The organism is Huijunlia imazamoxiresistens, assembly GCF_037132455.1.
Classification (GTDB): Bacteria; Bacteroidota; Bacteroidia; order Chitinophagales; family Chitinophagaceae; genus Flavisolibacter; species Flavisolibacter imazamoxiresistens.
Genome location: NZ_JBBBEI010000015.1, coordinates 115,344 through 161,215, shown reverse-complemented (window position 1 = coordinate 161,215; position 45,872 = coordinate 115,344). Strand labels below are relative to the sequence as shown.

The following is a 45,872-nucleotide window of genomic DNA, read 5'->3' as shown; positions in this document are numbered from 1 at the left end:
TTTGTTGAAGCCCTGCGGGCTTCTGGTCCCGGAAACTGCTGAGCTTAACCTCATCAGAGATGTGTCCTAACGGTAGCCCACATAGGGAGGGGAATCGTAGCTTCGCGGGAGAAGGGTTTGTAAGTAAGAAGCAAAAGAGGGCTTGCAAAAACACCTTCGTTTCTTAATATTCTTTATTTATTCGCTACTCCCGTGGAGCTACGGGACTTCACCCCTCCATCTGGAGCTATCGTCAGGACACATCTCTGATGAGGTTAAGCGCAGTAGTTTCCGGGACCGGAAGCCCGGAGGGCTTCACTGTGAATAGCCCCGGGTGCAACCCGGGGAAGCGGTGCCTATTAAGGGCACAACCCCGCAGGGGTTGATTGTGGGACCTACAACCAACAGACGGTGCTGGATCAGAACGGTTTTTCGAAGGGTCCTGCCGAGTTAAAAACTGCTGTAAATCGAACAAGACACATTCAACCCCTTCAGGGTTGTGTCGCTACTGGCGCCCTTTCCCCGGGTTGACACCCGGGGCTATTCACAGTGAAGCCCTTCAGGCTTCCTTGTACCGTCCTCAGCAAAAGATGTGTCCTAACGGTAGCTCCAGATGGAGAGGGGGCGCCACGTCTCGCCTGGGGCGAGAGGCAGGGGAGAGGTTTTACGCCTGGATTCCCTGGTGATTTCTAATCGATTCTTTTCCAGCATCTTAAGTCATTCTTTCTGCCCTAAGTGTCAATTTTTGTCCCCGAAAGGTCAGTTTTTGGCCCCCCTTCCGGGGACGCCGCGGTTAGTTTTAGGCCACGATTTCTTGGTACCTATTCACTCACCATTCATTGCTCCATATGACAAAAATCCCTGACCTGCAGGCGAGGGTCACCCTGCCCCCGCCCCGCATTTTGCCCAACCTGTTTCCCAAAAAATCCACCTTGCGGGCACTGGTGCTGGCCTGCCTGCTGTCGCACCTGAGCGTGGCCGGCTTCAGCCAGGATAAAGCCCCCAAAACCGTCACCGGCATCGTTACCGACGAAAAAGGCCAACCCCTCCAGGGCGTGAACGTGCTGGTGAAAAACGGCGCCGCCGGCGCCACCACCGACGCCCAGGGACGCTACACCCTCCCGCTGGGCAAGCCCGGCGCCACCCTGGTCTTTTCCTATGTCGGCTTTACCTCCCAGGAAGTGGCGGCCAAAGGCGAAAGCTCCCTCGATGTCACCCTGGCGGAAGTGGTCAATAAACTCAACGAAGTGGTCGTGGTCGGCTACGGCACCATGCGCAAGCGCGACGTGACCGGGACGATCTCCTCCGTCAAGGGCAAGGACCTGGAAAAAGTGCCGGTGGCCTCCGCCGCCGAAGCCCTCACCGGCCGTGTGGCCGGCGTGCAGGTGACCACCCAGGACGGTTCGCCGGGCGCCGATATCGAAATCAAGATCCGGGGCGGCATGTCCATCACCCAGGACAACGCCCCCCTTTATATTATCGACGGCTTTGCCTCCGAAGTGGGCCTGCGCGGCCTGACCGCCTCGGATATCGAATCCATCGAAGTGCTCAAGGACGCCTCCACCACCTCCATCTACGGGGCCCGCGGCGCCAACGGCGTGATCCTGATCACCACCCGCAGCGGCAAGCGGGGACGCACCGTCATTTCCTACGACGCCTATGCCGGCTATCGCGAGCTGATCAAAAAGGTGGATGTTTTAAATACCGAGGACTACCTGAAGCTGCAGTACGAAATGGCGCTGCGCTCCGGCGGCAATACCCTCACCAGCTTTACCACCAACTATGGCGAATTCAAGGATTTCCAGTCGCGTTACGGCGGTCGCGGGCTCGACTGGCAGGACGTGATGTTCGGGGCGAAGGCGCTGAACCATAACCACAGCCTGACCGTTTCCGGCGGGAGCGGCAACAATACCTACATGCTGAGCTACAGCCGCAACGACGAGAAGGGTATCCTGATGAATACCGATAACAAGCGCAACAACCTGCGCTTCAAGTTCGACCAGAAGCTGACCAAGCGCCTGGACCTGCTGCTGAACGCCCAGTTTTTCGACAACCGCCGCAACGGCGACATTGCTTCGGGCAGCACTCTGCAAAACTCGCTGCTCTACCGGCCGGTAGCCGGCGTGGCGTATTCCGAGCAGGAGCTCCAGGACGCCATGGACGATCCCATCTCCAACTCGCTGCGCAACCCCAAGGTCACCCAGACCTCCCAGCTGCGCTACAGCGTGGAGCGGAACCTGGCGGGCAACCTCACCCTGAACTACAAGATCACCCCCGACCTGGTGCTCAAGGTGCTGGGCAGCGGCACCCTGCGCAACAACCGCTTCGACAGCTTTGACGACCAGAACAGCTCGGCCTCCGTTTCCCGGGGCGGTCCCTTCGGCAGCCAGCGCTTTTACGAATCCTTCCGCTGGCAGAACACCAACACCCTTTCCTACCAGAAGCAGTTCCACGACCACCATATCAACGCCATGGTGGGCAACGAGCGGATCTTTTCCGAAGGCCGGGCGCTGACGGCCGCCAGCCGGCAGTTCCCCGTGGACAATTTTGGCATCTACGACCTGTCGCTGGGCAACCTGCCGCAAAAGCCGGAAAGCCTCTACGAACAGGACGGCCTGGTGTCCTACTTCGCCCGCCTGTTCTACGGCTTCAAGGATAAATACCTCGTCACCGCCACCCTGCGCACCGACGGCTCCTCCAAGTTCGCGAAGGAAAACCGCTTCGGCTATTTCCCCTCCGTGTCCGCAGCCTGGCGCCTCGACCAGGAACAATTTCTGCAGGGCAATGCCATTATCTCCGACCTGAAATTGCGCGCCAGCTACGGCCAGGCGGGCAACAACCGGATCGGCAACAACCGCTATTCGTCGCTCTACCAGACCGGCTGGTACACCAACGGCGCCACCGAAGTGCAAACCCTGTACGCGGACGTACTGGCCAATCCCAACCTGAAATGGGAAACGACCATGTCCTCCAACATCGGCCTGGACTTCGGCATCCTGAAGAACCGGATCTCGGGCTCGGCGGAATTTTACCGCAACTCCACCAAGGACCTGCTGCTGACGGCCAGCATTCCCTCGACCACCGGCTTTACCACCCAAACGCGGAACGTGGGCTCCACCCAGAACAAAGGGTTTGAGCTGACCCTCAGCTCTACTAATATCAACGGCAAGGACTTCCGCTGGACCACCGATTTCAATATTTCCTTCAACCGCAACAAGGTGCTGTCCCTCGCCACCGGCAGCGCGGACGATGTGATGATCTTCAAGTCGGGCGTGGGCAGCTATATCGAAGACTACAAGGTGCAGGTAGGCCAGCCCGTTGGACTGATGTACGGCTACGTGTACGACGGCTTTTACGGCGTGGACGACTTCGATGCCGTATACAACGCCACCACCGGCCGCTACACCTACAGCCTGAAGCCGGGCGTACCTTCGCTTTCCTCCCTTACCCGCGCCACCTTCCAGCCCGGAAGTACCCGCTTCAAGGACGTGAACGGCGACAAGGAGATCACCCCCGACGACCGCACCCTGATCGGCAATGCGGCGCCGAAGCACCTTGGCGGCATCAACAACACGTTCACGTACAAAAATTTCGACCTGGGTATTTTCATGAACTGGGTCTACGGCAACGACGTATTGAATTATACCAAGGCAAGGCTGCTGGCCACCTACCAGCCGAACCAGAACCAGCACGCCAGCCTGACCAACCGCTTCACCTACCTCGATGCCTCGGGAAATTTCGTATCCGAACCCGAAGCGCTGAAGGCCCTGAATACCGGCGCCACCAGGCATGCCGCCGCTACCGCCGGGCCGGAAAGCAACATGACGCTGACGTCTTCGGAATTCGTGGAGGACGGTTCCTTCCTGCGGATCAACAACCTGACCCTGGGCTATGCCCTCAACCCGTCCCTGGTCAAAAAGATCGGCCTGACGCGGCTTCATGTGTATGCCACCGCCTATAACCTGCACACGTTCACCAGGTATACCGGCTTCGACCCGGAAGTGAACCGGCAGCCCAACGGCGGCCTGACCCCCGGCATCGACTGGGCGGCCTATCCCAAAACCAGGAGCTTTGTATTCGGTCTTAACGTAAACTTTTAATCCAAACAAGCAATGAAGCAACGCATTATAAAAGGAAGAACGTCGTCCACCCTCGTAGGTATGGCCGCCGTGGTGGCCCTGCTGGCCGCCTCCTGCAAAAAGCTGGACATGCCTTCCAAATCGGCCTATGAATCGGACGTGATCTTTGACTCGCCGGTAAGGGTCACAATGGCGGTGCAGGGCATCTATCCCATTTTCAAGGGCACGGCCATGGCCACCTATTTTACCCCCGACAACGACGAATCCACTTCCAGCAACACCTCCGGGGAGCGCTACGGATTGTCCAAGTATGATTTCGGTCCCGCCAACAACCAGATGAAGCCGGTCTTCGACCAGCGCTACACCGGCGTGAACCGGGCCAACGAATGCATTGAAGGCCTGGAAAAGGCCGGCGTGCTGACCAGCGGAACGGCGGCGGACCAGAAAACCTACAACGCCCTGTACGGCGAGGCGCTGGCCCTGCGGGCCTGGGCGTATTTCGACCTGGTGCGCTTCTGGGGCGACGTGCCCTTCCCGCTGACGCCCGCCAAGGCCGGCGAGAACTTTTTCCTGCCCCGCGTCAGCCGCGATACCATCTACGACCGCATCCTGGCCGACCTTAAAGTGGCCGAAGAACGAGTGCCCTGGGCCTCGGAAGTGGGCTACCGGGAACGGATCACCAAGGGAGCGGTCAAAGGCCTCATCGCCCGCATCGCCCTGCATGCCGCCGGCTACTCCCTGCGCTGGGACCTGCAAACCAGGAGTGGGGCCGCCATGCGCCAGCGCTCCGACGCGGCCCGGATCACGCAGCTGTACGAGCTGGCCAAAAAGGCCTGCGAGGACGTGATGCTGGTGGAAGGCACGCAGCATGCCCTGGCGCCCGATTTTGTAAGCGTGTTTAAGGACAGCCACAACAAGCGGGTGAACAAGGAAAACATTTTTGAGTTGGGCAACTACGGCCTGAGCGCCAACGACGGTGTGGGCTATTACATCGGCATCTCGGTGGGCACCGTGGCCGGCACCTACCTGCAGGCCGCTCCCCAGGTGCGGGCCCTGCCGACCTATTACTATTCCTTTGATGCCGCCGATACCCGCCGCGACGTGACCGTCGGCAACTTTTCGGTGGAAGCCGCTACCGCCAACTTCAATATCGTAGGGATCAACAACCTGACCTGCGGTAAATGGCGAAAGACCTGGCAGGAAAAGCAGGGATCGGAAAACGCCAAGACCGACATCAACTGGATCGTGCTGCGCTATTCGGATATTTTGCTGATGTACGCCGAAGCCGCCAATGAACTGGGAGGCGTCCCTTCGGCCGAAGCCAAAGAAGCGCTGAAGAAAGTGCGGCGCCGGGCCTTTCCCACTGCCGTCCACCAGGAGAAGGTGGAGGAGTATGTAAACGCCCTGGCCTCGAAGGAAGCTTTTCGCGAAGCCCTCATCAAAGAGCGCGCTTTTGAGCTGGGATTTGAAGCCAACCTCCGCCGAACCGACCTGGTCCGCTGGAACCGGCTGGCCGGCGCCATTGCCGATACCCGCGCAAAACTGGCGGTGCTGGCCACGGGCGTCGATCCCTATACCGGCAGGAGCATTCCCCGCTACCGCGTCTACCAGAAGAAATCCTGGGTGGGCAGCGAGCCCGTAGCCGTGCCCTTTACCGAGTCGGCCACCAATACCGGCCTTGCCAGCGGTTATGCCGCCGTGGATTTCATGAATGCGGCCAATGTGAACGCGCTATTGAATAACTTTGCCAAGGCGTTCCAGGCAAACAAGACAGAGCTGATGCCCCTGCACCAGTCCGTTATCGATGCCAACCCCACGTTGAAAAATGCCCAACACCCGGGATATTAATTTTTTGACTATCCGGCTGTTTTGCCCCGGCAAAACAGCCGGATCATTTTCATATTAAAAAATAGCTACCCGTCCATCGATCATGAATTTTAGAAAAAGTACCCTGTTGCCCCTGGCCTCCACGGCCATGGCCCTCCTGTTTTTTGTGGGCGCCGCCCTTGGCCAGGCCACCGTATGGCAATCTTCCGCCGAGCCGCTGCAGGAAATGGCCCAATTGCGCAAGCTGATAAAAGCCCCCCGCTTCCAGAAGAAAGATTTTTTGGTCACCCGCTACGGCGCCGTCAGCGACGGCAAAACGAAAAGTTCCGACGCCTTTAAAAAAGCCATCGAAGCCTGCCACCGCAGCGGCGGCGGAAGGGTAGTGGTGCCCGCCGGCACCTGGGTGACCGGGGCCATTTACCTCAAAAGCAACGTGGAGCTGCACCTGGCGGAAGGCGCCACCATCCTGTTCAGCCGCGACCCGAAGGATTACCCCATCGTCTTCACCCGCTGGGAAGGCATGGAGTGCATGAACTATTCGTCCATGATCTATGCCTACGGCGAAGAGAACATCGCGGTGACCGGCAAGGGCCTCCTCGACGGCAACGCCGACAACGACCACTGGTGGAACTGGAACGGCAGCAAGAAGTACGGCTGGAAAGAAGGCCTGGGCAAGCAAACCCCTGCCCGCAACGCCCTGCACGAGCTGATGCACCGCGAGGTGGACCCGCGCAAGCGCGTCTTCGGCGACGGCCACTACCTGCGCCCCAACCTGGTGCAGCCCTACAACTGCAAGAACGTGCGCATCGCCGGTGTGCGGATGGTGAACTCGCCCATGTGGTTCATCAACCCGGTGCTCTGCGAGAACGTGATCGTGGAGGATGTGCGCATCGTTTCGCACGGTCCCAACAACGACGGTTGCGACCCCGAATCCTGCAAAAATGTATTGATCAAAAACTGCTATTTCGATACCGGCGATGACTGCATCGCCATCAAGTCGGGCCGCGACGAGGACGGCAGAAGGATTGGCCGGCCGGCGGAGAACCATATTATCGAAGGTTGCGAAATGAAGGACGGCCATGGCGGCGTGGTCATCGGCAGCGAGATCGCCGGCGGCGCCCGCAACATTTACGCGGTCAACTGCAAAATGGACAGTCCCAACCTCGAACGCATCCTGCGGTTAAAGACTTCCTCTTCCCGCGGCGGCATCATCGAGAACGTTTTCATGAAGGATGTGCAGGCAGGGGCGTACCGCGACGCGGCCATTACCTGCAACATGTTCTATGAAGCCCCCGGCAACTTTATCCCCACCATCCGCAACGTGTGGGTGGAAAACCTGGATGTGTCGCAGGGTGGCAAGTATGCCCTGCATGTGCGTGCCTACAAGGAATCGCCCGTGCAATACCTGCGCCTGGTGAACTGCAATATCCGCGGTGTAAAAGAGCCCCTGCAGGTGGACCAAGTGCGCAACCTGGAATTCCGCAACCTGAAGATCAACGGACAGGCCATGGCCGTGCCCGACTCGTTGATCCGGCAGTAATAAGCGGCCAAAGGATTTCGTCTCGCCTTGGGCGAGATTGACTTCAGAAAATGTTTTACACAATAGAAAGCCCCCGAAAGCCGGGGGCATTTTATTTCGCTTTTAGGTCATTTCTTTAGAGAAAAGAACCCTTCAATAGTCATGGGAATCCGAAATCCGAAAATTTTCTAGGCTTTCTGCAGATGGCTGTCCAGCCATTTTTCCAGGCTTATAGCGCCCAGCTGGGCTTTGCCGGCGGGCACCAGGGCTGCCTCCGGAACTTCGCCGCCATAGTATTCCGGTTTGCCCGTGGAGATCACCTGCCGAGGGTCCTGGGTTTTTTGCAGGTAGCGGCCTACCAGCTCATAGATCGTGGAGCGTTCGGGACCGGCAATTTCGATGGTGCCGCTGACCGGCGCCGCCAGCACCGCCTGGGTGACGAAGCGGGCGACTTCTTCCGCCGCAATCGGCTGGAATTGGACCGTAGACAGGTGCACCTCGTTGCACCTGGTGGCTTCCTGGGCAATGCCTTTCAGGAATTCGAGGAACTGCGTGCTGCGGATAATGGTGAACGGTACACCCGATTGACGGATCAGCTCCTCCTGGGCCACTTTGGCGCGCATGTAGCCGATGTTCGGCATGAGGTCAACGCCCACGATGGACAGCGCCAGGTGGTGTTTGACGCCGGCTTTTACTTCCGCGGCCAGCAGGTTGCGGCCGGAGGTCTGGAAGAACTCCAGCACCGCCTTGTCTTCAAAGGAAGGCGAGTTGGCCAGGTCTACTACCACGTCGGTGTTGGTGAGGGCCTCTGCCAGGCCTTCTCCCGTAAGGGTGTTGATGCCGGTGGCCGGGGAGGCGGCAACGGCCTCGTGCCCCAGCTGACGAAGATTGGCCACGACCTTGGACCCGATGAGGCCTGTGCCTCCGATAACGACGATTTTCATAATCAAATGATTTAAAGTTTAAGTTGCCCTACAAGGCGAAAGGGATGCCGGCTGTTCAAGTGGTTGATTGTCAATAGGGGTCGGCTTTTGGCTGCCTGGATTTTTCACTTTATTTCGTGAAAGCACGGACGGCTTTACGAAATACAGGGAGGGCAGGGGCGGATCCCGGGCACTACCGGGCGGTGAAATAGTCCGCCTTGGTGATGCCGAGCTTTTTCATTTTGGAATGCAGGGTGTTGCCGGGGAGGTCCAGGATTTCCGCGGCCCCGCCGGCGCCGGAGATCTTGCCGCCGCACCGCTGGAGCACTTCGATGATATAGCCCCGTTCCACCTCCTTCAGGGAGCGGTGCAAAGGGAGCGCCGGGGGCCCCTGGTCCGGGCTGCTGCGGGGCAGGTACACCTCCTGCAGCAGGCCGTCGGCAGCCAGCAGCACGCTGCGCTCCACCAGGTGCTCCAGCTCCCGCACATTGCCGGGCCAGGCATAGCTGCGCAGTTGTTGCAGCACTTTTGGAGCGATCTTCCGGATGGGGCGGCCGGTTTGCTTGCTGTATTTGCCCACGAAAAAATGCAGCAGCGGCTCGAGATCCTCCGGCCGCTCCCGCAGGGGCGGCAGCGTAAGGGGAAAGACGTTCAGCCGGAAATACAGGTCGGCCCGGAAGCGGCCCGCCCTTACTTCTTCTTCTAGGTGGCGGTTGGTGGCGGCGATAAGCCGCACGTCGACCTTGATCGGCCCTTTGCCGCCCAGCCGTTCCAGTTCGCGCTCCTGCAGCACCCTTAATAATTTGGATTGCAATTCCAGCGGCAGCTCGCCGATCTCGTCCAGGAACAGGGTGCTGCCGTGGGCCAGCTCGAACTTGCCGATGCGCCGTTCGATAGCGCCGGTGAAGGCGCCCCGTTCATGGCCGAACAATTCACTTTCGATGAGGTGGGCCGGCAGGGCGGCGCAGTTGACCTTTACCATCAGCTGGTCCTTGCGCGGCGACGCCTGGTGGAGGGCCCGGGCGATCAGTTCCTTGCCGGTGCCCGTTTCGCCCAGGATCAATACGGTGGTAGGCGAGTTCGCTACCAGGGACACCAGGCGGTAGACCTCCTGCATGGCCGGCCCGCTGCCGATGATCTCCGAAAAATTATAGAGGTCGCTGATCTGCTCTTTCAAATAACTATTCTCGGATTCCAGTTGCTTTTTGTAGGCCAGCAGCTGTTCATTGGCCCGGATGTTGGCGATGGCCACGGAGATCTGGGCGCAGATGCCCTTCAGCATCAGTTGGCTCAGGCGGTCGGCCAGCAGCCAGATGGTGCCGATATTTTGGTTGCCGGCCCGCAGCGGCAGGCTGTACATGTTCCGGAACCCGGTGGTTTGCCACAGCCGGGCAAAGGCATTGCCGCTCCTGGCTTCTTCCGCTACCGAAAACAGGAGGCCGTCCCGGCTGGCCAGCACCTGGGCCGTATAATGTTCTTCGACGGTGATGGGCTCGGCGACCAGGGCCTCGAACTGCGCCGGGGATTTTTCAAACAAGGTGCGGTCATACAGGAAGGGCGCCAGGTGGATCCCGTCGGCTTCGATCAGCTGGACCATGGCGAGCTTTGTGTGCAGGGTTTGGTCCAGCACCCGGGAGATTGCCGTTTGCAGCTCCGCTTTGGTGCGTACCCGGGCAATGTCGCTGCTGAAGTCGAGCAGGAAGGATTTTTCCTTTTCTTTTTCCAGGATCGCTTCGTTTTTGAGGATGTTGACCACCGCACTGGACAGTTGCGGGGCGATGCCGTTCATGATGCTGCGGAATTCGGGGGTGAAGCTGCCGACTTTGTCGGAATAAAGGTGGATAAAGCCGATCGGCTTTTCGGCGTTCGAGAGTTTGGTCATCAGGAGCTCCCGGATCCCTCCTTCATAATTCACCCGCAGGTAGGCCGGACTTTGGGGTTGATCCTTGACATCTTCCAGGATAAAGGAGAGGGGTTCCTGCGCTGCCAGGGCCCTTTGGATAAAAGGTTCGCTCAGGGGAAAACGGGACCGGAACAGCTGCCGGTACCCCGGGTGCAGCCGGATGGGCGAACGGTCGATGTCGTACAGCAGGGCGCTGTAGGTGCTATCGGTATAGTCGATCAGGGTCACGAGGGCATGGGTGAAATAGTAAAGGTTTTTGAGCCGGTTGGAGAACAGGGTGATCAGGTCGCTTTTTTCCCGCACCCGGGTCAGGTCATTGCCCAGGTCGAGCAACACCCTTCGTTCCCGTTCGAGGCTGGCTGGGGAAGGAACAGGCAAATGGGATTCCGGTGGCTTTGCCGTTTTCATAAGGGCAATTTATGCAAAATACAGGAGGGCGGCGCGGACCGTTTTTTTGGAGTAACTATGCCTGTTCAAACAATAGAAGAATAAGGATGCGGAACCGGAAGCAAGGCGCCTCCAAAAATACAACCCGTCTACCCGTACAGGAACTGCTGGAGGGAGAGTACCTGAGGGTGACCCGACTGCACAAGGACCTGGACCGCCTGTCCGTGGTGCCGCACCGCCATGACCATTACGAGCTGTTGCTGGTGACCAAAGGGGAGGGGAAGCATTCGGTCAATTTCCGCCCCTTCGATATGAAGCCGGACCGCCTGTATTTTTTACATCCCGGCCAGGTGCACCTGGTTGAACCCTTTGACCGCGACGGCTGGCTGGTGTTGTTTGGCGAAGAACTCTTTAAACGGTTTTTGGATCTCCATAAAAATGAGGACGAGTACGGCCTGCTCGACTCGTACACGCCTTATCCGTACGTAGACCTGGATCAATCGCTGAAAGCGGTGTTTGCCTGGGTGATGGGGCAACTGCGCACGGAGCTGTCGGCCCCGAAAACGGACGCGGACATCCTGTTGCACTATGTTTCCTTGTTGTTGCTGCATGCCAACCGGGCGCATATCGTCCAGCATCCCAAGGAGCCGGCCAGCCTGGTGAACCGGCAGCTGTTCCTGAGGCTGAAGCAGCTGATTGAACAACATTACCGGCAGCAGCACCTTGCCGCTTTTTATGCCGAAGCCCTGAAGGCGGATATCAAAAAGTTGAACAGCATCTGCCGGGAAGCCACGGGGCTCACTGTTTTCGGGCTGTTGCAGGCACGCCTGCTGACCGAAAGCAAGATCCTGCTGCAGACCTCCGCCGGTTCCGCAAAAGAAATCAGCTACCAGTTGGGCTTCAATGACCCCGCGTTCTTTGGGCGGTTTTTTAAAAAGCATACAGGCTATACGCCGGCGGAGTTCCGGGGCCTGCGCTCCATATAAACCAGAAATTACCCGAAATGTACCAGAATGGCGGCGGGGCGGCGGTCTACCTTTGCTGCATGACAGAACAGGGAAAAGCCCTTAAAGCAATCGGGTGGGGAGTAGGCGCCTCCCTATTTTTATCTTCCACGTTTATCATCAACAGCCTGATCGCCGGCTCGGGCGGCTACTGGGCCTGGACGGCGGCCTTGCGCAGTTTGTTTTTGATCCCCATCCTTGGGTTGGTCGTTGCTTTTACGAAACAGCTGAAGCCCTTGCTGGCCGCCCTCCGGCAGCATCCGGGGGTGTTCATCAAATGGGGCACCATCGGCTTCGGCTTCCTGTATACGTTGCTGGCGGTGGCGTCGTTGTTGTCGCCCGGCTGGATGGTGGCGGCCACCTTCCAGGTCAATATCCTGGCGGGCATGCTGCTGGCGCCCTTTATTTATCCCGACCACCGCAAAGCCGTTCCCCGCAAGGCACTGCTGTTGTCGCTGATTATTATTGCGGGTGTGTTTGTCATGCAGCTGGAGAAGCTGGACCAGCTGGATTCCGGGGCAACCGTGCTTCTGAGCTTTTTGCTGGTGCTGCTGGGCGCCATCGTATGGCCCCTGGGCAACCGCAAGCTGCTGGTGGACCTGGAGCAGAAGGGCGTGCAGCTGAATGCGCTGCAGCGGGTGCTGGGCATGAGCATCGGCTGCCTGCCGTTATTGATCGTTTTATGCGGGCTGGGGTTTGTGCAGTCGGGGCTTCCTTCGATGGCGCAATGCCAGGCCTCTTTATGGTCGGCCCTGTTTTCAGGTTTCCTGGGTGGCGTGGGTTTTTACCAGGCCACACAGATGGTCAACCGCAACCCGGTGGCGTTGTCCACCATCGAAGCCACCCAGGTGTTTGAGATATTATTCACGCTCCTCGGCGAGATGATCCTGAAGGGGACGCCTTTCCCGGGCGTTTACGGCCAGCTGGGCCTCCTCATCGTGCTGGTGGGCATGCTGCTGCATTTCCGCAACACCTGGAACCACAGTAAAACCATTTCCCTGCCCCTGCTGGCCCGGGCGGCGTAGAAAAAATTATTTGCGCTTCCTTAAATCCTCCAGGAATTGGGAAGGGGTTTGGCCGAATTCCTTTTTAAAGGCTTTGGTGAAGTAGGAGGGAGTTTGAATGCCCACGCGGAAGATGACGTCCGCCAGGGAAACGTTCTCGTGGGTCATGATCTCGCGGGCCTTTTTCAGCCGGTACGACCGCACGAACTCCACGATCGACTGCCCCGTCAGGCTCTTGATCTTCTGGTACAGCCCCGTGCGGCTCAGGCGCAGCTCGCGGCAGACCAGGTCCACCTCGAAATCGGTATTGGTCAGGTTCTCGTCGATGATGGCAAGGAAACGGGAAAAGAACTCCTGCTCCTTTACCGAGTCCACCATCGCCAGCGCTTCGGAATAATGCTTTTTGCTGAAATGGTCGCGGATCTTCTGCCGCTGCAAAAAGATGTTCTCGATGGTGGCGTGCAGCAGTTCGGCGCTGGTGGGTTTGGCCAGGTACACGTCTGCACCGGACTGGGTGCCTTCCAGCCGCGAGGCGACGGCATCTTTGGCGGTTAAGATGATGAAGGGGATATGATTCGTGTTCCCGTCGCTTTTGATGGCTTTGCACAACTCGATGCCGTCCATGCGCGGCATCATCAGGTCGCTCACGATCAGGTCGGGATTTTCCGTTGCCGCTATTTTCAGGCCTTCCACTCCGTCGGGAGCTTCCCGGATCTCATAAAAAGGCGACAGGGCCAGGCGGTAAAACACCCGGAGGTCTTCGTTGTCCTCCACGAACAGGATCTTTTTTTTGCCAGCCGGCGCCGTTTCTCCCACCTCGGGAAGGGCGTCGGGCTGAAACGTCAGGTCGAGGTTCTGGGCTTCTTCTTTTGGCAGGAGCGTTTTTTCTGCCTCCGGGCTGTCGCTTTGGGTGAACAGAATTTCGTTGATGACATAAGCGGATTCCCCGTCCTCAGTCTTTCTGCCCGGATGTTCCACCACCCGGAGCACGTCATCGATATGGGCGGTCACCAGCGAAATGAGGTGGGTCAGGTCTTCGCGGGCGGCTTCCGCCTGCAGCAGTCGCAAGTATTCTTTCAGCTGTGTGGTTTGCTTTTTCAGCCGCAGGAAGGCTTCCTCCAGCAATCGGGCTTCCTCCGCCTCTTTAGGATGGGGCGGACCGGGGGGCGCCGGCGCTTCATTCGTTTGTTTCTTTTTAAACCACGACAACATAAAAGACGGTTGAAGAAATAATGTTTTTGGGAGCATTCAAAGGTAATCCGGTTGGGGGCAAAAGCAGGCCGGAACCGGAAAAGTTTGATAAATTGCACCGGCCCGGCATTAACCGGTTCGACTTTTAGGAAACTCCTTCTTCCGTTGAAGAAACCCTTAACGATAGCAATCGCCTGTTCATGCGCATAAAAAATTCTGTGGATCCCCGGGGCCTGTTTTTGCTGTTCTTCCTGCTGATCGCCTTGGCCGCCTGCTCCCAGCTCCAATACTCCCTCCGCTATTATTCGTCCAGTGACGGCCTGTCCGACGACCGGATGCTGAGCGCCCTCAAGGACCGGGAAGGCTTTATGTGGTTCGGCACCTGGGTGGGCCTTTGCCGGTTTGACGGCTATAACTTCAAAACCTACAAGGCTTCTCCCGGCGACAACTCCAGCCTGAAAAACAACCGGATCAACGGCGTGCTGGAGGACGGCGACGGGTTTTTGTGGGTACTCGCCGACGACGGGCAGGTGTACCGGTTCGATAAGCGGAAGGAAACATTTACGGACCTGGCGGATGTGAGTGCCGGAAACGACCTGGCAGACATGCAGGTTTCCAGCTTCGTGAGCCTCAACAAAAGGGAGCTTTGGTTCCGGGGTGCCCGGTCGGTGTTCCTGGTTGCGCTGCGCCCGGGCGGAGGCGTGCACGTCCGTAAGTTTTCGCCCGGCGCCGGCACGCCTTCCGCTCCGCCGGTCGACTTATTTACGCTGACCGATTCCACCCACGGCTGGATGGCCAGCACGGCCGGGCTGGTGCTGCTGGAAAAAAAGAAGGGCGCTTTTGTGCCCTTCCCCGTTCCGGGAACGGAAGGCCTTCATATTGCCCATGCCCATGCCACCGGGGAAACGGTTTGTTTTGGAACCAGGGAGGGCTTCCTGCTGGTGTATGACCGCAAGTCGGGACAGGTCCGCAAACATAGGATCAGCGAAAAGGGGCTGGGGGCGGTTTGCGTCTCCAAAATCTCCGATGCCCTCTACTGCACCACCGCCGCCGGCGAGCTGGTGCGGGTGTCCTTCCCGAATGGTTCCCTGAAAAAGGAGGTCCTGGTAAAAGGGCGGCTCCTGTTTTCGGTGTTCGAGGACAGCAAGGGGCTGCTGTGGATGGCGCCGGAGTTTTACGGCATCTACAAATATGACCCGTTCCGGGGCGCCGGAAAGTTCTTTTCTGCCGGCTATGTCCGCAAAGACGCAGGGGAGGGGCGGGACGCCCAGGTGCTGGAGGACCGCGACGGCACCGTATGGATCAAAATGAAAGGCAAAGGGTTTGGCTGCTACAACCGCGAGCGGGATGACCTGCAGCTTTCCTACGAGGATTTCCAGGGCGTCCATCCCTTCCAGCCTACCTTCACGATGCTGTATTACGATCGGAGTAACGGCATCCTTTGGATGACGTCGTTCCTCGGCGGGATTCATAAGCTGGTGGTAGGCCGCAGCCCGTTCCGGCAGCATTCCCTGCGCAAGGAGAACATGATGCGGGAAGAGATTTCGGTCCGGGGCCTGCTGGAAGACCGCCAGGGCAGGTTGTGGCTCGGCACCCGGTACTGGCAGCTGAATATCTTAAAGGACGGCAAGGAACTTCCCCACCTGCTCGACGGGGCCTATCCCGAAAAAGTGTATGCGATCTTGGAGGACCGGCAGGGGACTGTCTGGATGGGCACCAAGGGCAACGGCCTGTACCGGGCCATTCCCCTGGATGCGGCAAAGACCCGCTACCGGTTGCAACGGTTCCAACAGGAGGAGGGCAACCCGCATGCGCTTCCCAGCAACATCATCTACACCCTGCTGGAAGACCGGCAGGGGCGGATCTGGGCGGGGTCGTTTGAAAAAGGTCTTATCCTGGTGGAACCTGCCGGTGACGGCATCCGCTGTAAAACCGTCGACAATTATTTTCATACCTACCCGAAAGGAGCTTATGCACGGGTGCGGCACCTGGCCCAGGACCCGGAGGGCAACCTGTGGATCGGTACCACGGGCGGCCTGTTGCTCTTTCATACGGACCAGGCCGGCGGAGGCGCCCGTAAATTTACCATCTACCGCAAGGAAGCGCACAACCGGTCCAGCCTCGGGGATAATGACGTCCAGTTTATCTACCGCGATAAAAAGGACCGGATGTGGGTACTCACTTCCTCCGGGGGACTCCACCGGGCCGTGGGAAAGGCCCCGCTGCAGGCGCTGGAATTTATCAATTACTCCACGAAGAACGGCCTGCGCAACGACGGCCTGGTCAGCTGTACCGAGGACGAGCAGGGCAACCTGTGGATGGGCACCCAAAACGGTATCTCCCGGTTTTCCCCCCGGCGGGAAACCTTCCGCAACTTTGACCGGTACGACGGCTTGTCGCAGATCACCCCCATGGAAGCCTCCGTAACCAAAACCGCCCGGGGCGAGATCCTTTTCGGCATGACCACCGGCTATATTTCCTTCCGGCCCGGGCTGGTGGAAACCGAAAAGATCCAGGGCGCCCTTGCCCTGACCGACCTGCAGGTGAACCACCAGGACTTCGTGCCGGGGAGCGGCAATGCGCCCCAAACCAACATCAATTACGTGGATAAGCTGGTGCTGGATCACCACCAGAATAATATCAGCTTTATCTATACGGTGCTGGATTACCGCTTCGAGGATAAGATCCGCTACCAGTTTCGTTTGGTGGGCTATGATACGGGCTGGCAGGACAACCGCCGCCTGCGCCGGGTCACCTATACCAACCTGGACCCGGGGAAGTATACCTTCGAGGTGCGGGGCGTAGACCCGGATTACTACAACAATATCCCGGTAAAACGGCTCAGCATCGTCATTAACCCGCCCTTCTGGAAAACGGGCTGGGCCTATGCGCTGTATGTCCTGTTGCTGCTGGCGCTGCTGCTGGTCATCCGGCGCGTGGTAACCACGGTGCTGCGGCTGCGGCAGGGAATTGCCGTCGAGCGGAAGGTGGCCGAACTGAAGCTCCACTTCTTTACCCAGGTCTCCCACGAGATCCGGACCCCGCTCAGCCTGGTGATCAACCCGCTGGAAGAAACCCTGAAAACCGAAACCCTTTCCGCCCGGGGATCGGAGTACCTGCACCTGGTGCTGCGCAATGCCCGCCGGATGCTGCGCTTCTTCAACCAGTTGCTGGACCTGCGCAAGGTGCAGAGCGGCATGGCCGAACTGAAGCTGCAGCCGGTGGAGCTGGTGCAGTTCCTGAAAAAGGAAGCGGAATATTTTATCGAAGCCGCCCGGCAAAAACAGATCTCCCTGAAATTCTTATCCCAGCTGGCCGAGGTGTTTGTCCCGGCCGACCCCGACAAGCTGGATATCGTTTTCTATAACGTCCTGTCCAACGCCCTGAAGTTTGCACCGGAAAACAGTTCCATCACCCTGGCGGTTGAAAAGTCGAAGGCCGGTCCGGAAGTACAGATCCGGATCATCGACGAAGGGCCGGGCGTAGCGGAAGACCAGCTGGCGGACATTTTTACCCTTTATTACGAAGGAAACCCGGCGCCCGGCCGGCCCGTGAAGGGCACGGGCATCGGCCTGGCGCTGGCCAAAGAACTGGTGCAACTGCACGGGGGAGCCATCTCGGCCCAAAATGCCCGGCCCTGCGGGTTGATCGTTACCATCACCCTGCCCCTGGACCGCGGAAACCTTTTGCCCGCCGGCGACCGGGGTGCCCTCAAATGAAGGGCTAGCAATTTGCCGGGGAAGATTATGTAAGGTTGGTCGTTCTTTTTGTAAAGTATTTTTTACATATTGTAATGTTTGCTTTACATTTAGAGTATTGATCACCTTAAAACGAATAATCATGTGGAGTCGCTTGTTACTGCCCAACCGGTTCAAGGCCATTGGCTGGTATTTATTTGTTCCCGCGTTAATCTCAGGGATTTTCGTCCTTGCCACGGGCTATGAAGCCGATTGGCTGAATGTCCCGGTATTTGCTGTTTATAATGGCAACTATTTGGGGAAAGATCAGATTTTTGCGCTTATTGACGATAATATAACGCTGGAAGTCATCGCAGTCCTGTTCATAACCGGCGGGCTGTTTATCGGCTTTTCCAGGGAAAAGCGGGAAGATGAATTTTTGGCGAACCTTCGGTGGTCCTCCCTGGTATGGGCGGTGGTCGTGAATTACGTACTCTTGCTCCTGGCGATTGTCTTTATCTATGGAGACGTATTTTTTCGCGTCATGCAGTACAATATGTTTACGGTACTCCTCATCTTTATTGCACGGTACCGTTTTCTTTTGTACCGGAACTCCAGGTTTGCAGGCGATGGAAACAAAATTCTCGTGTGATGAAGAACAACATAAAAGTGGAACGGGCCCGGAAAGGATTGACCCAGGAAGACCTGGCGCAGGCTATCTCAGTAAGTCGGCAAACCATTAATGCGATGGAAGCGAACAAGTATATTCCCTCCACGCTGCTGGCCCTGAAAATCGCCCGGGTGTTCGATAAGCCTGTGGAAGAAATCTTTATCCTTGAAAACACTGATTAATCTTCAGTGCGTCATTCCTTCTGTTTTGTCAATTTGAACCACAGAAATGCGAAATCGGACAATAGGTTGTTGGAGGGTGTGGGTAGGTTTGCAGCCGTTTGCAGGCGATTTCATCCTTTCCCTGCCGTAGCGTGTTCTCATCATCAAATGATCCTGCCGCCACAGGGCAGTTCTTAATGTAACTATTTTCATGAGACAAATTCTACTAACGGTTGTTACCGTATTTGCCTGGACTCTTTTGACAGGGGCCCAGGAGCCCTCCATTATTTCAAATCAAAAAAGCACGGGCGCCTTCCCGGTCGTGTCGCAACGGAAGGTGGCTACACTGGTCACCGATACCGCCGACTTCGCCGTTGTCCGCCAGGCAGCAGCCGACCTGGAAAATGACCTCTTTGCGATTTCCGGGGTCCGTCCCAAACAGGAACACCGCATCGGCGTATCGCCGGCGATCGTTATGGGCACCCTGGGCAAGAGCAGGGTGGTGGACGCCATCGTGAAAGCGGGGAAGGTGGATGTCTCCGGCCTGAAGGGCCAGTGGGAGAAATTCATCATCCAGGCGGTTCCGGGCAACAAAGGAATACAGGCCCTGGTCGTCATCGGCAGCGACCGTCGGGGAACGGCCTATGGCATTTATGAACTGTCGAAGCAACTGGGCGTTTCGCCCTGGTACTGGTGGGCCGACGTGCCCGTTACCAAAAGCAATTCGTTATTCGTAAAAGCCGGCGCCTGTGTGTTCGGCCCCCCTTCGGTACAATACCGCGGCATCTTTATCAACGACGAGGAGCGCGGCCTGGGCCCCTGGGCCCGCAAAGTGTTCGAGCCGGAGACCAAAGCCATGGGTCCCAAAACCTACGCAAAGATCTATGAGCTGATGCTGCGGCTCAAAGCCAATATCATGTGGCCGGGCATGAAAGGTCCCGAAAGCTTTTATTCCGTCAAGGGCAACAAGGAAATGGCCGATCAATACGCCATCATCATCGGCACCTCGCACCACGAGCCGCTGCTGGTCAATTCCTCGCTGGAATGGAATGAAAAGCGGGACGGGCGCTGGCAGTACGATAAGAATGCCGAGGCCATGAAGAAGGTGATGGAGCATCGGGTGAAAGAAGCCGCCCCCTATGAGAATATGTACACTATCGGCCTCCGGGGGCATTCCGACCTGGGGATGGAAGCCGAAGGCGGTATCGACGAACGGGTGGCCCTGATGCACACCATTTTCAAAGACCAGCGCGAGCTGCTGCAAAAATATATTCCCAAAAAAGTGGAACAGATCCCGCAGGCGTTTACCGCCTACAAGGAAGTGCTGGAACTGCTGAACAACGGCCTGCAGGTGCCCGAGGATGCCATCCTGGTATGGCCCGATGACAACTACGGCTACCTCCACCAGCTGAACTCCGACATCCAGAAAAGGCGGCAGGGACGCTCAGGAGTTTATTACCATTTGAATTATGTCGGCCGGCCCCTGTCGACCATGTGGCTCAGTGCGCCCTCCCCGGAATTGATCCGCAAGGAATTGAACAAGGCGTACGGCAACGGCGCCAACCGCTTCTGGATGTTCAACGTGGGGGACATCAAGCCCTATGAGTTCCTGACCTCCTTCTGCCTGGAGATGGCCTGGAGGTTTTCGTACAACGACACGGCTTACACTCAAAAATATTTACACAAATGGCTGGACGGGGTGTTTGGCCCGCAGCTGGCCCCGCAGCTGCGCCCCCTGCTCAACGACTATTACGGGGCGGCGTTCGAGCGCAAGCCGGAATTCATGGGATGGGAGCGGGGCGAGCCCAATACGCCGGTCACCAATACCGAGTACAGCCTTAGTCATTACGGGGAAGCCCAGCGACGCCTGGCCTCCCTGGACCGCATGGCCACCCGGGCCAAAGAACTGGCGAAGGCCGTGCCCGAAGCGCTGCAGCCGGTTTTCTTCCAGACGGTCTATTACCCCGTGCTTTGCGCGGACCTGACTAACAAGAAGACGCTGTATGCCCAGATGAACCGCACCTATGCACTGCAGCAGCGGGCTTCCGCCAGGCGTTATGCCCAATTGTCGCAACAGGCGTTTGACAGCATCAACCTGTTGACGAAGCAATTCGGAGAAATGCTGGGCGGCAAATGGAAAAACATCATGCAGCTGCAATGGGGATTGCCGGGAAAGATGCCGCCCCTGGATACGGTGCAACTGCAGGAGCAGGCCGCCATGGGCATCGACTTCACCGGCAACGAAGGGAAGAAAGGGATCGGCAGCCTCCCTGCATTACCTGCCTTCAACAGCTACTACAAGGAAAACTACGAGGTGGTGATCTTCAATAAAGGCAAACAACCCTTTGCCTGGAAGGCTGCCCCCAGCCATCCCTGGATCCGCCTGAGCCAGGCAGCCGGTATCTGCACCGACGAAAGCCGCATCAGCGTCTCTATTGACTGGGCCGCCGCCCCGAAAGAAGCAGAAGCGACCGGCGAGGTGGTCCTCAACGGTGCCGGTGCTACGCAGAAAATAGGCGTTCAATTATTTCGTCCCACACTGCCCGCCGATAGCCTCAAAAACCTGTTTGTCGAGCAGAACGGGGTGATCTCCATAAATGCTGCGCACTTCAGCCGCAAAAAGGACAAAGGTCCCTACCGCTGGACCACCCTGGACCAGCTGGGCCTGACCGGCCAGCTGGTGGCGATCGACACCGATACCCTGCCCCGCATCTCCTTTGACTGGTACCTGGAGCGCAACGCCCCCTCCCTGGAATACGACTTCTACACCTACAACCAGGGATGGGTGGATGTACAATCCTTCACCCTGCCCACGCAGCCCATTTCCCTGCAACGGGGTTGCCTGTACGCCGTTTCCATCGACAACCAGCCGGGGAAGATCCTGGATTTTTCCACCCGAAACCGTAACGAGAAATGGAAGCTCCACGTACAGCGCAATGCGGCCATTGAAACCTGCCGGCATTTTTTGGAAAAACCCGGCAAGCATACCCTGAAAGTGTGGCTGATCGACACCGATGTGTGCTTCGATAAGTTCGTCATCAACACCGGTGGTTTGAAGCCCTCTTATATCGGTCCATTGGAAACTAAATAAACCTCACCCATGTCAATTTGAACAATAGAAATAACAGATAGAACAAATCGTTGTTGGCGGCTATAGGTAGGTTTGCAGATCGGAAAACAATCCATTTACAGACCCGAAGACCTTTCGATATATGCAAAAAAAGATAACCGATTTCCTGCTGGCCGCCGGCGCCCTGGTGCTGTTTCAATTGGGCAGTATCCCTGTAGCAGCCCAGTCAAAAGCACATGACCTGTCCCGATTTGCCCTTATCGACCCGGCCTACCGGTCGACTGCCGTATTTCCAAAAGCCTATACCCGCCCTTCCGCAACGTCCTGGATCTATGGACCCGCCGAACTGGAGTGCTGGCGCCTCCAGGAGCTGATCCAACGCAAGGATGCCGCTAAATTGAACGTGGGGTATACAGGTGCTTTTCATACGCCCTTTCAAAAAGGAAGCTTCCGATTGAAACTGGAAAGCCCCGTAACCCTTTCTTCCTTAAAATTCCGCTCCACGGGCAAGGGGACCGTGTACCTCGATCACCAGCCCGCGGGGGATTTTAAAGGCGGCAACAGCCTTCAGGAACTGAAGCTGGGAGCGCCCCGGACCGTCCGCGAGCTGCGCTTCGCCATCGACGCTACCGGCGACCTGCCCGGCCTGCTGCTGGAAACGGCCGCCGTCAGCACCGGTCTCCCGGGCTGGGAATGGACCGCCGGCGATACGGCCTGGAAGAAAGCCACCCATTTTCCGCAACATACCGCCGGCCTGGCGCCCCACCGCGCCGAAACACCGGCCGTCACGCTGGCACCTGTCAGCGCCCATAATAACCTCTATGATTTCGGGCGGGAACTGTTCGGCTACCTGGTGGTCCGCAGCAAAAGCGCCCCCGAGGTCGGCGCCGGCGAGTCCGAGCCCGAAGCCCTGGACCGGCGCCCGCAGGTGCGGGAGCAGTCCGTGGAAATGGAGCCAATTGGAAAAAACCTGTGGCGCACCAAAAACCCTTTGGGCTTCCGCTATGCCCGGGTAGAGAACAGCAATAAACAAAACGTCAGCGCCGAAGCCCTGGTGCATCCCGGCCAGTACCGGGGAGCCTTTGCCTGCTCCGATTCGCTGCTGACGCAGATCTGGATGAACAGCGCCTACACCCTGCGCCTGTGCATGCGCGACTTTTTGCTGGACGGCATCAAAAGAGACCGCCTGCCCTGGGCGGGCGACCTGACCATGAGCTCCCTGGTGAATGCCTTCACCTTCCACGACGGGGAGCTGGTGCGGCGCTCCCTGGTGGCCCTGAGCCGTGCCGGCATCAGGGAAGTGGACATCAATGCGATCGTTGATTTCTCCCTGTTGTGGATCATTGCCGAAGACCAGTACCAGCTGTACTTCGCCGACGCCACGCACCTGCGGGAGCAGTGGGGACTGATCAGGGAAAGCCTGCGCTTCCTGGCGGCATCCACCGACGACAACGGCTTCCTGGTCCCCCGCAAGGGCACGAGGCTGTTCCTGGACTGGGTAAAACAGGAAAAATGGACGGCCCTGCAGGTGCTGTGGTGGTGGGCCCAGACCTCCGGCGCCAAGCTGGCGCAACGGGTGGGCGATGGGGAAATGGCCGGCCAGTTTACCAGAAATGCGGCCCGCCTGAAAGCGGTCCTGAACCAGGCCGCCTGGAGCCAGCAGGAGCAACGCTGGCTGTCGAAGCTCGATGGGGCCAGTGAAAAAACAAGGCACCCCAACTTCCTGTCGGTGGTTTCCGGCCTGTCGTCCCAAAGCCAGTTCCCGGGCATCAAAGCTTTTTTGCAGGATGAAAAAGTAAAGTCCGTAGGCTCTCCCTACATGGGCGGGTTCGAGGTGATGGCCCTGGCCCGGCTCGGGGATATCGACTATATGCTCGGGCATGTCAAGAATTACTGGGGCGGCATGGTGAAAAGAGGGGCCACCTCTTTCTGGGAAGCCTATACGGCCAATGAACCCGTGGAGCGGCAGTATTCGTTTTACAACCGGCCCTACGGAAAAAGCCTGTGCCATGCCTGGAGCTCCGGCCCGGCAGCGCTGCTGTCCTCCGAATTGTTCGGCCTCAAACCGCTGGAGGACGGCTGGAAAAAGTTCACCCTCCGGCCCCAGCTCGGAAACCTGGGCTGGGCCAGCGTTTGCGTGCCCACCCACTACGGCGATATAAAGGTGGATATTGAAAAAGACGTTATTCAAATAGACGTTCCTGCCGGAACGGCCCTGGAGTGGAAAGGCCGGCTGATCGAAGGTCCCCGCCTGTTAAAAGATAAACTTTAAAAAGAGCTTGCCACTATGAACCGCTTTCTTTCCTCCCTGGCAGGAATCCTTTCCTGTTTGTCGCTGCACGCCCAGTTGAGCGTGCAGCAGCTGCGCACCGAAAACCGCACCAATCCTGTAGGGTTGGATACCAAAGAACCCCGCTTCAGCTGGCAGCTGGCTGCCACAGGCCGCCAGGTGCTGCAAACTGCCTACGAGATCAGGGTAAGCAGCCATCCCCGTGAGCTGGCCAACGGCAAGGCCTCGTGGAGCACCGGCAAGGTGGCCTCCGCCCAAAGCCTCCACGTGCCGTATACCGGCGCCCTGGCTTCCGGCCACCGCTATTTCTGGCAGGTGCGGGTGTGGGACAACAAGGGCCAGGCCTCCGCCTGGAGCGCCCCCGCCTCCTGGCAAATGGCGCTGCTGCAACCTTCGGACTGGAAAGCCCGCTGGATCATCCCGGGCTTTGAAGAGGACAGCCTGCGGGCGTCGCCGCTGTTCCGAAAGGAATTCCAAAAAACCAAAAAGATTCAATCCGCTACCGCCTACATCACGGCCCACGGCCTGTACGAGGCGCAGATCAACGGCAAAAGGGTAGGGGACGCTTACTTCACCCCGGGCTTTACCAGCTACCACAAACGGTTGCAGTACCAGGTGTACGATGTCACAAACCTGCTGCAGGACGGCGCCAACGCCATCGGCCTGACCCTGGGCGACGGCTGGTACCGCGGCAACTTCGGCTTTGGCTACAACCGCAACTTATTCGGAAAAGACATCGCCCTGCTGTTCCAGCTCGACCTCACCTATGCCGACGGTTCTTCCGAAAGCATTGTGTCCGATAACAGTTGGAAGTCGTCCACCGGCGCCATCCGCATGTCGGCGATCTACCAGGGCGAAACCATCGACGCCCGCCAGGAGAAAGGGGGCTGGGCCACTGCCGGCTACAACGATAACGGCTGGAGCGGGGCGAAGGAAGCCGCTTTCGCCAAAGACGTGCTGGTGGCTACCGGCAACGAGCCGGTGAAAAAGCAGGAAATCCTCCGGCCGGTACGCATCTTCAAAACGCCCAGGGGCGAGCAGGTGCTCGACTTCGGGCAGAACCTCGCGGGCTGGGTGGTGCTGAAAGCTGCCGGCAAGGCCGGGGATACGATCACTGTGTCGCATGCCGAGGTGCTGGACAAGGCGGGGAACTTTTATACCGAAAACCTCCGCAAGGCCGCCCAGCGGAATACCTATATTTTAAGCGGAGCGGGGGTAGAAACGTTGGAACCGCATTTTACCTGGCAGGGCTTCCGTTACGTGAAGCTGGAGGGCTACCCCGGCGACATCAAACCCGAAAACGTTACTGCCGTGGCCCTGTATTCGGACATGGCGCCTGCCGGCTCTTTTACTTCCTCCAACAAGTTGATCAACCAGTTGCAGCAAAACATCGAATGGGGCCTGAAGGGCAATTTCCTGGATATCCCTACCGACTGTCCCCAGCGCGACGAGCGCCAGGGATGGACCGGCGATGCGCAGGTGTTTTACCGCACCGCCACCTTTTTACGCGACGTCTCGAATTTCTTTGCCAAGTGGATGAAGGACGTGGCCGCCGACCAGCTGCCCAACGGCAGCGTGCCGAACATTATTCCCAACTCCTCGGATAAAACGGGCGGCGCCGCCGGCTGGGGCGATGTCGCCACCATCATCCCCTGGAACCACTACCTGGTGTACGGCGACAGGCGGATGCTGGAAGAACAATACCCCGGCATGAAAGCCTGGGTAGAGTACATCCGCAGCCAGAGCCCCAACGATCTGTGGAACTCCGGAAAGCAATTCGGCGACTGGCTGTCGTACACCGTGGACAATGACCTGGACGGCGTTTCGGCCATCACCAACAAGTCCCTGATCGCCCAGTGTTTCTATGCCCATTCCACCCAGCTGCTGGTCAATGCCGCCAAAGTTTTGGGAAAAACGGAAGACGCCGCCCAATACACGGAACTGTTGGCGCGGGTCAAGGACGCTTTCCGGAAAGAATACACCACGCCCAACGGGGCCACGGTGTCCCACACCCAGACGGCGTATGTGCTGGCGCTGCAGTTCGACATGCTGCCCGAGGCCCTGCGCCGGCAGGCGGCCGACCGGCTGGTAGAAAATATTCGGCAATACAAAAATCACCTGACCACCGGCTTTTTGGGGACGCCTTATCTCTGTCATGTGCTCAGCCGCTTCGGTCATGCCGATAAGGCCTTCACCCTGCTGCAGCAGGAGACTTATCCTTCCTGGCTGTACCCGGTAAAGATGGGCGCCACCACCATCTGGGAGCGCTGGGACGGCATCCGGCCCAACGGCACCTTGCAGACCCCTACGATGAACTCCTTTAACCACTACGCCTACGGCGCCATCGGCGACTGGATGTACCGGGTGATGGTGGGCCTGGACACCGAAGAACCGGGCTATAAAAAGATCCGCATAAAGCCCCATATCGGCGGCAGCTTTACCCATGCCTCGGCCACTTACCAGACGCCCTACGGAAAGCTGGCTTCGGGCTGGAAGCTGGAGGGAGGCCGCTTGACGCTGGAAGCCGAGATCCCCCCCAATACCACCGCCACGGTCTATGTGCCGGCAGCCGGCGCCGGGGACGTGCAGGAAGGCGGGAAGCCGGTGACTGCATCCAAAGACATCCGGGTAACGGGCACCGAAGGGGAATACGTAGTCCTCAACGTAGGTTCGGGTTCCTACCGGTTCACCGCCCCGGCGCCCGTCCTTTCCCGGACGGCTCCGTAGTCCGGAAAAACGCTTTTTCCCAACCGCTTTTCTGTTTCAGGTATTTTATCGCTTCAACCTTATTTATAAGCTCATCTTCGAAAAATAATTATGTCCTTAAAGAAAATCTCCCTTATTTCCTGCTGTATCCTCGCCTGCATGGCCACCTATGCCCAGTTTGACGTACGTGTCCATAAAACGACAGGAGCGATCAGCCGGCTGATGAACCCCACCGATAAGCACCGGATGAACTGGGTCTTTGCCTCCGGGGATTCGCTCCTTACCTGGCAAAAGCCCCGGCAGGACTGGGGCCTGGGAAAATACGATGCGGTGGAGGCCGGTGTACAGGACGAACAATGGACGACCCCTGCCCGCCAGGAGGTTTCCGCCGGCAAGTCCACGCTGCTCTATAAAACCAAATGCCTCGATGTACGGGTCGAGCGCCGGCCGGCGGGACAGGATTTTTTGGAAACCTACACCTTTGTGAATACCACGGGTAAAAAGCTTTCCATCAGCGGCCTGGATCTGTATACGCCCTTCAACGATAATTATCCCTCCGCCCGCATCGCGGTTACCAACCGCTGCAACGCGCATATATGGCCGGGCGGGCACTCCTCCTATGTGAATGCCCTCCGCATGGGTGGCAGCGGTCCGCACCTCGGGCTGGTCTTTACGAAGGGCGCCCTGGCCACCTACTCCGTAGATAACCGCGACCGGTATAAAGACATTCCTTTTGCTTATTCCGCCAGCAACGTACGGGGCACCCTGGTGCTGAACATCGCCCCCTTCGTGCTGGAAGCGGGCGGTACCCACACGGTCCAGTGGAAGCTGTTCTGGCACAAGGGCTGGGACGACTTTTATCAAAAAGCCAAAGCTGCCGGCTTCGTCCGGCTGGAGGCGGACCGCTACGTGATTTCCCGCAGCGAGGCTTTGACCGTAAAGATCGATGCCCCTGCTGCAGCCGGCCTGGAAAACAAAACCATCCGCCTGTCCGGCGACAGCCTCGGCGAGCATACCTACAGGCTGGCTTATGACGGGGGGCGGAAACAAACGGTGCTGAACTACCTGGTGGTCTCCTCGCCCCAGCAGCTGGTGGACCAGCGGGTGCGGTTCATTGTAGACCACCAGCAGATGAACGACCCTAAAGACGGCCGTTACGGCGCCTACATGGTTTTTGATAACGAAGGCGACACCATCCTGACGGATATCAGCCGTTCGGTAGCGGTTTCCGACAAGGACGAAGGCCGGGAGCGTTTAGGCATGGGCGTGCTGGTGGCCAAATGGCTGCAGACCCATCCCGATGCGGCCGTGAAAAATTCCCTGATGCGCTACGTCAGCTTTATCCGCGAAAAGCTGCAAACGCCGGACTACCGGGTATTTTCCACGGTGGACCACAAAAGCCGCCACCGCGGCTACAACTACCCCTGGGTAGCCCACCTGTACCTCGAAACCTACAAGCTGACAAAGGATCCTGTTTACCTGGATCATTTTTACGGGACGCTGCAGAAGTATTTCAACGAATTCGGGTACGAGCATTACTCCATCGATTTTAGGGTGACCGACGGCCTGGCCGCACTGGAGCAGGCCGGCCGGAAAGCACAACGCGACAGCCTGCTGGCGGCCTACCGGCGGGCGGGCGACTTCTTTGCCGCCACCGGCCTGGACTATCCCAAACACGAAGTCAACTACGAACAATCCATCGTGGCGCCGGCGGTGACCTTCCTCTGTGAGCTGTACCAGGTAACGAAGGACAAAAAGTACCTGGAGGCGGCCAAGCTGCAACTGCCCGCCCTCGAGGCGTTCAACGGCCGGCAGCCGGATGCCCACCTCAATGAGATCGCCCTCCGGCATTGGGATGGGTACTGGTTTGGAAAAAGTGCCACCTGGGGCGACGTGATGCCGCACTATTGGAGCGCCCTTACCGCCCTGTCGTTCCAGAAGTACTACCAGTGCACCGGCGATGCCCGGTACCGGGAGCGGGCCAAAAAGATCGTGGCGCACAACCTGCTGAACTTCAGGGAGGACGGCACCGCCAGTTGCGCCTACCTGTACCCCGCCTTTATCAATGGCCGGCAGGGCAAGTTTTATGATGCCTACGCCAACGACCAGGACTGGGCCCTGGTGTTTTATAAGGAAATAATGGAGCCATAACCACTTTGGGGCAGCCGGGCCGGAAGATTTTTCAGGGACGGGAGGGCGGTAGTTTACCGGAAACACAGTATCCTTGCGCACGCCCTCCAACGCGGGCGAAACGTATGCTTAAAAAAGTCATTGAAAAGATCCGCCCGGCACGGAACTGCCGCAAAAAGACTTCCTTTTTCCTGGTACTGCTGGCACTGGCCGCTACCGGGTCGGCCCAGGACCTGAAGCTCTGGTACCAACAGCCGGCTACCCACTGGCTGGAAGCCCTTCCGTTGGGCAACGGCCGCATCGGCGCCATGGTGTTCGGCGGGGTGGAAGAAGAGCTGCTGCAGCTCAACGAAAGCACCCTCTGGAGCGGCGGACCCGTCAGGGGCGGCGTCAACCCCGGTGCGGCGGCCGTGCTGCCCCAGGTCCGCCAGGCCCTGCTCCGGGATAAAGATTATGCAAAGGCCGACGCCCTGGCCCGCAGGATGCAGGGATTTTATTCCCAGTCTTACCTGCCCCTGGGCGATGTGGTCATCCGCCAGGCGCTTGACGGTGCTGCTCCCGAAAGCTATTACCGCGACCTGGACCTGCAAACCGCTGTTGCCACCACCCGTTTCACGGTGAAGGGTATCCGCTACAGCCGCGAGCTGTTTACCTCCGCCCCCGACAACGTGCTGGTGCTGCGCTTTACCAGCAGCCGCAAGGGTGCGCTGACCTTCGATGTTTCGGCCCGCTCCCCCTTGCGCTACCGCTTGTCCGCCGGCCCAAAGGGCGAGCTGGTGGTTGCCGGCAAAGCGCCGGCGCAGGTGGATCCCAGCTATTACAATCCTGCCGGTCGGGTGCCCATCGTTTATGAGGATACCGCCGGCTGTAACGGCATGCGCTTCCAGTACCGACTCAAAGCCCTGGCCACCGGCGGCACCGTTTCTGCCGATACCGCCGGCATCCACGTAAAAGGGGCCAATGAAGTGCTGCTCCTCCTAACGGCCGCCACCTCCTTCAACGGCTTTGACAAATGCCCCGATAAGGAAGGTAAGGACGAAGCTGCCCTGGCCGCCGCCACCCTGCAAAAAGCCCTCGGCCGCGGTTATGCCGCCCTGCGCAGCCGCCATACGACTGACTATACCGCCTTATTCAACCGCGTCTCCTTCCAGCTGAAAGATAGCATTGCCCGGAACGAAGCTGCCTTGCTGCCTTCGGCGGAACGGCTGCAGGCGTATACCAAAGGAAGCTACGACCCTTCCCTGGAAACCCTTTATTTCCAGTACGGTCGCTACCTGCTGCTGTCTTCTTCGCGTCCCGGCGGCCCGCCCGCCAACCTGCAGGGGATATGGAACAAAGAGCTGCGAGCGCCCTGGAGCTCCAACTATACCATCAACATCAACACCCAGATGAACTACTGGCCGGCGGAGGTCACCCACCTTTCCGAGCTGCACCAGCCCCTGCTGCGCTGGATACAGGACCTGGCAAAAACCGGCCGGGTAACCGCCAAGGAATTTTATAATGCCCGGGGCTGGGTGGCCCACCACAACTCCGACCTCTGGGCCCTTTCCAATGCCGTGGGCGACCGCGGCGCCGGCGACCCCGTCTGGGCCAACTGGTACATGGGCGCCAACTGGCTGTGCCGCCACCTCTGGGAACATTATCTCTATACCGGCGACAAGGAGTTTTTGCGCCAGGCCTATCCGGTGATGAAGGGAGCGGCGGAATTCTCCCTGGACTGGCTGGTGCCGGACAGCGCCGGCAACCTGGTGACCGCCCCTTCCACCACGCCGGAAAACAAGTTCAAAGACAAAAATGGCAAGGCGCAGGGCGTCTCCGCCGGCACCACCATGGACCTCTCCATCATCCGCGACCTGTTTGCCGCCGTAAGTGGTGCGGCGCAGGTGCTGGGCACCGACGCGGCCTTCCGCGATACGCTGGCCCAAACCACCAAAAGGCTCCTGCCCCTGCGGGTGGGCAGCAAAGGCCAGCTGCTGGAATGGTCGGAAGAATTTGAGGAAGTGGAACCGCGGCACCGCCACGTATCGCACCTCTACGGCCTGCACCCGGGCCGGGAGATCACCCCTTACGCCACGCCGGAGCTGCTGGCGGCGGCCCGCAAAACGCTGGAGCTGCGCGGCGACGAGGGCACGGGCTGGAGCAAGGGCTGGAAGATCAACTGGTGGGCCCGCCTGCTCGACGGCGACCATGCCTACAGCCTCGTGCGGCAACTGCTCACCTATGTGCCCTCCTCCGGCGGCAGGGCCGGCGGCACCTATCCCAACTTCTTCGATGCCCACCCGCCCTTCCAGATCGACGGCAACTTTGCCGGTACGGCGGGCATGGCCGAAATGCTGCTGCAAAGCCATGACGGGGCCGTGCACCTGCTGCCCGCCCTGCCCCACAGCTGGAAGGAAGGTTCGGTAAAAGGGCTGTGCGCCCGCGGCGGTTTCGTCATAACGGACCTCGGGTGGAAGGACGGGAAGATCGTCCGTGCCACCATCCAATCCAAACTGGGCGGGCAACTGCGGCTGCGGGTGCCCAACGCCCTGAAGCTGTCGGGCGGTTCCCTGTCACCGGCCGCCGGCCCCAACACCAATGAATTTTATTCCGGTGCCGCGGCTGCCGCCGGCGCTGCCACCAACCTTCCCCAAACAATCACCTACGACCTGGCTACCCGGCCGGGAAAACAGTATACGTTCATAGCGGTTAACCCTGATTAAAAAGGAATAACCTGCTTTATTGCTCTTAATATTTCAGGAGGGTGAGGGTCCACCGGGTCTTCTTATGCCGTAGCTCGATGGTATACGTGCCGGTTCCGCTTTGCCGCCGACGGCTACCTCCACGGGAGCGGCGCCGGCAGCGGAGAGGGTCACCGCACCGTTGTAGGTACCGGGATTGTCAGCGTTCAGCCGTACCCCGATGGTGGTGGCGGGCAGCGTGCCGTTGGCGGCCGGCAGCAGCAGGGCATTGCTCCAGGAGCGGCCGTTGTCGGACGAAAGTTCATAGCCCCGCGGAGCCCGCGCCCACACGTTATCCTCCTCCAGGTACATCCCCTGTACGGAAAAGGTCTGGTCCGGCGAAGGCGTGCCTGCCTGTTGGCGGAACGGCGCCGGGGCCGGTACGTCCACCTGTACCAGCGGCACGGTGCGTGCCGTGCCACTGACATCGATGCTGATGGTTTGGGTGCCCGTGCAGCCTGTGCTGATCGTCCCGCTGAAAGGGCCGGGCGCCGTTGCATGGAGGCGTACCGACAGGGTGGTGGTCCCGATACGGCCGTTTACCGGGACCAGGCGAACTGCCGTCCCCCAGGCCGTGCCGTTCGGCGACAGTTCAAAACCGGCAGGGGCGGTGATGGTAAGGGTGTCGGTCAGGTCCGTGCCGCTGACGGTAAAATCCCGGCTGGTGGAGGGCGTGCCGAGGCGCTGCGAAAAGCCGGTCAGGTTCGGGCTGTTGACCGCTAGCTGCGGCATCGGCGCTGCCGGGCTGTTTACCGGGGGCTGGGTGGGGGTGGCTGCAATACGGTTCAAAAATGTCCATACGAAAAGAGTAAAGAGCAGTTTTTTCATAACCGTTAGTTTGGGTGAAAGGAAGCGAATAAGGGAGGGGATACGGAAGCTTGTTCTTTCCGCGGGCCGGAAAGTTTTCGGCCCGCGGAAGAAACCGTGCAACATGCTGGTAACAGAAAGATAGAGAAAATACCCGGAAAAAAAGAAGGGCGGGTACGCCCCGCCCAAATGTTATTTTTTGAAAAAATGCCCTGCCGCTGCCGTGCTTCGCCGGTGTGTATGCTTAGTTGCGAAAATTCCAGTTAAGCAGGGGCAGCTTTCTTTTTTCATTCACATTCCACAGCCCGATCTGGACGCCCCTTGTCTTTTTGCTGATATTCCAGAAGCCCACCTGCACCCCCTTCATTTGCGCACATTCGTTCATGAAAACAGCGGCCTGAACGCCATTATGGAGCTGTGAAAAGTTCAAAGCGGCAACGGAAATGCCATTGACCTGTTGGTGGAAGTGTCCCACGTATCCCAGGGCCATGCCATTGATGGCGTAGGCGCCGGCATTGCCCAGCGTGGAGAAGCTGATGCCGTTCACGCGTTCGGAAACCGGGTTGGCCCGGACCTCCTGGAGCAGGCTGTCATTGTCTGCCAGGGGATCCTGGGCCACGAAAGGAACGACAATACCTTCGCCGATCAGGGAAAGCCGTAAGCCATTCGTGGTGGTGTTGCGGGGTTTAGAGGAAAAGTTCCAAAAACCCAGCGAAACCCCGTGGATGTTTGCGTTTTTTTTGTGAAACGTAAACACGGGAAAATAGTGTTGCTTTTCCTGTCCATAGCTGCTGGCCAGCACCAGCGATAAAATAACGGTAAAAAATCCTTTCATAACTTATTTCTGATCCAAACGGGGGCAAAAATAAGCAAGTCTTGTTTTCGTCGGTCGCTACTGCCGGTGCGCCTTTTTGAAAAAAGGCCTGCCCCTGGAGGCAGGCCGTCATGACAGAAAACCGGCTTTGGAAAAAGCCTTGTTGGGAAAGTGTCAGAGGCAGTTGAAATTCCCCAGGACGCGTACGAGGGTCCTTTTGGCCGGCTGTCCGGGCTTTGGATCTTCCGGAAGCGGCCCGCTACGTTTTGGGTGGGGCGGGGCGGCTGCCTTTTCCTTTTTCTCTTTCGGACGCAAGGCCGGGGTTGGAAAACGCAGGCGCATGCCCATGGCAGGGCTGATCGTTAATGTACTGGTCGGGTGCATCATCTGTATGGTTGGTTGGTTAAAGCTGACCTGTTTTCACAGTTGCTGAACGATGGATCAAATGTACTCATTTTGCTAAAATACTTAGCAAAATGAGGGTAAAAAATGTCTGCACTTCGGGCCGTACCTTTAGGCCGGGCTATAAGGAGAAAAGCCACCGGCAAAATAATCGGCCCATCCAACCGTTGTGAACATCCGTACCTGTTATCATGGCAAAACATTTTATTGAAAATATCCCCTTCCGCGCCTGGATTGTGCTTCTTTCCCTGCTGTTGTGCTCCTGCTCCCGGGTCACACTTCCCATGCAGGACCCCGCCGCTTCCAATGCAGCAGGAGGCAGGCCCTCGTACCGCAACCTCGATCATTGGGCGGCGCACCCCTGGAAGAAAGACGCATCGGACAGTGTCCCCGATGCCTTTGCCGGCAGTCCCCGCGATTCGGTGGCCGACGTCTTTTTTATCCACCCCACCACGTATACCGACCGTTCCCTGCCCCTGGGCTGGAATGGCCCCGTGGACAACGGGGCCCTGAACCGCCGCACCGACCGGACCACCATCCTGTACCAGGCCAGCGTGTTCAACCAGCATTGCCGGGTATTTGCGCCCCGCTACCGGCAGGCGAACCTCGATGCCTTCTACCGCGAGGAGCCCGAAGCCGCCCAATCCCTGGATACGGCCTATGCCGATGTGCGCGCCGCTTTTTTGGAATACCTGGAAACCTACAACGGGGGCCGGCCCATAGTGATTGCCGCCCACAGCCAGGGCACCCTGCATGCCGGCCGCCTGCTCCGGGAGTTTTTCGAGGGAAAGGCCCTGCAACAGCAACTGGTCTGCGCCTACATCGTCGGGCTGCCGGTTTATTCCGATTATTTCCAACAGCTCCTTCCGTGCCGCGACAGCAGCGGCACCGGCTGCTTTGTCAGCTGGCGGTCGTTTAAAAGGCGCTATACGCCGGCTTATGTAAAAAAGGAAGCCCAGAACGTTTATGTGACCAACCCGCTCACCTGGACGCTGGAGGACGTGAAGGCTCCCCGAAAGCGCAATAAAGGCGGTGTGCTCTGGGACTTCAGCAAAGTGCGGCCCCGCCTGGCCGGCGCGCAGGTGCACGGCAATATCCTGTGGGTGAGCAAGCCGCGCTTTTTCGGCAACCTGTTCCTCCGCATGAAGAATTACCACATCGCCGACTACAACCTGTTTTACGGGAACATCCGGGAAAACCTGGAAACCAGGCTGCGGGCCTATTTCAAGAAGGGCAACCCTTAAGCCCGATCTGCCTTTCCAATAGGACATGTATTTTGCTGATGAAGAAAGGTCTATGATGATAAAGGACTACGTAGAGCCGGAGAAGCCCGAAGGGCTTCAACAAAAGTAGCCCCGGGTGCAACCCGGGGTCAGCCGTAGTTCGTCCACACAACCCCATCGGGGTTGAATGTGTCCTGGTCGATTTACAACAGTTTCAACCTTGAAGGATACTTCGGAAAGTCTTCCTGATCGGGAATTGCCTCCCTATTGTGGGTCCCACATTCAACCCCTTTCAGGGTTGCTGGAAACGAACTACGGCTGACCCCGGGTTGCACCCGGGGCTACTTTTGTTGAAGCCCTTCGGGCTTCTCCGGCTCTACGTAGTCCTTTATCATCATAGACCTTTCCCGTTATTGACCTTCCCTCATCAGCAAAAGACATGTCCTAACTGTAGCACATAGGGAGAGGTCGGCTTCGCCTTGGCAAAACCGGGGAAAGGTTTTACGCCCCAAATGAAAAAGGCCTGCCGAACATATCGGCAGGCCTTTGTTGTCTTTCCGGTGCGCACATTTCGCGGTTATTTCACGACAACAATCTTTTGAGCCGGTATCGTGTCCTTTCCTTTCACTTTCAGGAAATACGTGCCGACGGCCAGGGTGCCGGTGGCCAGCGAAGCATTGCCGGTAAAGGTCAGGGATTGTACCCTGCGGCCATGCGTATCCACCAGCTCTATCCGGGTTACTTCATCCGGGGAGGCCTTGATGGTAATGCTTTGGCCCTGTTGCACCAGCGACGGGAATACCTTGAAGGCAGTAGCTGCGGCCAGTTCGCTTAGCTCTTCGGGACGTGCCATGGAGGCGTTGCCCACCACTACCTGGAACTCGTCGGTCAGGCAGCCTTTGCCGTCCGTTACCTTGTAGGTGGCGGCTTTATCGCCTTGTACTTTAATGCTGCGGGTGGTGGCGCCGTTGGACCACTGGTGGTCGCCCGCCCAGGAGGCGGTGATTTCGGCGGTGCCGCCGGGGGCCACGTTGACCGTCTTGGTCTGGTTGGCTCCGTGCAGGATGGTGAACTTGTCGGCTACCGATCCGTCCTTGCGTACGAATTTGGCGTCCATGCGGTTGTCCTCCACTTCCAGGTACATCATGCCGCCGTCGTTGAAGGAGAAGGGCAGGGCATTGTGCGGCCAGCCGGAGGCCAGGTCGCCCGAGTTGCCGGCAGAACCCGCCACTACATAAACGGTACCCTTATTGCCCTTGCCCGTGGTCGTTACATAGGGGCAGGAATTGCTGCTGCCGTCGTACTTCGCGCTGGAAGTGCTTTTGGCATGCGAGGAGGGGCTGAAGGAGGCTTCCTTTCCGTAGTGGCTGTTCAGCAGGTAGGAGCGCTCGTAATCGTGGCTGTGGCCGTTCAGCACCAGGTCCACGCCGTAGCGCTCCAGGATGCGGATAAAGTTGCTGCGGATCGCTACCAGTTCGCCTTCGCTGTCCGAATCGTGGCTGCCCTTGGTGTAGGGCGGGTGGTGGAAGTATACCACTACCCATGGGCGGTTGTTGGCGTCCAGGTCTTTCTTCAGCCAGGTAGCCTGTGCACCGGTGGTGTCGGACATCCGCTTGCCGCTTTCGGTTCCATAGGAATCCAGGCTGATGAAGTGGATGTTGCCCCAGTCGAAGGAATAATACGACTTGGTGCCGGAGGGCACGCCGCCGCATTCGCCGGCGGTGGGCATCGAGAAGTTTTTATAGTACGGAGCCGTGCGGGCCGCTGCCGTGGTGGTATGGTAATCGTGGTTGCCCAGCGTGGGGAACAGCACGTGGTTTTTCAGCAGGGTGGGGCTGTACACGTTAAAAAAGCCGGTCTGGTACTGGGCGTCGGTGCCGTCCTGGTAGGCGTTGTCACCCAGCAGCAGCATCACCTCGGCGGGATTTTCCCCGGTATGGCTGCGGTAGGCGCTGAGCGATCCTGCCTGGTAGCCCTTGGAGTTGGTACCGCAGTCGCCGAAGGCGGCGATGCGGATCTTGCGCGAAGTGGTGGCCGGCGGGGCGGTTTGGAAGAAATTGTCAGGGCCGCCCTGCAGCACCTGCGAGGAGCTGCCGAAGCGGTAGTAGTATTTCGTATCCGGGGTCAGTCCGGTGATGCGCACTTCGTGTTCGGTCGTCTTCTGATCGTTGGTCGCCGACAGGGTGTACACACCGGCGGCGGTGCCCACTTCCATCTTCGAATCGGTGGCCACGTCCGAGCGCCAGCGTAGGCTGACGGCGGTCTGGTTGCCCATCTGCAGGTAGGGCCCGCGGGTCAGCTTGGCATTATCCCCTTTGCCCGGGGGAGGCGTGGTGGGCGTGGTCGGTGTTGTAGGCGTGGTCGGTGTTGTAGGCGTAGTCGGAGTAGTAGGGGTTGTGGGCGTAGTCGGCGTGGTCGGCGTAGTGGGGGTGCCGGCGGCCGGGGTGCCCTTTAATTCCAGGTTAAAGGAAAGATCATCGCTGGAGGTGCTCGACTGGTGAATTTCCACCGCGATCACGTTGATGCCCGTCACCAGGGCGCCGGCCGGCAGCGTGTGGGTCACCGGCGTATTGCCGTCTTTCGGGGCGCTGGAGGAGGCTTTCGTGCTATAGGTTACAGACCCCTTGGGCATGTTGTCGCGAAACACTTCCTTCCCGTTGATGTACACCACGGCGCCGTCATCGCGCACCAGGCCCAGGGTATAGCCGGTAAAGGCGGCGGCATCGGATATAGTGACCGAGGTGCGGAAATAAGTGGTGATGGCTTTCTTTTTGGAAGAAGACCCGGATTTGACGGTGGTGGCTTCGTCGCCGTCGCCATAGCCCAGCTGTGCGGGACCGCTTTTCCAGGCATTGTCGTCATAGGAGGATTTTTGCCATTCTTTTTTCAGGTTGCTACCCTTGTCCTGGTAGCGCCAGGTGGCGCCATACGGCACCAGGGTGGTTTGTTGGGCGGATACGGTGGTGAGCGCCGCGCAGAATGCCAGTCCGCTCATGAGGAGACATTTTTTCATAGATGAACTGTGGTTAGAGGCTTAAGCCTGGTAAGTGATGAAAGATTGATAAGAGGGGTTGCCGCCGCAGCGGCAACCCGTGCGGTTATTTTTCGATGGAGAAGCTGATTTTGTATTCCGCTCCCAGGGCAGCGCCCGGCTGCGCCAGGGTGCCCCCAAAGGCGGCGGCTTTCAGGCTGTACCGGCCGGTTTTGGCCGTCCAGCTTTTATAGTTGCCCGCCACATCGCCAAAGAGGGCATAGGGCGCCTGGTCGTCGGCAGTGCTCTGGCTGGCGGCCCCGGTCAGGTCCATCTTCACCAGGGCGGCGGTGCCGTCGGCGAGGTTGGCGCGTACGTTGAACTTCCGGCCATTCAGCTTTTTCAGGCTGAGCTTTGCGCCCTCGGCCAGGGTCATGACGTCTTTTTCATTGGCGGAATTCACCAGCGTAAAGCTTACGACCTTTTGCCCGGAAGCGGGAGGGTTCGTTGGCGTTGTCGGCGTGGTGGGGGTGGTGCCGGTGGTGTCGGTAACCGGCGGAGGCGTTACCGGAACGTTGCCCGACAGCATCGAGGCCAGCGTGGCGGAGGGGCCGCCCACCCGCACGTTGTCGAAATACAGGACGCGGGAGCTGCGGGAAGAGGAACCGTTCAGGAACGACGCCTTGTACAGGCCGATCTTCCATTTGGGAATGATCAGGTGCATGTTGCGGCCGCTGATGGTGTGGATCTTTTTGCCGTCGCGCCATACTTCGATCAAGCCATCCGAACCGGTGGAATGAATGAAGTGGAAGACGAACTCGTGCCATTGGTCCTTGGGGATTTTGACAAAGTCGGAAATGCCGCCTGCATTTCCGCCCTGGCTTTCCGCCCCGAACAGGTCGTATTTCTTCAGCGAGGTGGAGCCGGAGGGCGGGGTCACTTCCAAGAACGCCTTGTCGCTCTGGCAGCGCAGGGTGGTTTCGTCGGAGCCGTCCTCGAACCACTGGTTGATGCAGTCGCGGGTATCATCCGGCTCAAAGCCCACGGAAGGAAAATAGACGGCGAAGGAGTACCAGGCCTCCTTGCTGAAGCCGGGCCACTCGGAACCGCGGATGACGGTCACCTCGGAACGGATCCTGTGGGAGGAGCCTACCAGCGGCTGGTTCTTGCGGATTTCAAAGCGTACGGATTTGTTGCCGGCAAAGGCCAGGGACGGAAAGGAATAGGTCCAGTCGAGGCCGCAGTTTTCAATGCTGTTGGCATTGGCGAAGGGGTGGGCGCTTTCCATGGTTTCATCGATAAAAAGTCCCCCGCCGGATGCGGCTGCGGCGGCCGCAACGGTATTGGATGCATCTAAGGTAGCGGATGGCTGCACCTCTTTTTTGGAGCAGGCAAACAGGGAAGTGGCTACGAGTACGGAAGAGAGCATACCCTTTCCGGAAGAAAGGAAGTTTCTAGTGATTTTCATGAGGTTGGTAGTTGATCGTTATTTGAAAATGGAGAATGAAAAGGAGGGGTGCTTCGGGGTTTCGAAGGATCTGGACTTGCTGTTACAAAGCTACCGCGAAGCGGCGGCCGCTGCCCTAATTATCGGTGAACGGGCGATTGTCGGGGGTCAATTCCCGGATTTTGCAGACAGAGCAGGATGGTGGAATAGTTGTTTTGAAATTGTGAGTGATATGATTGCATAATAAATTGAAAATCAGATTTGTATAAAGTAAAATATGAAGAAATTCTGAAGCAAAAAAGGTCGGTCCCGGCCGCGGTTTTCCACTGCCCGGAGCAGGAGATTCCGGGCCGTGAACGGTTGTATAACGGTAGGGGACAGCCGCAGTGTTATCAGTGTTGGTAGGAGGTGTCGGTGAGGGTTTTCAAAAAAGCCACGAGCGCCTGTTTTTCCAGGGCCGACAGGTGGAGCGGGCTGCGGGGCAATGTCTGGTTGTCCACCTTCAGTCCCAGGCCGGCACCGCCGCCGCGGTTATAAAAATCCACCACTTCTTCCAGCGTGCGGTACACCCCGTTGTGCATGTAGGGGGCCGTCAGTGCGATGTTGCGCAGGGTGGGGGTTTTAAAGGCATGCCGCTGCAGCTCGGCCCCGAACACGTTGAATCTGCCCTCGTCGGCGTCCAGCCGCGGATGCAGCGTGTCGGGGGTGGCGGGCACACCCAGCACTTCCACTTCCGACTTGTCGCTGGAGGGCGGCGTCGAGCCGTTGAACAGGGGCATGAAATGGCAGGTGGCGCATTTGGCTTTTCCGGCAAAAAGGTTGAATCCTTCGATCTCCTGTGGGTTCAGGGCGGAGCGGTCGCCCCGCATGTACTGGTCGAACCGGGAGTCCAGCGCGTTCAGTGAGCGGAGGTAGGAGGCGATCGCATTGGAGAGGCTGTATTCGGTGACCGTATCGCCGTAGGCGGTTTGGAATTGCTGCCGGTATACTTCGTTTTTATTCAGAAAGCGCACTGCTTTTTCCAGCGAGCCGTCCATTTCGTCCTTATTGGTGATCACCGCCTGGATCTGGTCTTCGAGGAAGGACACGCGGTTGTCCCAGAAGAAGTTGGGCTGCAGCGATGCGTTGACCAGGGTGGGGGCGTTGCGCTTGCCGCTTTTGCCGTGCACCGACAGGCTGGTAGCGAGGCCATCGGTAAAAGCCTTTTGCGGCTGGTGGCAGGTGGCGCAGCTCCGGCGGCCGTCGCCGGACAGGCCGCCTTCAAAAAACAGCTGTTTCCCCAGGGCGCTCTTTTCCGGCGTAGTGCCGGCGGAGAGGTCGGGAACAAAATAATCCGGGTTGATGGCCCCGCTGGCAAAGAGGGTGGTGGCGCCGGTGCGGATCACGCGGGGCTCCTGCAGCACCGGCAACTGCAACTGCTGCTGTGCCAGCAACAGTTGCTCCGAAAGCGGGTTGAGGAAGTCGGTCAGGAACTGCAGGCGGTTGAAGCGGTCGAAGGAGCCGCCCAGGCGTTGCTGCGCCTGGCGGAACAGGGTTTGCAGCCGCTCGTCCAGCCGGGGGTTGGCTTCCCGAACGGCGGAGGCATAGCAGGAATACGCTTTTTGCAGGGCCTCCAGGCTGGCGGCCGCTTCCGGCAGGCTGTTCAGGGCCACCGGCGAATCAAAGCCGGTAATGCCCAGCGAAACCAGGCGGAAGACTTCCAGGCGCAGGGCGTCGAACACCTGGGCGCCGGTGGTCTGCAGGGTAGTGGCATTGTCCTGGAGGCGGGTGGTGGTGCGTTGCAGCAGGCGGCATTGTGCCAGCACGGCGGCAGTAGCCACCTTGCCCCTGGCGGGAAAGAGGAGCTCTTCGATCACCTGGAAGCCCTGCGGGTCTTTGACCCGGGCGCCGGCTTCGGGTTCTATTTCGGGGAGGTTGGGGCCGTTGATGGCCCGGGCGGTCAGTGCGTCGAAATATTCGGCCAGCCATTCCGTCTTTTTATAAGCGTGCCGGGCCTTGTGAAATTGCTGCCGCAGCTGCGCATCGGGGGCGCCGGCCTGCACCAGGCGCGTCAGTGCGGCCACTTCCGCGGTCAACCGGTTGAGGTCGCTGCGGTATTGCTGCGTCACCAGTTGTTCCGCGTCCGGTTGGGAATGGTTCTCGAAGCCGGCCAGCGCCAGGGCGCCGGACAGCCACAGGATAATAATCCAGGACACTTTTTTCATCGGGGACAGGTGTTTAACGGTTAGGTTGCTCTGGCCTGAAGGCTCCCGGGACACATTTTTGTCCCCCAAAAGGAAGCCGGCAGGCGCTATAGGTTTAGCCCATCTAAATGGTTCAGTTACAAACTTATAACTACTTTCTGCAGAAATTTTGGAGTTCCGAGCTGAGCAAAAACTTTTCTTTTTTACCCCGCTTGCTTGCCGGGCGCTGCAAAAAACCGGGGCGAAAACTTTGTTATGTGCCCGGAATGCTTTTATATTTGTCTACCAAAATAGTAGACTTTGTCTTGCCTGTGTTCTTGAAGAGTACTGTTAACCGCCAGCACTGCTCCAGGTTTCACCCCATAAAATCTAATGTAATGTCTTTATCGGTGTCGTTTACAAAGGTCCTCCTGGCGGAAGTGGTTTCTGTTTGTTCCCTGTCTTATTCCTGTTGTTGCTAGTTCCGGCAACGCCCATCCACTGAACCTGTAAAGGATTCCTGTTCCCTTTCCTGTATACGGGCCGGGCCCTGTTTGCCATGCCTCCTGGTCCCTGTTTTTCCATGTTCGTAATCCATCTTATGCTGATACATCTAACGCTAAGGAATAGCCGTGCAGATCCATGAAGTGACCCCATACCTGCCGAAAAAGAAAAAGGCCGGAACTGTTGCAGCAGCGCCGGCCCGATAACAAGGCTTGTGAATCGCCGGCCAACGACGCAAATCGCTGGTCCGCACCTTATTATGCACTATCAACACGAAAATAATGAAAAAAAACCTATGGCTCGGGATCGGTGCGTTCCTGTTCTCCCCGATCGTTTTGCGGGCGCAAACCGCCACGGAGCCGATCATCAACGCCACCCTCGAAGGCAAGATCGTAGAAAACAAAACCCTGGTCCCCCTGGAAGGGTCCACCATCCAGATCAAGGGCACCACCCACAAGACGTCCACCGACAACAAAGGGAAATTTTATTTCCGGACCGGCCAGAAGCTGCCCTTTACCCTGATCGTCACCCACGTGGGTTTTGAGCCCCTGGAATTGACCGTCAATACCCCTTTTATCGAGATCCCCTTGCGGACCGAGTCGAAAGGCCTGGACGAGGTGGTGGTGACCGGCTACGGCTCGCAGAAACGCAAGGATTTTACCGGTTCGGTGGCCTCCGTTTCGGCCGACGCGGTGAAGTCGACCCCCATCAGCTCGTTTGAAAACATTTTGCAGGGCCGGGCCGCCGGCGTGCAGGTGACGCAAACCTCGGGGCAGCCCGGCGCGGCGGTGAGCATCCGCATCCGTGGCGGCAACTCCCTGAACGGCGGCAACGAGCCCCTGTACGTGATCGACGGTTTTCCGGTCTATAACGACAACGCTGATGCCAATGCCGGCGCCATCAGCGGCGCCAGCATCAACGCCCTCTCCAGCCTCAACCCCAGCGACATCGAGTCGATCGACATTTTAAAGGACGCTTCGGCCACCTCCATCTACGGCTCCCGGGGCGCCAACGGCGTGATCCTGATCACCACCAAAAGGGGAAAGGCCGGCCAGAACACCATCAGCTACGACGGCTACTACGGCCAGCAGCAGGTAGGCAAAAAGATCCCCCTGCTGACGCCGCAGCAGTTTGCCCAACTGAAGAACGATGCGGTGGCTACCTCCAACGAAGTGGTACGGGTGTCCGGTTCGGGTACTATCCGGGCGCTGCCCTTTACGCAGGCGCAGATCGACAGCCTGGGCGGCATCAACCGCAACTGGGAAGACGCGGCCTTCCGCGTGGCGCCGGTGCAGAACCACCAGTTGAACCTCTCGGGCGGCGACGAAAAGAACCGGTATTCCCTTTCCGGCAGCTACTTCAACCAGGGCGGCATCCTGGTGGGTTCCGACTTCCAGCGCTATTCGGCCCGCCTGAACTTCGAGCGGAAATTCAGCAACAAGTTCAAAGTAGCGGAGTCCCTGACGGCCAGCGAAACAAAGGCCCACGAAGCGCCCACCGGCATCGTCAACACCATCCTGGCCATGCGCCCCGACTTTCCCATCTACAACGACGACGGCAGCTTTACGCTGAAGCAGCCGGGCGAGTCGGCCCTGGGCAACCCCATCGCCACCCTGTACCAACAGATCAACCTGACCAGGACCTTCCGCCTGCTGGGCAACGTCTATGGCGAGTACAAGTTCGTGGAGGGCCTGACCGGCAAGGTGAGCCTGGGTGTGGATAAGATCGTGAACAACCAGTACCGCTACCTGCCCGCCACCCTCAACGAAGGCATCGGCCTGAACGGCGTGGCCTACCAGGGCAACAAAAATGTGGGCACCTGGCTGAACGAAAACACCCTCAACTACGTCAAACGCTTCGGCGACCATTCGGTGGACGTGCTGACCGGCTTCACCCAGCAGCAGTACAACGGCAAAGCCTTTGTGGCGTCGGCGGCCAACTTCTCCATCGACAACAACACCTACAACGACCTGGGTAGCGGCACGACGTTGCAGTCGCCCTCCTCCACCTCGGTGCAGTGGGCCCTGAAATCCTTCCTGGGACGCCTCAATTACAACTACAAGGAAAAATACTATTTCACCCTCACCAACCGGGCCGACGGCTCTTCGCGCTTTGGCAAGAACAAAAAGTGGGGCGTGTTCCCTTCGGCGGCCGTTTCCTGGACGGTGAGCAAAGAGGAGTTTTTGAAAAACTATGCGTTCATCAACACGCTGAAGCTGCGCCTGAGCGCCGGCAGGACCGGCAACCAGGAGATCGGCGTGTACCAGTCGCTGCCCCGCGAAGCCTACTACAGCTATATTTTAGGCAATACCCTGGTGGCCGGCTATGCCCCCGCCAGCATCGCCAACCCCGACCTGGGATGGGAAACCACCACCCAGTATGATGCCGGCCTGGACCTGGCGCTTTTCCAGAACCGCGTCAACCTGAACATCGACGCCTACTACAAAAAGACCACCGACCTGCTGCTGAACGTGAGCATCCCCGCCACCTCGGGCCAGCTGACCGCCCTGCAGAACTATGGCGCCATCCAGAACAAAGGGGTGGACATCACGCTGAGTACCGAGAACCTCACCGGCGATTTTACCTGGAATACCCAGGTGACGTATTCGCTGAACCGCAACAAGGTGCTGAGCCTCGGCGATGGCGTGCCCTACATTCTTTCCGATCCCTTCATCGCCCAGGTGGGCCTCCCGGTAGGTTCGTTCTACGTGCTGAAGACCGACGGCCTGTTCCAGGAAAAAGACGACATCGCCAAACTGCCGAAGAACAAGTCCGTGACCCTGCCCGGGTATCAGAAGTACGTGGACGTGGACGGCGACGGCACCATCACGCAGGCCGGCGACCGCGTGATCGTGGGCAGCTCGCAGCCCAAATTCATCGGCGGCATTTCCAACAACTTTTCCTACAAGTTCGTGGACCTCAGCTTCCTGCTGCAGGGATCGTACGGCAATAAACTGTACAACTATACCGGCAACTACCTGAACCTGGGAACCGGCTACACCAACGCCAGTACGAAGGTGCTGGACCGGTGGACGCCCACGAATACCAACACCACCATAAAAAGGGCCATCGAGGACCCGGCGCCGCTGCCCGCCGACATCTATATCGAGGACGGCTCGTACCTGCGCCTGAAGAACATCAGCCTGGGCTTTTCGCTGCCTTCCAACTATGCCCGTGCCCTGAAGCTGCGGGGGATCCGCCTGTACGTGTCGGCCCAGAACCTCCTGACCTGGACCAACTATACCGGCTTTGACCCCGAAGCCAGCCGCAACGAGCAAACCACGCTCACCCAGGGCTTTGACAATGCCGTTTACCCGATCAGCAAAACCTACCTGGCCGGCATCAGCATCAACCTGTAATAGGGGCTCCGCCCTGTTTTTTAAAACTGTAAATCATTGCACCTTATGCAGCTGAAGTATTTTTTTTATTCCTTGTTCACCGCTACCGTATTGGCTTCCTGCGTGAAGCTGACCGAAAAGCCCGATGCCTTCGTGTCGGCGGACGATTATTACAATACCAAGACCGACGCCCTGGCGGCCGTCAACTCCATCTACTATGCCCTGAACAGCCCCAACGGCACGCAGGTGCCCTACAACGTCCTGTTCGTGACCGGCATGGAGTTCATGACCGACGACATCAAGATGGGACCGGGGGCCACCAACCCCGACGTAAAGGCCCAGTCCACCCTCGACCACTCGGCCTCCACGCTGCGGGTGAAGGAGATCTGGCAAAAGCATTTCATCGCCATCAGCCGGGCCAACATTGCCATCGATAAAATCCCGAAAATCAAGGCGCAGACCACGGCCGATGCCGAGCTGCTGTCCCGCCTGGTGCTGGAAGCCAGGTTTTTGAGGGGCCTGTTTTATTTCAACCTGGTGCGCCTGTTCGGCGACGTGCCCCTGGTGCTGCACGAGACCACTTCCCTGGACAAGGAGCAGCTGAACCTGCGCCGCACCTCGGCCGACAGCATCTATGCCCAGGTGATCCAGGATTTTACCGAAGCGGAAAAGCTGCCCTGGCGCTACCTGCCCACCGAAGCCGATGCCGGCAGGGCCACCGGCGCCGCGGCCAAGGCCCTGCTGTCGCTGGTGTACCTCACCCGGTCCGACTGGCAGAAGGCGATCGACAAGTCCAATGAGATCATCAACCGCCCGGACCGCTATTACGACCTGTTTACCAACTATGCCGACGTCTTCAACAAGGCGGCCAAGAACGGCAAGGAGCATATTTTCTCGGCCCAGTTCAAGTCCAACGCCAACGGCCACGGCAACAACTTCGCCCTGCGCTGCGCCCCCCTGGGCA

The 45,872-nt window shown here is 58.6% G+C and carries 24 protein-coding genes (1 of these 24 only partly in view); 16 read left to right on the top strand and 8 right to left on the bottom strand.

The window, feature by feature from the left end; translation table 11 throughout:
- Positions 1 to 827: 827 nt before the first annotated feature.
- The 3 genes from V9K67_RS17990 (at position 828) to V9K67_RS17980 (ending at position 7,425) form a co-directional block, all read left to right on the top strand.
- A complete protein-coding gene (locus V9K67_RS17990) occupies positions 828 to 4,079 on the top strand; it encodes a SusC/RagA family TonB-linked outer membrane protein (RefSeq protein WP_336724812.1) in 3,252 nt (1,083 codons plus the stop codon).
- A gap of 12 nt (positions 4,080 to 4,091) precedes the next feature.
- Positions 4,092 to 5,906 (top strand): RagB/SusD family nutrient uptake outer membrane protein, encoded by a 1,815-nt coding sequence (locus V9K67_RS17985; protein ID WP_336724810.1) that lies wholly within the window; start codon positions 4,092 to 4,094, stop codon positions 5,904 to 5,906.
- Positions 5,907 to 5,988: 82 nt separating this feature from the next.
- Positions 5,989 to 7,425, top strand: coding sequence for a glycoside hydrolase family 28 protein (locus V9K67_RS17980; RefSeq protein ID WP_336724809.1), 1,437 nt, complete (start codon positions 5,989 to 5,991; stop codon positions 7,423 to 7,425).
- Positions 7,426 to 7,592: 167 nt separating this feature from the next.
- Here the strand turns inward: V9K67_RS17980 and V9K67_RS17975 are convergent, their stop codons facing one another.
- Both V9K67_RS17975 and V9K67_RS17970 read right to left on the bottom strand, forming a co-directional pair.
- Positions 7,593 to 8,348, bottom strand: coding sequence for an SDR family oxidoreductase (locus V9K67_RS17975; RefSeq protein WP_336724807.1), 756 nt, complete (start codon positions 8,346 to 8,348; stop codon positions 7,593 to 7,595).
- A 172-nt stretch (positions 8,349 to 8,520) separates the two neighbouring features.
- Positions 8,521 to 10,638, bottom strand: a complete 2,118-nt coding sequence (locus V9K67_RS17970) for a sigma-54-dependent Fis family transcriptional regulator (protein ID WP_336724805.1) — start codon at positions 10,636 to 10,638, stop codon at positions 8,521 to 8,523.
- An 86-nt stretch (positions 10,639 to 10,724) separates the two neighbouring features.
- On the opposite strand from V9K67_RS17970, the gene V9K67_RS17965 reads away from it, so the two are divergent.
- Together V9K67_RS17965 and V9K67_RS17960 are read left to right on the top strand one after the other, a co-directional pair.
- Positions 10,725 to 11,603 (top strand): helix-turn-helix domain-containing protein, encoded by an 879-nt coding sequence (locus V9K67_RS17965; RefSeq protein WP_336724804.1) that lies wholly within the window; start codon positions 10,725 to 10,727, stop codon positions 11,601 to 11,603.
- Positions 11,604 to 11,620: 17 nt separating this feature from the next.
- Entirely contained in the window at positions 11,621 to 12,646 is a 1,026-nt protein-coding gene (locus tag V9K67_RS17960) for a DMT family transporter (RefSeq protein WP_336724801.1), read from the top strand.
- A 6-nt stretch (positions 12,647 to 12,652) separates the two neighbouring features.
- Here the strand turns inward: V9K67_RS17960 and V9K67_RS17955 are convergent, their stop codons facing one another.
- Positions 12,653 to 13,837, bottom strand: a complete 1,185-nt coding sequence (locus V9K67_RS17955; protein ID WP_336724799.1) for a response regulator — start codon at positions 13,835 to 13,837, stop codon at positions 12,653 to 12,655.
- A gap of 179 nt (positions 13,838 to 14,016) precedes the next feature.
- Between V9K67_RS17955 and V9K67_RS17950 the strand changes: the two genes are divergently transcribed.
- The 8 genes from V9K67_RS17950 (at position 14,017) to V9K67_RS17915 (ending at position 31,222) form a co-directional block, all read left to right on the top strand.
- Positions 14,017 to 17,535, top strand: coding sequence for a two-component regulator propeller domain-containing protein (locus tag V9K67_RS17950; RefSeq protein ID WP_336724798.1), 3,519 nt, complete (start codon positions 14,017 to 14,019; stop codon positions 17,533 to 17,535).
- A 121-nt stretch (positions 17,536 to 17,656) separates the two neighbouring features.
- A complete protein-coding gene (locus tag V9K67_RS17945) occupies positions 17,657 to 18,145 on the top strand; it encodes a hypothetical protein (RefSeq protein ID WP_336724796.1) in 489 nt (162 codons plus the stop codon).
- The gene (locus tag V9K67_RS17940) at positions 18,145 to 18,345 is read left to right on the top strand and encodes a helix-turn-helix transcriptional regulator (RefSeq protein WP_414696782.1); all 201 of its coding nucleotides are present in this window, start codon (positions 18,145 to 18,147) and stop codon (positions 18,343 to 18,345) included. Before V9K67_RS17945 ends, V9K67_RS17940 begins: the two co-directional genes overlap by 1 nt.
- A gap of 190 nt (positions 18,346 to 18,535) precedes the next feature.
- Positions 18,536 to 21,415: a glycosyl hydrolase 115 family protein gene (locus V9K67_RS17935; RefSeq protein WP_336724793.1), complete on the top strand. Its 2,880-nt coding sequence runs from the start codon at positions 18,536 to 18,538 to the stop codon at positions 21,413 to 21,415.
- Between the two features lie 121 nt (positions 21,416 to 21,536).
- Positions 21,537 to 23,666: an alpha-L-rhamnosidase-related protein gene (locus V9K67_RS17930; protein WP_336724791.1), complete on the top strand. Its 2,130-nt coding sequence runs from the start codon at positions 21,537 to 21,539 to the stop codon at positions 23,664 to 23,666.
- A gap of 15 nt (positions 23,667 to 23,681) precedes the next feature.
- Positions 23,682 to 26,411 carry a glycoside hydrolase family 78 protein gene (locus V9K67_RS17925; RefSeq protein WP_336724789.1) on the top strand — a complete coding sequence of 910 codons (2,730 nt, stop codon included), beginning with the start codon at positions 23,682 to 23,684 and terminating at the stop codon, positions 26,409 to 26,411.
- Positions 26,412 to 26,501: 90 nt separating this feature from the next.
- Entirely contained in the window at positions 26,502 to 28,541 is a 2,040-nt protein-coding gene (locus tag V9K67_RS17920) for a glycoside hydrolase family protein (protein ID WP_336724787.1), read from the top strand.
- Between the two features lie 104 nt (positions 28,542 to 28,645).
- The gene (locus V9K67_RS17915; protein ID WP_336724785.1) at positions 28,646 to 31,222 is read left to right on the top strand and encodes a glycoside hydrolase family 95 protein; all 2,577 of its coding nucleotides are present in this window, start codon (positions 28,646 to 28,648) and stop codon (positions 31,220 to 31,222) included.
- A gap of 33 nt (positions 31,223 to 31,255) precedes the next feature.
- Here the strand turns inward: V9K67_RS17915 and V9K67_RS17910 are convergent, their stop codons facing one another.
- Together V9K67_RS17910 and V9K67_RS17905 are read right to left on the bottom strand one after the other, a co-directional pair.
- Positions 31,256 to 32,068, bottom strand: coding sequence for a hypothetical protein (locus V9K67_RS17910; protein WP_336724783.1), 813 nt, complete (start codon positions 32,066 to 32,068; stop codon positions 31,256 to 31,258).
- A gap of 223 nt (positions 32,069 to 32,291) precedes the next feature.
- Entirely contained in the window at positions 32,292 to 32,882 is a 591-nt protein-coding gene (locus tag V9K67_RS17905) for an LA_2272 family surface repeat-containing protein (RefSeq protein ID WP_336724781.1), read from the bottom strand.
- A gap of 572 nt (positions 32,883 to 33,454) precedes the next feature.
- Here V9K67_RS17905 and V9K67_RS17900 point away from each other — a divergent pair.
- Complete coding sequence (locus V9K67_RS17900; RefSeq protein WP_336724778.1) at positions 33,455 to 34,507, top strand: DUF3089 domain-containing protein; 1,053 nt, start codon at positions 33,455 to 33,457, stop codon at positions 34,505 to 34,507.
- Between the two features lie 556 nt (positions 34,508 to 35,063).
- Here V9K67_RS17900 and V9K67_RS17895 read toward each other — a convergent pair.
- The 3 genes from V9K67_RS17895 to V9K67_RS17885 form a co-directional block, all read right to left on the bottom strand.
- Positions 35,064 to 37,499, bottom strand: a complete 2,436-nt coding sequence (locus V9K67_RS17895; RefSeq protein ID WP_336724775.1) for a metallophosphoesterase — start codon at positions 37,497 to 37,499, stop codon at positions 35,064 to 35,066.
- Positions 37,500 to 37,584: 85 nt separating this feature from the next.
- Entirely contained in the window at positions 37,585 to 38,925 is a 1,341-nt protein-coding gene (locus tag V9K67_RS17890; RefSeq protein WP_336724772.1) for a polysaccharide lyase family 20 protein, read from the bottom strand.
- 371 nt (positions 38,926 to 39,296) lie between these two features.
- On the bottom strand, positions 39,297 to 41,108 hold the full coding sequence (locus tag V9K67_RS17885; RefSeq protein ID WP_336724770.1) for a cytochrome c peroxidase: 1,812 nt from the start codon (positions 41,106 to 41,108) through the stop codon (positions 39,297 to 39,299).
- Between the two features lie 743 nt (positions 41,109 to 41,851).
- On the opposite strand from V9K67_RS17885, the gene V9K67_RS17880 reads away from it, so the two are divergent.
- Both V9K67_RS17880 and V9K67_RS17875 read left to right on the top strand, forming a co-directional pair.
- The gene (locus V9K67_RS17880) at positions 41,852 to 44,929 is read left to right on the top strand and encodes a SusC/RagA family TonB-linked outer membrane protein (protein ID WP_336724768.1); all 3,078 of its coding nucleotides are present in this window, start codon (positions 41,852 to 41,854) and stop codon (positions 44,927 to 44,929) included.
- A 45-nt stretch (positions 44,930 to 44,974) separates the two neighbouring features.
- A protein-coding gene (locus V9K67_RS17875; protein WP_336724766.1) for a RagB/SusD family nutrient uptake outer membrane protein crosses the window boundary here: on the top strand, positions 44,975 to 45,872 show its 5' portion. Its footprint extends 605 nt past the window's final position; the window shows 898 of its 1,503 coding nt (coding positions 1–898); it begins with the start codon at positions 44,975 to 44,977; its stop codon lies beyond the right edge, outside the window.

What these genes read in the sequence shown, in the direction of transcription:
- V9K67_RS17990 (WP_336724812.1), top strand. Translation starts at nt 828, where the DNA reads ATGACAAAAATCCCTGACCTGCAGGCGAGGGTCACCCTGCCCCCGCCC.
- V9K67_RS17985 (WP_336724810.1), top strand. Translation starts at nt 4,092, where the DNA reads ATGAAGCAACGCATTATAAAAGGAAGAACGTCGTCCACCCTCGTAGGT.
- V9K67_RS17980 (WP_336724809.1), top strand. Translation starts at nt 5,989, where the DNA reads ATGAATTTTAGAAAAAGTACCCTGTTGCCCCTGGCCTCCACGGCCATG.
- V9K67_RS17975 (WP_336724807.1), bottom strand. Translation starts at nt 8,348, where the DNA reads ATGAAAATCGTCGTTATCGGAGGCACAGGCCTCATCGGGTCCAAGGTC.
- V9K67_RS17970 (WP_336724805.1), bottom strand. Translation starts at nt 10,638, where the DNA reads ATGAAAACGGCAAAGCCACCGGAATCCCATTTGCCTGTTCCTTCCCCA.
- V9K67_RS17965 (WP_336724804.1), top strand. Translation starts at nt 10,725, where the DNA reads ATGCGGAACCGGAAGCAAGGCGCCTCCAAAAATACAACCCGTCTACCC.
- V9K67_RS17960 (WP_336724801.1), top strand. Translation starts at nt 11,621, where the DNA reads ATGTACCAGAATGGCGGCGGGGCGGCGGTCTACCTTTGCTGCATGACA.
- V9K67_RS17955 (WP_336724799.1), bottom strand. Translation starts at nt 13,837, where the DNA reads ATGTTGTCGTGGTTTAAAAAGAAACAAACGAATGAAGCGCCGGCGCCC.
- V9K67_RS17950 (WP_336724798.1), top strand. Translation starts at nt 14,017, where the DNA reads ATGCGCATAAAAAATTCTGTGGATCCCCGGGGCCTGTTTTTGCTGTTC.
- V9K67_RS17945 (WP_336724796.1), top strand. Translation starts at nt 17,657, where the DNA reads ATGTGGAGTCGCTTGTTACTGCCCAACCGGTTCAAGGCCATTGGCTGG.
- V9K67_RS17940 (WP_414696782.1), top strand. Translation starts at nt 18,145, where the DNA reads ATGAAGAACAACATAAAAGTGGAACGGGCCCGGAAAGGATTGACCCAG.
- V9K67_RS17935 (WP_336724793.1), top strand. Translation starts at nt 18,536, where the DNA reads ATGAGACAAATTCTACTAACGGTTGTTACCGTATTTGCCTGGACTCTT.
- V9K67_RS17930 (WP_336724791.1), top strand. Translation starts at nt 21,537, where the DNA reads ATGCAAAAAAAGATAACCGATTTCCTGCTGGCCGCCGGCGCCCTGGTG.
- V9K67_RS17925 (WP_336724789.1), top strand. Translation starts at nt 23,682, where the DNA reads ATGAACCGCTTTCTTTCCTCCCTGGCAGGAATCCTTTCCTGTTTGTCG.
- V9K67_RS17920 (WP_336724787.1), top strand. Translation starts at nt 26,502, where the DNA reads ATGTCCTTAAAGAAAATCTCCCTTATTTCCTGCTGTATCCTCGCCTGC.
- V9K67_RS17915 (WP_336724785.1), top strand. Translation starts at nt 28,646, where the DNA reads ATGCTTAAAAAAGTCATTGAAAAGATCCGCCCGGCACGGAACTGCCGC.
- V9K67_RS17910 (WP_336724783.1), bottom strand. Translation starts at nt 32,068, where the DNA reads ATGAAAAAACTGCTCTTTACTCTTTTCGTATGGACATTTTTGAACCGT.
- V9K67_RS17905 (WP_336724781.1), bottom strand. Translation starts at nt 32,882, where the DNA reads ATGAAAGGATTTTTTACCGTTATTTTATCGCTGGTGCTGGCCAGCAGC.
- V9K67_RS17900 (WP_336724778.1), top strand. Translation starts at nt 33,455, where the DNA reads ATGGCAAAACATTTTATTGAAAATATCCCCTTCCGCGCCTGGATTGTG.
- V9K67_RS17895 (WP_336724775.1), bottom strand. Translation starts at nt 37,499, where the DNA reads ATGAAAAAATGTCTCCTCATGAGCGGACTGGCATTCTGCGCGGCGCTC.
- V9K67_RS17890 (WP_336724772.1), bottom strand. Translation starts at nt 38,925, where the DNA reads ATGAAAATCACTAGAAACTTCCTTTCTTCCGGAAAGGGTATGCTCTCT.
- V9K67_RS17885 (WP_336724770.1), bottom strand. Translation starts at nt 41,108, where the DNA reads ATGAAAAAAGTGTCCTGGATTATTATCCTGTGGCTGTCCGGCGCCCTG.
- V9K67_RS17880 (WP_336724768.1), top strand. Translation starts at nt 41,852, where the DNA reads ATGAAAAAAAACCTATGGCTCGGGATCGGTGCGTTCCTGTTCTCCCCG.